This window comes from Trinickia symbiotica (assembly GCF_003028655.1).
GTDB classification, from domain to species: domain Bacteria; phylum Pseudomonadota; class Gammaproteobacteria; order Burkholderiales; family Burkholderiaceae; genus Trinickia; species Trinickia symbiotica_A.
The window spans coordinates 687,857-745,527 of record NZ_PYUC01000001.1 but is presented as its reverse complement, the minus strand read 5'-3'; the positions used below and the strand labels follow the sequence as shown (position 1 = coordinate 745,527).

Below are 57,671 nucleotides of genomic sequence, written 5' to 3'. Positions count from 1 at the left end.
ACGCGCAGTGGTGGTTGGCGCCAGCTCCCTGACGATCGTTGCCGCGTGCGTTATCTGGTTGTCCCGCGGTTACTGGCCGATCGCGTTTTCGCAGATCGCGACGGCCGTTGCCGGCTCGGTCATGGGCACTGCACTGACGGGACTGACGCTCGGAATGACCGGCCGGAAAAATTTCGACCGCCAGTACGGCCGGAATCAGGTGGCGAACCACGCGGGAAACATCGCGGCGGCTGCATTGTCCGGCGCGATCGGCTGGTGGCTCGGCATCATCTGGGTGTTCGCGCTTGCCGCGGCATTCGGCGTCGCGTGCATCGTATCCGTCCTGCTGATTCCCGCGCGCGCGGTCCATCGGCACTATGCGCGTGGACTCGTACACGAAGACGATGCGGACAAATCTCAGGTGTGCGCGGAGAGCATGCGCGCCGTGTTTCGCTGCCGCCCGCTCGTGTTGCTTGCCATCGCACTCGCAGCGTTCAGCCTCGGCAACTCCGCCATGCTGCCGCTTTACAGCCTTGCACAAGCAGCGGCTCACCACCGCAGTGCAAGCGGGATCACAGCGGCCAATATCATCATTTCCCAGGTCGTGATGCTGACCGCTGCCGTCTATGCCAGCCGCGTCATCCGGCGCTGGGGTTTCTGGTGGGTCATCCTCGTCACGCTGGTTACGCTTCCGCTGCGAGGATTGACCGCGGCATGGCTGACGGCGGTGTGGGGAATACTGCCCGTACAGATTTTCGACGGACTCGGGTCCGGCCTGCAAAGCGTTGCGATACCGGCATTGGTTGTGCACCTGTTGCACGGAACCGGACGGGTGAACCTAGGTCAGGGAGCCGTGAAAAGTGTAGAGGCCGCGGGCGGTTGCCTGAGTCCGTTGCTTGGAGGATGGCTCGCCAGCCGCTTCGGCTATCCGGCCGCCTTCGTTGCGCTCGGTAGCCTCGCAGCCATCTCTCTCGCGGTATGGGTCACACAAGGCGCGACGATCAGGCGAATCTGCGATACACGCCGCGACGAGTTGGACAAAATGTCCGATCTCGATGCTTCGGCATTGTTTTCGTAGACTTGGTCATTTTGACCCGCTCGGCTTCAGTGTGAACCCGCGGCTTGCATGGTGATGGCGCGGAGCTTGAACGCAATGGCAATCGCGATAACGAGCAGCGATCCTGTCATGCCTGTCACGCCGGGCCATCCGCCGACACTCCAGAACACGCCGCCGACCGACCCCACCACGCTCGATCCGACGTAGTAGGCAAAGAGGTACATCGATGAAGCCTGAGCTTTGCTGCTCCGAGCGCGCGCCCCGATCCATGCGCTCGCGACGGAATGCGAGCCGAAAAACCCGATCGTCAACACCGCGATACCGGCGATGATCGCCGGCAGCGAATTGGCCCGCGTGAGCGCGGTGCCGAGCAGCATTAGACCGAGTGTCGCCGGCAGCAACGTTTGCCGGCCGAGCCTTTCCGACAGGCTGCCGACCCACGCCGAGCTGACGATTCCGCATAGGTAGACGGCGAAGATCAGGCCGATTCCTGTCTGACCCATCGAGAACGGCGGCGCGACAAGTCTGTAGCCAACGTAGTTGTAGACGGTCACAAACGCGCCCATCAGCAGAAAGCCTTCCGCGAACAGCCACGGTAACGCACCATCGTGCAACTGCAGCGCATACGTCCTGGCCACCGGCATAAGGCGCAGTGGGCGTCGCGTGAAATGTCGCGACGAAGGCAGGAAGCGCGAGAGGATGATCGCGCACAACACTGCAAGCATTGCCATCGTCATCACGGCCGCGCGCCATCCCCAAAAGTCCGTCACCACGCCCGTCAGCAGACGCCCGGCCATGCCGCCCAGACCGGTGCCTCCAACGTAGAGTCCCATCGCGACACCGAGCGAGCGCGGATGCATCTCTTCGCCGACGTAGGCCATTGCAACGGCTGGCAAGCCGCTCAGCGCCACGCCCATCAGCGCGCGAGTGGCGAGCAACGCATGCCAGTGCGGCAGTATCGCGCTGAGCGCGGCCAGCGCGGCTGACATGAACAATGAGCCGACCATCATCGGTTTGCGGCCCCACGTTTCCGAGAGTACGCCCGCAACGAGCATCGAGACCGCCAGCAAGCCGGTGGTCAGCGACAGCGCGAGGCTGGCGCTTGCGGCGCTCACGTTAAAACTCTCGGAAAACAGCGGCATCAATGGCTGCACGCAGTAGAGCAGCGCGAACGTCGCAAAGCCGGCCGCGAACAGTGCGCAGTTCGTACGGATGAATGCGGGCGTGCCAAACTCGATTTTGGCGTTCACCGCCGCGGCGGAGGTAAGCCGTGCCGTCATCCGCGCGGTCTCGCTTCGTGGATCCAGAAGGTCGACGTCTTGTTCAGTCATATTCGAGCCCTGCTCGGCGTGCTTCGACAATGTGGAATAATCGCGCGTCGCCGCATACGCGTCCAATATCGATTCCGCGCGGATTGATACATGGGAGATATCATGGATTTGCGCCGCATCCGCTACTTCGTCGTACTGGCCGAGACGCTGCATTTCGGCCGGGCCGCACTGCGCCTGAACATCGCGCAGCCGCCGCTCAGTCAGCAGATTCGCGTGCTCGAAGAGGAACTCGGTGCACAACTGTTCGATCGCGGCAACCGGCGCGTGGACTTGACGCCGGCCGGCAAGGCGTTGTTGCCCGAGGCGCGCGCGCTGCTCGCGCAGGCCGAGCGGGTATCGACGGTGGCGGCACGCGCGCAACGGGGCGAAATCGGAGAGTTGCGTGTCGGATTGACGGGGTCGGCCGCCTTCACTGCATTGATTCCGCGTCTGATTCTGAAATATCGGCAGCGTTTCCCGGGCGTGCATCTGCGAATCGAGGAACTGACGACGCAGGAGCAACTGGCTGCACTGCTCGAGCAGCGGCTCGATGTTGCGATCGTGCGCGGCATATCGGCCCCCGATCTGCCGCCGACACTGCGCGCGACCCGTTTGTTCGAAGACTCGCTCATCGTCGCTCTGCCGCCTCATCACCGGCTCGCAGCGGCCGCGAAGCCGCTCACGATCGGCGCATTGGCGGACGAGACGTTCGTCATGTACCCGCGTGAAAGCGGGACTGGCGTATACGATCAGATCTTCGCGCTGTGCCGGCAGGCCGGCTTCGCCCCGCGCATAGGGCAGGAAGCGCGCGCCGCGCCGACGATCGTCGGGCTCGTTGCAGCGGGGCTCGGCGTCGCGCTGGTGCCGGAATCGCTGCGCAGCATGAACGCCAATGGCGTGGTGTACAGGCCGTTGAAGGAGAAAGGAGCGCGCTCCGCGATGTGGCTGGTGCTGAGGGCCCAACAGCCCTCATCGCAGGAGGCCGCCTTTGCCGCTATGGCAAAGGCGGCCTGAACCGGCGATCGGTATGGCGCTGCCGGTCCTAGGCCGCCGGAAATCGCATGTTTTGAGATGGGGTCAGTGCTAAGCTTGGACTTCTGATGCGCGCACAAGGAATCAGCACTCGCTTCTGACTGGCAAGATCGCTATGCGAATCGCGCGAGCAGATGCAGGGGCACAGTGAACGGATCGTGAAATGCAAGGACTAACAGTGACTGAGCACGCGCTTTTATACCCCGACGAGTATTTGGAACGTGTCACAGCCTTCCTGATGGAAGCCAGCGGCTGGTGCAAAAAACATGGCCTGTCAGTGGAGACGGGTGTGGTAACGCTCAGAGAGGAAAGGATGGCCGAATATGAGGCACCGAGTCTTTGCATAGCAAAGGACGGTGTGTCTGTGGCCAAAATCGTCCCTGTCGGATCGAAGATCATAGGCGCACGCGGGAGAGTAGACATGATCGGCCGAGTGGCGAGACATGCGTTGCTATTCCACGTTGGAAAAGCCACAGGAAATTCAACAGAAACCGTATCTGGCGGGAAGTCCATAGGCTCATCGCCAACACCCATGCTCGCCGGGGTCGATGGGGACGGTTGGTACTGGATCGAGGCCACAGTCCGTCGACCGAAACGCATTGACGAAGGCCTGTTCATTGACCTGCTGACGGATGTTTCTGACTATGAATCCGAATAATCCGCTCGAACCTGTCTTCCGGGCTTTCTCCGTGGCGAGTGATTGCTTCAAGGTTGCCGAACGCACGATTCAAATCCAGCACGAGGGACCGTGATCATTCGAAATGATCATCAAATAGCCCGCCGGCTCACGCCTCCGTCATCGACTCACCGATCACCCCGTTGCGCGCCGCATCCATTCCCTTCGTCAACTCGAGCGCCTGCCGCTCAAAGAGCCGCCGGTAGAGCCCGCCCTCGATGCGAATCAACGTATCGTGACTGCCCTCCTCGACGATTCTCCCCTTATCGAGCACGAGCAACCGATCCAAAGCGCGTACGGTCGATAGACGATGTGCAACAACGATCGTCGTGCGTCCGACCATGAGCCGTTCCATCGCCTGCTGGATCAACGCCTCGCTTTCGCTGTCGAGGCTCGAGGTCGCCTCGTCGAAGATCAGCACGGGCGCATCGGCGAGAAACGCGCGTGCGATGGCGACACGCTGACGTTCGCCGCCCGAGAGCTTTACGCCGCGCTCACCAACAAGCGTCTCGTAGCCCTTCGGCAACCCCGAAATGAAATCGTGCGCGTTCGCGAGCCGAGCCGCGCGCTCGATCTCCTCTTGCGTCGCGCCGGGCTTCGCATAGGCGATGTTTTCCGCCAGCGTGCGGTGAAACAGCAACGGCTCCTGCTGGACGATCGCAATCTGCGCGCGCAACGAAGCTTGTCCGACTTCCGCAATGTTCTGTCCATCGATCGTGATGGCGCCACCCGACACGTCGTAGAGCCGCTGAATGAGCTTGATGAACGTCGTTTTGCCGGAACCCGAATGCCCAATCAGACCCACGCGCTCGCCCGTAGCGATCCGCACCGAGAAATTCGAATAGAGCGGCGCCGCGTGCGCGTCGTAGCGAAACGTGACGTGCTCGAATCGGATATCGCCCTTGCCGATGACGATCGGCGGCGCACCCGGCTTGTCTTCGATACCTAGCGGCTGACGCTCGAGCGCAACGAGCTCTTCCATATCGTTGACTGAGCGCTGCAGGTTGCGCACGAGCATCCCGACGTCGCGCAGGTAGCCCTGAAGCACGAGGAACATCGTCAGCGCGAATGCGATGTCGCCGACGCTCGCCTTGTCGTTCAACCAAAGGATCAAGGCCGCCCCGAGGATCGCAGCCTGCATACATGCGAGCATCACGTTCTGCACGCCGCCGTTGGCCGTACCGCGCAGCCACGCGCGCCGCGTGCGGTCGCGCCATTTTCCGACGACGCGCGAAAGCCTCGCCTCCTCGCGCAGCTCGGCGCCGAACGCCTTGACGACGGAGTTGCAGGTGACGGCATCGGCAAGCGCACCGCCGAGCCGCGTGTCCCATGCATTGCCAAGCCGCGCCGCCGGCGCGACGACGCCGAGCGACAAGCCGGCCGTAACGCCGACATAGATCAGCGCGCCGGCGCCGACGACGGCACCCATCGCAGGCCAATGCATGCCGAGCAGCACCGTAGCACCGACGAGCATCGCGAACGAAGGCAGCAAGCCGATCAAGACCGTGTCGTTCAGCAAATCGAGCGCCCACATTCCGCGCGTGATCTTGCGGACGGTCGAGCCCGCAAAGCTGTTCGCATGCCAATCGGTCGAAAAGCGCTGGACTCGGTGGAAGGCGTTGCCCGCGATTTCACTCATCATCCGCAACGTCAATGCGATGATCTGCACGAACATCAAGTAGCGCGCGAGCGCGCCGCCGAGCCCGAGCACGAGCATCGCCGAAAACGCCGCGAGCGCCGGGTGAAGGGCCGCGTGCTTGTCCGTCAAGCCATGCGTGAGCGCGTTGACGAGACGGCCCGCGAAAAGCGGGGTCAGCACGTCGGCCACCGCGCCCGTCAGCGCGAAAAGCGCGATGACGGCGATGCGCACGCGCTGCCGGCTCCAATGAGAGAACGTGTACCCAAGGACGCTCTTGAACGTCTGGGCGCCGAAAGTATTCTTGGCGGTCATAAATGTTCAGCCGCCACGCGCCGGGCGCTGGCGGTCATCGAATCGAAATACGAAAAGCACGGCGCGCGAACATCGAACCGCGCGCAACGTACCTGCCGGAAAGACTCAGCACAACGTCGTGCGCGAATGCTGGAACCCTAGCCACGCAAGCGAGAACTCGCGCGAAGCGCCGGGCGAAAGCCGAGGTGAAGCGACGAACCAACCGTGAAAACTACGGTCGTCCTCCGAGGGGATTTCCCCACAGACGTCGCAAAGGTGGCGTCACGAACCGAGGCATGCCCAGGGTGGCCGCGAGCATTGTCGTTACCATTTAACGCCTCCCTGTTCGTGTCGAGTGAGTGGAAGCGAGTAGTGTATCAGCGCCGCGCATCACGCGCAGCAGGCGCGACGAATAACCGCGTCGGTCCAGAGGGTCATGAGCAGGCCGGGCTTCTCGAAGACATCAGGACTTGAAAACTGCTCCAACGCGGCGCGATAGGTGGCATTCGCGACTTACGAAGGGTTCGACTTCTTCCGGCACAGACTCGGCGCTTCGAAGTGCGGCTGCAAGATAAGATGAAAAAAGCACGGTGCGTCGGCATCAAGCCGCCGCGCCGTGCCCTCGCTTACTGCAGGCCGAAGTCGACGCGCGTCGTCGGCCCGCTGTCCTTGACTTCCTTGGCGTCGAGCTTCGGCGCACCGATGGTGATGCGCTGCGCGTCGACCTTCGCGATCAAATATTGACGCACAGCGTCGGCGCGACGCTCAGCGAGCGCGCGCAAGCTCGCCTCGTCGACAGTCGCATGATTGGCAAGCATGCGTTTCATGTCGTCGTCGGGCATGCTCTTCGTCATGCCGATAAAGTTGCGCGGCTTCTTGAAGTCGGCATCTTTATAGGCCTTCTTCAAGTAATCGCTGTATTCGCTTTGATCGACCTTCACCGTCGACAGGTCGACCTTCTGCCCTTTCGCCGCCAAATCCTGCGCCTTCTCCTTTTTGACGAGATCGTCGACATAGGCAAGACGCAGACCCGGCGTATCGATAGCCGGATCGGCACGGCCCGTCAATTCGAGCTTGACTTCCGGCTTGTCGGTGAGCAGCTTCGCGATCGTATCGAGCTTGCCGCGCGCCGCATCGCTCAGATCGGCTGAGCCCGGCGTGAACGCGACGTAGTGCAGTTGCTCGGCCGCATGCGCGCTGTCCGGACCGCCACCGCCGAACGCGTTGGCAAGCAGCGTGAACGGCGCGGTCACGGCCTTCGCGATCAGATTCCGAATCGCGCCCCAGATCACGCTGCCGATACTGAATTGCGGATTCGAAAGCGAGCCCGAAACAGGTATGTTCACGTCGATCTCACCGCGGCGATTCTTCAGCAGCGCAATCGCGAGTTTCACCGGCAGATGCGTCTCCGTGCTGTTCTCGACGTGATCGCCGAATGTCAGCTGCGAAATGAAGATGTGATTGTTTGCCGTCAGCACATCATTCTCGAGCTTGTAATGCAAATCGACGTTGAGCTGCCCTTTCGTGATCGGATAGCCGGCGTACTTCAGCGAGTACGGCGTCAGGCTCTTGAGCTCGATCTCGTGCGCGCTCGCGCCGAGATCCAGCGACGGCTTGGGCGCCAGCGGATCGGCCGTGCCGCGTATCGTGATCGGCCCGTTCCCGGCCAGGTTCGCGCTGACGTCGACGGGCGCGGGCGCGCGCTTTTCGGTGCCGAACGCGCCGATCGTGCCGGTGATGTCGACGAGGTTCGCCGTGTAGTTCGGCTTGACGAAGTGGTCTGTGTAGTTGACGTGCCCCTGCTGAAGCACGATCTCGCCGACGTGAGCCTTGAACGACGGCTGGCTCTGCGATGGTGCAGGCTTGGGCGCCTCGGCGACCGTGGTCGTGCTGCCGCGATGCGAAGCCGTCGTCCCCGTTGCCGGCGACGGCTTATGCTCATTGCCGAGTACATCCTGCAAGTTGAGCTTGCCCTGCTCGTCGAGCAGCACGCTGCCGAAGAATTGCGAGAACGTGATGCGGCCAATGTCGACATCGGTACCGTGCGCGTCATAGCGGGCGTTCATGCGGGCGAGCGACAGCGCGCGCCAGCCGGCGAGCGGCGCCGACGTGGTGCGGTCGAGCAGTTTCACGTCGACGAGCGCCACGCCTCCTCGGAAGGTCGCCGTCAGGGCATCGTTCGCCATACCGAGCTTGACGTCGCCGCCCGCGTTCAGGAAAGCGCTCGCAAGCTTTGCGTTGAGGTCTTCGCCGAAATACGGCTCCGCTGAAGACACGTCGAGCCGATTCGCGTGCAACGTCACGGATGCCGCGAGCGGGCTCGGCGTGACGTCGCCCGAAACGTCGAGCGTGCCTTTGCCGCCCAGCGTCGCGGCGAGCTTGATCGGCAACGCGCGGTGCATGTCATCGCTGACGTCGTGCGCTTCGAACTGGATCGACGACAGCCGGACCGTGGCAGGCTGCGCCGGAACCTCATCGACGATCTGCGCCGACCCGTCCTTGAGCCGCACGGCGCCGATCGTATAGTGCCAGCCGGATTGAGCGCCGGCCGCAGGCGGCGCGTTCACGGCCGTCTGCTCCTTTCCGCCTGGGCCGCCTTCGCTTGTTCGCGCCGCGGCTCGCTCGCGGTCATGCGGCTTTTGCTCGTGCGCCTGCGTATTGGCCGTAGACGTCTGCCCTTCCTGCGGCGAGCCCGCGAGCGCCATCAGATCGATGCGCCCATCCTTCGCGCGCGCTCCGTTGACCGACAGTCCCGCCAGGTCGATGGCCGAAATGTCGGCTTTGCGCGCGGCGAGGTCCACCTGCTTGATCGCCACATGTCCTTCGTCGAGCGCGAGCGCGGGCGTCGGTGCATTCGGCCCGGTGGCCACGGCGGGGCCTGTCGCCTTCAGCGACTTCACGGTGACGTCGCTTTGGGCCACCTGCACGTTCGTCGGCGTCTTCGACCAGTCGGCCTTGAGCGTCAAGGCCGTGCCGAGCGTCCCGCCCTCGATGCGCGCGGACGTCGAACCGGCCAGATAGGGTTGCACGAGCGTGAGCGGAAGCCCATCGGTCGTCAGCTTGAGGTCCGCAGACTTCGCGGCAAGACTCAAGGCCCCCGTCGCGGCCAGTGTGCCGCCCTGCGCCAGCACGGTATGGACGTCGTAGTGCGCAGGCGTTTCGCCCACCGTCGAGAAGCCGTCGAGCGACACGTCGAGGTGCGTGAATCCGAGGGAGACCGGTTGCGCCGGCGCATGATCCTCGAGCGCAATGTCGCCATCGTTGAGCGCGAAATGCTTGATCGAAAGGTCGAGCGGCTGAACGGCCTGCGCTGCTGCTCCGACCGCGGAAGCGGCGGAGGCCGCGGAGGCCGCGGACGCGGTGGCGGTGCTCGCCGTCCCACTGGGGGCCGATGCCGGCGCGGCGGAGGAGGCGGCTGTCGAAGGCGATCCGGCCAGTGTGCGCGAGATGCTGAGGTCGCCCGAGCGCTCGCGCGCGAGATGCAGCGAGGGCTGATCGAGCCGGATCTCGTCGAAACGGAACACTTTGTGCAACGGCTCGAGCGACGCCGCCGCGACATGCACGGCGCGCGCGGCGAAAAGCGGCGCTTTGCGCTCGTCGACGACTTGCGCATCGGTGAGATCGGTGGTCCCCGTGACAGTGAGCGCGGGCGCGCTGCCCGTCATGACGAAGCGCAGCGTGAGATCGCCGGCGAGCTTGCCGCTTGCAACGGTCACAGGCAGCTTCGTCGGCGAGAACGACAACATTTGCGGCACGTCGAGATCGTCGAACTTCAACGCGATTTCCGATTCGCGCGAGGCGGCAAAGGGCTTCGTCTTGCCTGCGATATGGATCGGGCTTCCGTCGACACGCGCCATGAAGCGCGGATCGACGAAGATATTGGTCTTCGACGGCAGTGTCGCGATGAACGGCACGCCGAGCGAAAGCCGATCGATGACGTGCTTGCGGCCGGCGAGCCGATCGTCGAAATCGATACGCCCGTTCTCGACATCGATGTTCGATACGGAAAAGAGCGCGGGCCCCTTCGACGGCTTCGACGGCTCTTTCGCGAACTTGTCGGCGATATCGCTGAAATTGAAGCGCTGGGCGTCGTAGCGCACGATGTTCGCGTGCGGCGAATCGACCTTGACTTCGTCGACGATCGGCGCGAAACGCAACAGCGAGAACCACGATGCCTGGACCACGAGCCGCTCGATGCTCGCGAAATCGCCGGGGCCGCCTTGCTCGCCGACGCGAATGCGATCTGCCTCGAGCCGCAGCGTGTACGGGTTCAGCGAGACGCGCTCGATATGCGCGGGCCGCCCGAGCGCTTCGCTCATTTGCTGCTCGGCAATGTGCCGAATGAGGGGCGGCGCGGCAAAGAAACCGATCAGCCCATAGAGCACGATCAGTACGACGATTACGACCGCGATACGGCGTAGGCGGCGCGAATGGGTCGCCTCGCGCACCTTGACGAACGTTTTCGCTACGCCGGCCTTCGTTTCGCTGGACATCGCTGCTCCGGTTTATTGACGCACGAGCGCCGGCGGCTCCCAGGTGCCGTCGATCGCCGGGCCCTGCGGCGCATAGAGCCGCATCACGACTTCGAACGCGCCGTCGGGCGTCGGGAGCCAATTCGCCTGACGGGCGCGGCCCGGCGTGTCCGCCTGTAGATAAACGTCGAGCGAACCGTCACGATTGCGACGCAGCGCGTCGCGCGAAGCGATCGAACGGCGCCGAGAATCGCCTTGGACTAGCGCACCGTCCAACGTGTAAGCCGTGAGCGTCCAGAACGCCCGCACCGGCGGCAGCCCCTTCGCGGGGAAGTGCAGCACATAACGGTTGCTGCCGTCCAGCCCCTTCCCATCCGCGTCGAGCGTGGCGGTCGCCACCACCTGGTCGTCCTTCGTGCCGCTGCCCGGTTGCGCATAGGCAGCATAAGCGCGTAGCGCATAGTCGTCGTCGTAGTGTCCGAGACCATCGCCGAGCCAGCTCCAGCCATTCGCGGACAGCGCGTTGTTCGGCGCCGTCGCGATCCGCGCCCGCGCCTCGGCGAGACCGCCCGCGATCGCCTCTGCCGCGCCCGTCGGCAGATGCAAGGGCTCGCCGGGCTTCACGCCCAGATCCGCCAGAATCTCCAATGCATGCGCATCGTTCGGGGAAGGCGGGTTGTCCTGCAGCGCATCGGCAAGCCGGCCGAAAAACGCGTTCGCGTCGAGCGACGCCACCGCGGCGCTCTGCCCCGCCGGCGTATCGTCGAACGACGGCGGATCGTCGTCCGCTCGATCCGCGCTCGCATCGTCGAGCGGCCTTCCGCGCTTTGTCCCCTTCACACGCTTGATCCTGTGCCTTCCGTTGTCTTCGGCATCGAACGCCGATAACGGCGTTACGCGGACTTCCTCTTGCAATCGGCGTGCCGCGGCGAGCTCGCGCGGGCTCGTCGCGGCGACGCGCACGGCAAGCCAAAGGCTCTTGCCCGGTGCCTCGACACGCTCGACGCCGTCCGGCAGCCCACCCTGCCATCCGGGCGCAACGAAGGCGATCGTGCGCGGCTTCGCGAGCGCCCCATGTGCATTCTCGAGCGAACCCGTCGACCAGACGACGTTCGTCCACATGTCGAGCACGCGCGCATCGAGGTATCGTCCACGCGTGGCAGGCAGCGTCAGCAGCACGGGTTCGTTGCTCAGATCGAGCCAGCCGGAGGAGGCGAGCGTATCGACGTCGGGGCGAGGCGGGAGGCCCGGATCGTCCGCGGCCGGCAGCGTCCGCGAGTACTGCAGCTTGTTGACGCCGGGGCCGCCCGGCGCGCTGGCCGCGGCACGGGCGCTCGTCATGAGCACGAGCGGATAGCCGAATACGTACGAGTCCGATACTTCGTCCTTCGTCCAACCGTGGTTGGCGGACACGGCGGGCGCAGGCGGCCGAGCGGCGCAGCCGGCCAGAGCGAAAACGGCAAAGCAAGCCAGCCAGGCCCCAACCCGAGCGAGCGAAACGTTGTTTCGCGCAGTAGCGAGTGTTGTTGTCATTGTGATTTCAGAGTGTTACGAGGCGCCGCTCTCGAGCCGCGAAGCACTTCCGCGGCGCGGTGCCGTCCGGCCACGACGTCGCGCACGGCGTAGTCGTCGAATCATCAGTTCGCGAAAGCGTTTTATCGTATCCTCAGTCGGTAGGCAAGAAGAATGCGCTAACGATTGCGCAACGGGGCAACGCAATCCTTCTCGACTCGCGGATGCATGCGCGAGGAGATCCCACTATTTATCCGCCGCTGTCCGCGTACGCGATGGAGGGCCGCGCGGACCTCGGTAACCGAGCTTGACCTTCCCATCATTGGAAGGACGACACTGCCTCTCATCGCGGCCCAGGTCGCATTCCTATTCGCTGTCGTCCAACATGATCGATTTGTCTTCCTCTTCCGACGTCGCCTCATCGACGGCCGAACTCGACATCGGCGGCATGACCTGCGCCTCGTGCGCAATGCGCGTCGAGAAGTCGCTGGCGCGCGTGCCCGGCGTGATGCGCGCGTCGGTCAATTTGGCAACCGAGCGCGCGACCGTCGATCTGTCCGCCGCGGCGCAACCGCCGGCGCTCGACGCGCTCGTCAAAGCCGTCGTGGACGCCGGTTATGAAGCTCGCCCCGTCATCACCGACCGGGCAGCGCCGGAAGATGTCGGCGACATCGCGCGAGCTGCCGACGAGCGGCGCCGAGTCGCCCGTCGCGAGCTTGTCGCCGTTACCGTGGCGGCCGCGTTCGCCCTGCCGTTGATGTTGCCGATGCTCGCCGAAGCGGCAGGCCGGCATTGGATGCTGCCCGCCGGGCTGCAGCTCGCGCTCGCGAGCATCGTCCAATTCGCGTGCGGCGCAAGGTTCTATGCTGGGGCTTACCGCGCGGTGCGCGCGCGAACCGGCAACATGGATTTGCTCGTTGCGCTCGGTACTTCGGCCGCCTACGGGCTGAGCGTCTGGCAGATGATCGCGCATCCCGGCGACACCATGCATCTGTACTTCGAGGCGTCGGCGGTGGTCATTGCGCTCGTGCGGCTCGGCAAATGGCTCGAGGCACGGGCCAAGCGCGAAACGACCGACGCCATTCGCGCGCTCAACGCCTTGCGCCCGGACCGCGCGCGCATCAAGCTCGGCGAGGGCGAAGGCGAGCGCGACGTGCCGCTCGCACAGGTGCGCGTCGGCATGGTAGTCGTCGTTCGGCCCGGCGAGCGCGTGCCCGTCGACGGTATCGTCCGCGAAGGCCGCACGCATGTCGACGAGGCGCTCATCACCGGCGAAAGCCTGCCTGTCGCGAAGGAGCCGGGCGAGACGGTCACGGCGGGCTCGATCAACGGGGAAGGCCTGATCGAAGTCACGACGCGCGCGACCGGCGCCGAGACGACGCTCGCGCGCATCATCCGCCTGGTCGAATCGGCCCAGGCGAAGAAGGCACCCATTCAACGGCTCGTGGACCGCGTGAGTGCGATCTTCGTGCCGACGATTCTCGTGCTCGCGGCCGCCACGCTGGCCGGCTGGCTGCTGGCGGGCGCATCGGCCGAAGCGGCGATCCTCGACGCCGTATCCGTGCTCGTCATCGCCTGCCCGTGCGCGCTCGGGCTCGCCACGCCGGCCGCCATCATGGCGGGCACCGGCGTCGCGGCGCGGCATGGCGTGCTCATCAAGGATGCTGAGGCACTCGAGCTCGCGCAGCGCGTGACGGTCGTCGCGTTCGACAAGACAGGCACGCTCACGGTCGGCAAGCCGCGCGTGATGGCCTTCGAATGCGTGTCGGAGGGGACGCAAGCGAGCGCCGCGGCGGCAACGTCCGATGAGGAGCCGCATGCCGCATCGACAAAGGGCGCGGCATTGGCCGCCGCCGACGTCGATACGGACCGGGAAACCGCATTTGCACTTGCTGCCGCCCTTGAGCGCGGCAGCGACCACCCGCTCGCACGGGCGCTCGTCGCCGCTTTCGAGGCGGAGTACGCCCAAGCCGCGTCGGCGCGAGCGAGCCGCGGCACCCGGCCCGCCGCCGCGTTGTCGCAGGCGGTTCCGGGACGCGGGATGCAGGCCCAGATCGACGGCCAAATGGTGATGCTCGGTAACGGACGATGGGTAGCCGAGCTCGGCATCGAGTTGCCCCCGGCCGCCGAGAGACGCGCGCACGAGCTCGAAGCGGCGGGCAACACGGTGTCGTGGCTGATGCGGGCGGCGGCGCCCGGCGCGCCCGCCGCGGCGATCGCGCTCGTTGCATTCGGCGACGAGCTCAAGCCAGAAGCGCGCGCGGCCATCGAACGGCTGGAGGCGCGCGGCGTGAAAAGCGTGTTACTGACCGGCGACAATCGCGGGGCCGCAGCATCGGTGGCGGCGGCACTGGGAATCGAGGAATTCCATGCGCAGGTGCTGCCCGAGGACAAGGCGCGCGTCGTCCGCAATCTGAAGGCCGAGAGCGGAGGCATCGTCGCCATGGCCGGCGACGGCATCAACGACGCGCCGGCGCTCGCCGCCGCCGACATCGGCATTGCACTCGCCAGCGGCACCGACGTCGCCATGCACGCGGCCGGCATCACGCTCATGCGCGGCGATCCGACGCTCGTCGCCGATGCCATCGACATCTCGCGGCGCACCTACCGCAAGATCCAGCAAAACCTCTTCTGGGCTTTTGCCTACAACCTCGTCGGCATCCCGCTGGCCGCGCTCGGCATGCTGAATCCGATGCTCGCGGGCGCGGCGATGGCCTTTTCGAGCGTGAGCGTCGTCACGAACGCGCTATTGCTGAAGCGTTGGAAGAAGCGTTGAACGCGCGTGCCGCCGGCTCAATAGGCGCTCGAGCCGCGCACCTTTTCGGCGGTCTTGCGTGGATGCGTCGGGCGCGGTGCATGCTTGCCGGCGATCGGCGCGGCCGTGGAGGCGCGGGCCGGCGGCGCAGTCAGCTTCGCATCGAGCGAATCGGACGCGTCACGAATGTCGGCCGAGGCCGCCGAAGCCGCATCGACGAATGCGGCGAGTTCCGTCTGCTGGGCGCGCAACAGCGCCGCCGTCTTTTGCTCCGCCGCGGCGCTTGCCTCGGAGGCCCGGAGTGCAACGACCGTCTGCACGACGCTGAGGACGCCAACGAGCAGCGATATGGCAAGCGCCGCAACGACGAGTTGCCTGATCCGGCGCCGGCTCTCGTCTGCCGTGCGGCGCTCGTCGACTAGCGCCGCTTGAAGCGCCGCCACGCTTTGCGTCAGCGCATCGTACGCGCGCTGCGAGGACGCATCGGCCGCCTCGGCCACGTTGGCGCCGCGCGCGGCAGGCTCCGTCGATTTTCGGGCGATCGCTTGCCTGCGCGACGATGCGCCGCTCGGGGACTTGACTGCGGCCTCCTCGATCGCAACGGAATCGCCGGCATCGCTCACGGGCCTCGTCGGCTCTTTTTCCTCGCGCTCCCGAAGCGACGAGAGCGCCTCGGCGGGCAACTCGAAGCCGTCGAGCGTGCCCTGGCGCGGATCGAGGTTCATCGTATGCGCCATTTGCGCCACGGCAAGCGTCTCGTCCGCCGGGACAAGATCGACGGACTTTTCGACGGCTGCACCAGCGCCTTCCGCCGCCCGGCCGACCGTTTGGACGGCTTCCTCGACGGAGAGCGCGGCGCGGGCCGGCCGATTGTCGGTCTCGGATGAAGCGGCGCGTGCACGCCTTTTGGTCGTAGCGGGGCGCGGTAGGCCCGACGTCGAAGATGCTGCGGAATCTGCCATAGCGTGAAAATCCGGTCGCGGCCCGCGCCGCCCGGTTCGAAGCCTCTTGTTCGTTCGATTGCCACCTGCGTGGCGTCGGCGGCATTGTCTCACGATCGCTCGAGGGCGCGACGGGCGGATCGAGCGAAAGCCGATTTGCATTATCCTTGGCGCATCTCGCATCAGTTGGCACAAATTGCCGGCGCAATCGATCTTCGAACTCCGTTTCCGCACAATGTCAAACACGACCGACGCAGCGATCGCTGCTCAATCCGCCGCGCTTTCCACGCACTTTACGCAGATCGTCCTGCCACTCTGGCGCGCTCAAGGCTTCAACGCGTCGATGCAGCTGCCTTATGAGGCGGTATGCGCCGAAGACCAGACGCCGCTGCCGGTCGCCCGCTACCGCGCGATGGCGTGCGCGCGGCAACTATTCGTCTTCTCGCTCGCCGGCGATGCGGCGCATGCGCAAACGCTGTTTGCTTCGCTGCGCCGGTACTTCCGCGACGAACGCCACGGCGGATGGTTCTACAGCGTCGATGCGGCGGGCGCTCCGCTCGATACGACGAAAGATCTCTACACGCATGCCTTCGTCGTTTTCGCGTGTGCGTCCTATCTCGCGGCTTTCGGCGATAGCGATGCGCGCGACCTGCTGGGCGAGACGGCCGCGCTCATCGGTGAACGCTTCGCCGCGACCGAAGGGCTGCTTCACTCGGCGCTCGACGAGCGCTTTTCGTCCGTGCGGAGCGGGCCGCTGCAAAACCCGCTGATGCACTTGACCGAGGCCTACCTGGCCGCGCAGGAAGCCACGGGCGACGCCGCGTTCGAACAAGCTCTCGGGGGGCTGGCCACGGCCGTTGCCCGCACGTTCGTCCACGCGCCGACGGGTGCGATCGCGGAACTGCCGATCGGCACCGAGGGCAATCGTATCGAGCCCGGCCACCAGTTCGAATGGTTTTATCTCGTCGCGCGGGCGGGCCGCACGATCGCGGCATCGGGGCTAGCCGCGTCGCTCGAGCGAGCGTTCGACTTTGCGCAACGCCATGGCGTCGACGCACAAACGGGCGGCGTATGCGCCGCGCTCAACGAAGACGGTTCGATACAGGACGCGACGCAGCGCATCTGGGCGCAGACGGAATACCTGCGCGCACTCGCGACGCGCGGCACACCGGCCGACCGCGGCGCCCTCGCGTCGCAAATCGAGCATTTCCGCACCCGCTTTCTGCATCCGCTCGGCTGGTACGAATGCAAGACGGCCGACGGCGAAATTGCCCGTGGCGACATGCCGTCGACGACGCCCTATCATCTCGCCACGGCGTACGCCGCGCTGCCGGCCTGAGGCCGGTCGCCGGTCGCCGGGGTGAATCGGCTCCTTGACGCGTATGATGAAGCGTTCCTAGAGTGGAACGAACACGATACGGGGCCCCCGCCCCGAGGGGTCCCCCAATGACCGATTTCTTCGATTTGGCTCGCGGCGCGCTGCATGCGCAACCGTTCAGCATGCTGCTCGGCACCGAGCTCGTTCAGATTGGCGAACGCGGGCTCACGCTGAGACTGCCGATTCGCGACGAGTTGCGGCAGCAGCACGGCTTCGTCCACGGCGGCGTCATCAGCTATCTCGCCGATAACGCGTTGACGTTCGCGGGTGCGATCGCACTGGGGCCGCGCGTCGTGACGGGAGAATACAAGATCAGTTACCTGCGCCCGGCCGTGCGCGGCGCGCTGCTGGCGCGCGCCGAACTCGTCTACGCGGGGCGCGGCCATGCCACCTGCCAATGCCATGTCTATGTGCTCGATGGCGATAAGGAAACGCTCGTGGCGCTCGCGCAGGGGACGATCAATCGCGTCGGCGACGGCACGAACGGCAATCACACCCACGCCGGCGCCGAGGCGTCAGCGGCGCCGCCAGCAACGGCGCCGGACGATAGTAGCGCCAAAGACCGATAGTGGCTTGCGGCATGCCGTTACGGTCCTGCTTTCGTCGCTCGTTGTTTCTTCCCACTCGTTGAATGGTGCCTGCCCTCAGGAGACGAACGTGATCGACCATACAGGTGTAACCGTAAGCGATTTCGAAACGAGCAAGCGTTTTTATACGAACGCTCTAGCGCCCATTGGCTACGAACTGCTGCGCGAATTCCCGGCATCGGTAACGGGCCACACCGACGTGGCGGGCTTCGGCGCAGGCGGCGTGGCGGACTTCTGGCTGAGCAAGGGCACGCCGAACGATCCGCCGATTCATATCGCGTTTCGCGCCAAGGATCGCGGGCAGGTCGACGCTTTCTACGCGGCCGCCATCGCCGCCGGCGGCAAAGACAACGGCAAGCCCGGCTTGCGGCCGCATTATCATGCGAACTACTACGGCGCATTCGTGCTCGACCCCGACGGCCATAATGTCGAAGCGGTTTGCCACGACGATCCCGGCGCCTAAGCGAGTAAAAATCCCGCCGAGCATACCGAGCGCGCGGTGCGGGGCAGAGCAACACCTTCGCTTTCAATAGATGAACGAACTCGACATAGCCGACGGAACGATTGCCTATCTGAAAATCGACGGCGACCCGGCCCTGCCGCATCTCGTCTTTCTGCACGAAGGACTGGGTTGTACTGCAATGTGGGGTGATTTCCCGCAACGGCTCTGCGAAGCGAGCGGCTGTCCCGGGCTCGTCTATGATCGCCTCGGGTACGGCCGTTCATCGGCGCTGCCGCCGCCCTGGTCCGCCGACTATCTACACACGGCTGCCACACGCGACTTGCCGCAGGTGGTCGATAGCCTGTTGCCCGCCGAGGCATCGCTCATCGTGTTCGGTCATTCGGACGGCGGCAGCATCGCGCTGATCTATGGCGCTATACGTCCCGAGCGATTGCTCGGCATCGTGACCGAGGCAGCGCATGTCTTTGTCGAAGAAGTGACACTCGCCGCCATTCGCGATGCCGTCGCCGCGTACGAGGCGGGCAAGCTCGCCAACCTTACCCGCTATCACGGCGCGAAGACGGAGCAGGTCTTCCGCGGATGGTCCGATACCTGGCTCGATCCTCGATTCGCCACGTGGAACATTGAAGCGCTGTTGCCGCGGATCGAGGTGCCGCTTCTCGCCATGCAAGGCGAACTCGATCGATACGGCACGGCGCTGCAATTGCAATCGATCGCCGGGCAAACCGCCGGGTCGGCAAGGGCGGCGCTGCTGCCAGGCTGCGGACACACGCCGCATAAGGAATGCCCCGAGGCCGTGCTGTCGGTGACTGTCGACTTCATCCGCTCGGCAACGAAGGGCACGCCTCTGGATCGCCGAGCCGTCTGACGCTAGAATGGCGGCCCTTCGCAATTCGCGCCGGGCGTCTTCGCGCACGGCGCATGACGACCCGTGATCCCATCCATGGCAAAACTTCTGACCGACTCCGAATTCCAGCGCTTCACCGAACTTCAGCAAAAGCAGGCGAGCTTCGCGATCACGACCGAAGAAGCGGACGAGCTGCGGCTCATCGTCGAGCGCGCTCAACAAAAGCGCGACGATCGCGCGGCCGCGATGAAGACCATCGAAGGCTATCTCGCGCAATTCGAAATCACGCCGGAAGAGCTCTTCTCGCCCGAGCAGATCGGCGAAGCGGCGCGCACGTACGGTCTCATCGCCTCGTCGGCGAAAAAGGAGCGTGTATTGCCGCCGACGCTGACGTTCAACGGCAAGCCCTATCAATGGACTCGCGCCTTGCCCGACGAAATTCGCGCGCCGCTTTTCGACGCGTTCAAGGCTGGGGAATCGATCAAGCGTTTTCTGGCCACGCCGAAGGATACGGCGCGCAACGCCGCAACGGTTGCACGCCTCGAGCGCGAAACCGGCGGCGTTTATGCCGAGGCGTGGCTCGACGAATTGTCGATCTCGCGCGCACAAGTCGACGAGGCGGCGGCAAAGCTCGCCGCGTAAGCACGAAGCAGATCGTCGCCGGCGAGCCGCGCGCGAGTTACAGGACCGCGAGCCTCACCGTATCGCGGCCCGCACGCTTCGCCTCGTACAGCATTCGGTCCGCGTGGCGATAGAGATCGCGCGGCAGATGGCGCGTCGCGCCGCGAGCGCCTCGCCATACGAAGCCGAAGCTCGCCGTCAACACCGCATTGCTCTTCGTCGGATGCGGTAATGCAAGGGCTCGCACCGCCAATCGCAGGCGATCGATCGCAGCCAGCGCGTCAGCCGGCGATTCGGCGCGCAACAGAATGCAGAACTCGTCGCCGCCGAGGCGAATCAAGCTGTCGCCCGATTGGCGCAGCTGACCGTGGACAGCTTGGGCGACTTGTTTCAGCGCGTCGTCGCCCGCGCCGTGCCCGTAGGTGTCGTTGTAGGCTTTGAAGCCGTCGATGTCGAACAGGCAGAACGCAAGGGATTCGTTGATACCCGGCGATGCCACGCGAGTCTCGAATATTTCGTCGATATGCCGGCGATTGAATGCGCCGGTCAGTTCATCGGTCACGGCGAGCCGCGACAGGCGCGCCACTTCGGATTCCAGTTGACGGATCCTGCCTTGCAAGCGGCCACGCTCCGCGTCCTCGAGGCCGCGGAGGAAGCGCCGAGCCAACGCCGCGAGCGACGGCAGCCACGCCGTACCTCTACGCGTTTGTGGGTCTGCGCGCCAGAACGCTTCACGCATCGATTGCACACTCATTTTCGGTAACCTGGAATCCATGACGTAACGGCACGCCCGTGATCGCCCTGCCTTGGCTACGGCCATCGTCGAATGCAACGAGCAGGATCTTGTTCAGCGTGGCGATTATGCCAAGTCACCCGAAAAACGACTGCAAACAAGTGTCAGGTGAAGGCCGGGCGCGGTGGACCTTCCCTACGTGCAAGCCGGTCTCACGCCGGCTCGTCGGCCCGCCCGAGTTCGGCCTCCTCCACCAGGGGCGGCAACGAGATCACGAATTCGGTGCCCTTGCCCTGCTCGCTCTGCACCGCCAGCTCGCCACCATGTCGCACGACGACGGTCTTCACGAACGCCATGCCGAGCCCCGCACCGCCCACTTCGGGACGCTCGCCCGCGTGGAAGCGGCGAAACCGCTCGAACAAGCGGCCCTGCTTCTCCAACGGAATGCCGTATCCCTGATCGCGAATGGAGCAGCTCACCTGCCCCCCGGCCACCGACGCGCTCGCAGGCAGGATCGTGCATGCAATGCGCGTGTCGTCCGGACTGTACTTGATCGCGTTCTGCAGGATGTTCACGAGCGCGCGCGTCAGTAAAGAGCGGTCCGCGCGAATCCAGCACCCTTCGCTGTCGTCGAATTCCGCATCGATGCGGATGCGCTTCGCATGCGCTTGAGGCCACACTTGGTCGCTCGCATCGAGCACGAGGTCGGCGAGGCTCACGGGCTCGAATTCGTAGGCCTGCGACTCGGCGCGCGCAAGCTGCACGAAGTCGTCGGCAAGCGTCAGTGCGCGCGTGGCGTAGCGCGCGATGCGATCCATGACGTTGCGCACCTGCTCCGACTCGATGCGCGCGCGCTCCATCTCGACGAGCGCAAGAATCGACGCATGGGGCGAACGCATATCGTGCGACAGGAGCTGCAACGCGTCCTCACGCTGGCGTTCGGCTTCATGCAACGCCGTGACGTCGACAAGGCCGGCGATCCAGCCCGTGACTTCGCCGAACGCATTACTGCATTCCGAGTACCGCAGCAAGTAGTCGCGGTCGTCGCGACAGCGCACCTCGATCCCATTCGTCATGATCCGCTTGTATTCGGGCCGCGTCGGATTCATCACCGCGGGCCAATCCCGGCGCGCGATCAGTTCGTCTTCCGGCTCGGCGCCGACCGTCTTGGCGAATGCGCAGTCGGTCAGCACGGCCTGCAATGGCCAACCTTCCGGCCCGGGCGCCGAGAGCCGCGCGCAATACGCTCGCGCGGCGCGGTTCGCGATCAGCACGACATTGTTCACGTCGGCGACGAAAATCGGCTCCGGTCCGTTGTCGAGGCTGTCCCAGACGAACCGCTTCATATCTCGGGCGCGCCGCGCGGCCTGAGCCATCAGCGACATCTGCTGCTCCAGCGCGTCGCCCATGAATTCGTTTTGCCGCGTCGGCGCTTCGGGCAGCAGGTAAGGTTCGTCCGCGAGGTGCCGCAGCTCCTTGCGCAGGTACGCCATCGTCATTTCGAGCCGGCGCCAGCTCCATACCGGATAAACGGCGACGAGCCCGAGAATCGCGGGTACGGGCGACACCCAGAGCCGCAGCGTGTGCAGCAGCATGGCATCGACGGCGAGTGCCGAGCCGGCGAGCACGATCGCGAGCGCGAGCGAGAACATGGGCGAAAGCACGAGAAAGCCGACGAGCAGCGCGGCAAGCGGCAGCAGCCAAGCGGCAAGCCATCCGAGAGACGATAGCGGCCTGATGGCGGTACCGTTCAGCAACATATCGAGCACGCTCGCATGGGCGTACACGCCGGGCATGATGCCCGAGCGCCCCGACATCGGCGTCGCGAAATGGTCATAAAGCCCCGACGCCGTCGAGCCCACCAGCACGATCTTGCCTCGCACGACGTCGGGCGGCACTGTTCCAGCCAGCACTTGCGCGACGGATACCTTTCGGTAGGTTTGGCGCAGCGGACTGAACGGAATCAGCAAACGCTGGTCGCCGCCCGGTTTGCCGACCTCGGCCAGATCGGGCGCCGCGCGCCTCGTCCTATCCATGCCGGCCAGGGGTATCGCCCCGGTTTCCGCGGCACGCCAGACCGGAACCGTCAACTGCGGCCACCATGCACGCGCATCGCCTTCGTAAGGCGCCACGCTGCGCACGATGCCGTCGTTATCGACTTCGAAATTGATATGGCCGAGCCCCGCCGCGGCGTGAGCCAATTCGGCGATCGGCAGTACCGCGTCACGATGGCTCGCGGCATCCGGGGAGTCGAGCAAAATCGGCAGATAAGTCCTGCTCGATGCAATCGCGCGCGCAAGCGCCGCGTCGTCCGCGCCGGGCTCTGTAAATAGCACGTCGTAGACGATGGCCGCCGCGCCGTCCTTCGCAAGCGTATCGATAAGGCGAGCGTGTATGTCGCGCGGCCAGGGCCAGCGGCCAAGCGCTTCGATACTGTCGTCGTCGATCTCCACGACGACGATGTCCTTCGATACCGGCCGCGTCGACAACGCAAGGAATTCGTCATAGACGAGATGATCGAGACTCGAGGTCAAACGCCAGCTCGAGCTCAACGCGACGAATGCAATGCCGAAGCAGCCGGTTGCGATCCACTCGAGCAGGAAGCGGCGCCCCAGCGATCGCCCGAGCCGCGAGCGGATCAGCCGCGCGAGCAATGTCATCGAAGCCGCCACCCGCGCGCGATCGGGAGATCGCCTTCGCATCCGGAAAATCGCCGCCGCACTCGCGGCATGTCGTTGTTTCGCCTCATGGCTACTCATCCTCCATACGGTCGAGACGATAGCCGTATCCGGCGATCGACGCCAGCAGGTAGCCGCGTTGGGGCCGCAGATCGAGCTTCGCTCTTATCACCGACATATGCGTATCGATCGCTCGAGACGATACGCCGGCGACATCGCGCCACACCGCCTCCTGAATGCGAGCACGCGAAAGGGGCCGGCCAAGATGCCGAAACAGCAGCAGCGCAAGTTCGAACTCCTCGCGGGTCAGTTCGATCGGCAGGCCGCGTGCCGCCGTCTGCGAAGTCCGCAAGTCGAATACGAAGTCGCCGAAGGTCTCCGTTCCCTCGCACGGGTTGAATCGGTAGGCGCAGCGCAGCAGCGACGTCACCCGCGCGCGCAATACGTCGGCGCGCACGGGCTTGACGAGGTAGTCGTCGGCGCCGAGCGCGAAGATCGAAGTCACATCGGCTTCGCTGCCGCAGCTCGACAAGAAGACCACCGGCACCCTTTCCGAGAGAGACTCGCGAACCCAGCGCAGCACGTCTTCGCCGGACATGCCCGGTACGTTCCAGTCCAGCACCAAAAGGTCGAAGATCTCGTGCTTCAACTGCTCCACGAGCAGATTCCCCGCTGAAAAGCAGCAGCAAACATGATCGGCCGCCGCCAGCGTCTCACACACGAAGTCTGCCTGCGCCGGATCATCGTCCAGAACGGCGATTCTCATAGCACCCCGTAACGCAAGTCATTATTGGTATCCGGCAAGCAGTATAGAAAGGAACGATCGTCAATTGGCTCAAGAATTGTTAAGTGACCGGCAACGGACGGGCTCCCCCATCGAATAGCGCCGGGGTCATTCTCACCCAGATACTGGCAAACCCTTACGATTTGCCCCATCATTGCTGGCGTCAAAACGGCAGCTCCGCGCGGAATGCACCAAAACCGGGCGTAGCTTCGTCCTCTTTGCTTCGGCACAACACTTCTATCTGAGTCAGACCATGCGGATCGCCATTCTCGACGACGACCCGAGCCAATTGGAGTTTGTCTCCGAATCGCTGAGCCCCGCGGGGCATACCTGTCATGCCTTCACCGAAGGTCGCGCACTGATCCGCGAGTTGCGGCGGGAGAGCTACGACCTGATCGTGCTCGACTGGAACGTGGCCGACATGCCAGGCGACGAGGTGCTCGCCTGGGTGCGCGAGCACTGCCACGAGGAACTGCCCGTCCTCTTCATGACCAGCCGATCGCGCGAAGCCGACATTGTCTCCGCATTGAATGCCGGCGCCGACGATTACGTCGTGAAGCCCGTCGCGGCGTCGATCCTGCTCGCACGAGTCTCGACTCTTTTGCGCAGAACCTATCGCCGCGATGAGAGCGTTGCCTCGCAGGAGTTCGGCGAATATGTCTTCGACCTGCGCGAGAGCATCGTCTACCGTCAAGCCGTGCCCATCACGCTGTCGCAAAAGGAATTCCAGGTGGCGCTGCTCCTGTTTCGAAACCTCGGACGGCCGCTCTCGCGCAGCCATATCGTCGAGACGGTCTGGAAACAAACGGCCGACATCCCCTCCCGTACGCTCGATACGCACGTCTCCTCGGTTCGCATCAAACTCGATCTGCGTCCGCAGAGCGGATACTGCATTTATCCCGTCTACGGCTACGGCTACCGGCTCGAGAAACTGGAAGCGGGCCAAGGCTGAGCGGTGCGACGACGTCCGCGCCGCCCAGCTCATGCCCGGTAGGCGGCGCTCATGGCCGCCCTGCTTCACCAGGACCAACGCAAGCCGACATTTCCTCCTACCGTGCGCACGTGCTCTCCGTCGAGATTCGTGCCCCAGTTGACGGCGGCGTAGGCGCTGCCGTGCTTCGATAACTTCGTGACCACGCCCGCGTCGATCCGGGCCGTCGTCTGGTTGACCGGCGTGGCGATCGAGGTGACGCTGTCGTAGATCTGGTGGTCCCCGTTGGCAAACGCATGCAGCACGTTGAACCCCATGTACGGCTGCCACGCGGCGCCGAGCGCCTCCCAAGTCCCTGAGAAGCGAACGCCGAATCTCGCCAGCACGGTATTGCCGCTACCGAACGCCACGTTTGCCGCACCGTCGTTCAGATCTCCGATCGAAAGATGCTGATAGATCAACTGGGCCTGCGGTTCCATCGTGAGCCCGTGACCGATCGGAAGCGGCAAGCCTCCTTCGATCGAGGCCGTCACGGCGGTACCGTGCGTGCTCGAACGATTGTTGTCACTCGAGTTCGTGTCCGCCATCAGCGAGCTGCCCGAAACAACCGTATCCGTGTACCATCCGCCCGGCCCGATGTGCGTCCAATAGCCCGCCAGGCTATACGCGTTGACCGAAAGATGCCCGACGTCGACACCCTGCACGCCCAAGGCCGACCCGCTGACCTCGCCGGTCGCGCGGGCCATGCCGAGATAGAAGCCGTAGTGGTTGCGGTGGCCGCCTTCCGTTCCGTCCGCGTAGACGTCCTGTCCGATCTGCACGCCGCCCATCGAGCCTTCGAATTGCGGACTCACGTCGCCGCCTTCGGACAGCACGCTATGCGCGCCCCAGACACGGCCCCATGACGCGGGCAAGCGGCCCTTTTCGCCGAGCAGCAACTGGTCGCCCTGCCGCTGATGGAACTCGTCGATCTGCATCCAGTCGAGCTGACGCATCACGCTCGGAATCTGCGCGTAGAGCGCGACTTCGGGGCGGTAAAGCGCGACCGGATCGGCACCTGCGGCCGGCAACGCCGGCGTACCGCCCGCCGCGATCACCGATCCGCCGCTACCGTCCGCGTTGGCCGACGACGCACTGTTCGCGGCCGGCACCGTATTGCGCAGGTACCAGTTCTGCGACGTGCCTGCCGTCACGCCCCCCTTCGCGAGATAGTACGCGTACGCGCCAGCCTTCACCGTGCCGCCGGCAAGCGTGAATGCGCTCGTATCGGTCGTTGCGCCGTTGGCCGCCGCGACGACCTCGATGCCGTTCGACAGGGTCGGCGCTCCGTGTCCGCCGACGTTCGTCACCTTCAGCGTCGTCGAGCCCGTCGCCGTGCCGCCGTTGACGACGAGCTTGTCCGACGCCGCATTGTCCCCGGCAAGCACGGTATTGAGCGCGATCGTCCCGTTCTGCCCGACATAGCTGTTGACGTTAAGGGTGTTGCCGGCTTGCCCCCCGCCGCCCAGTTGCACCAAACCCGCGTTCGTCAATTGCCCGTTGATCGTGAAGCTGCCCTGCGTGCCGGCAGCGACGGACGATTGCGCATGGGCCACGGCGATCGTGCTCGCTCTGGCCACGCTCGCATTCGCGCTCGCATTCGCACTCGTCACAACCGTCGACAAAGCATTGGCCACCGCGATCGTCCCACTGTTGGTCACGTCGCCGTTGACACTGCCATAACCGCCGAGCACAGCGCCCGTTGCAACGGTCGCCGGTCCCGCCACCGACGCCCCCGCGTTCGACGCATCGCCGACGACGAGCGTGCCGGCCGCGACCGACGTCCCGCCCGAATACGTGTTGACGCCGTCAAGGACGAGCGTGCCTGTGCCGGCCTTGGTCAGGGCGCCGGCACCCGTGATCGCTTGTGCAATGGTCGACTGGAAGCCCTGCGTGTCGATCGTGCCGCCGTTCGAAGTGATCGTAATGGCACGCGTGCTGGCCAAGTCGAAGCTGCTGCCGAGTTGAAGCGCACCGCCGTCGAACGTCATGCCGCCCGATGCGCCGCCAAGCGCGCTGTCGGCCGAGACCGACAGCGTGCCCGCTTTCAGTACCGTGCCGCCGGTATAGGTATTGCCTGAAGCTGCCGATGGGGCGAGCGTCAACGTGCCCGCTCCGTCTTTCTCGACCGTCCCGGTGCCGCCGATCATTCCCGCGTAGGTGCCGTCGACGCTTTGCTCAAATTGCACGAGGCCGTTGTCCGTCACCGTGGGCGGCAGACTCCGCGCGCTCGACTGCAGCACGGCCGGCTGATCGACCGTCACGCTTCCCGTGAATTGCGAGCCGTCGCCGTTGAGGATGAGCGTGCCCTGCTGCACCTCGGCGGCTATCGAGCCGACCACTGCGCCGTTGACCGTCAGCGTCCCCGAACCTGTTTTGTCGAGCGCGCCCGATCCGCTGATGGTCTGGTCGATCGTCGACTGGAAGCCTTGCGTGTCGATGGTGCCGCCGTTCGATGTGACCGAAAGAGCCCGCGTGCTCGCGAGGTCGAAAGCGCTGCCGAGCTGCAGCGTGCCGCCGTCGAACGTCACGCCGCCGGAAGCGCCGCCGAGTGCGCTGTCCGCCGAGACGGAAAGCACGCCCTGCTTGAGCACCGTACCGCCGGCATACGTGTTGCCGCCGGCTGCCGTCGGAGCGAGTGTCAGCGTGCCCGCGCCGTCCTTCTCGACGGCGCCCGAGCCGCTCAGGAGGCCCGTGTAGGTGCCCGCCGCATCTTGCTGGAACTGAACGAGGCCGTTGTCCGTCACGGCCGATGGAAGGCTTTGCGCGCTCGCGCGCAATATGCCGGCCTGGTCGACCAGCATCGAGCCCGTATAGCCTGCGTTGTTGCCCGTCAGTACCAGCGTGCCTTGCTGAACCTCGGCCGAGGTCACGCCCATCCCGCCGATCGAGTTCGTGATCGTCCAGGTGCCGCTGTCCGTTTTCCGCAGCGTCTGAAACCTCGTGATCGTCGTAGGCAGTGTGCCGGTACCGGTGCCATCGAGCGTCAGCAGATTGCTGCCGCCGCCGCCGTCGATCGTGCCCGACACACTCGATCCCGTGTACATGTTCAGTGTGTCGTTGCCGCCCGCGAAAACCAGGTTGCCGATCACCTTGCCGAGATTGCTGAACACCACAGCACCGTTGCCGGACGCGCCCATGACGGCGCCCGGCGCCTGGATGGTGCCTGTCGCATTGTTGATGACGGTGTTCGTGCCGGTCGTGTTCTGAAACCAAATGGCCGCGGCGTGATCGCCTTGGATGATGCCGCTATTGATGATCGTATTGCCCGCACCCTCCGGGTTCACTGCCTCTGCCTGCCCCTGAGTACCCGTGGATTCGACTCTCCCGTTTTCCTCGACAGTCAGGGTGCTGTTTTTCAGAAAATCGATCGTATTGCCGCCCGTTCCGTACGTGCCGTTGGAGCTGCTCGAAGCGTTCTGTACGACCGCGCCGGACTGAACCACGATGTTCGCATTGTCCGACAGCGCGATGGCGCTGCTATTGACGAGTTTGACCTGCGCATTCTTGCCGACGATCACCTGGGAACCCGAGGGTGTCGTCGGGCCTGTGCCGATCATGGTGGTCCATAGCGAAGACGAGTCGCAAGTGGTCGTCGTGCCCGAAGTCGTGCAGTTTGCGTGAGCCAGCGCGGGAATCAGCGCCACATAGCCCAAAACGGCGAGCGTCGTCGCCTTCGGGCGAGGGCTCGAAACTTTATCGAGGACTTCATCGCGACTCACACGCGATCCGGCGTGACGGCCCCACGCCTCATGAGGTAGACGTTCTTTCCGCATATGCCCATTCCAATTTGTTATATCGATGTCCGAAGTGCAGAAGGCGGATGCTTCGACGACAAACGAAGGATTAATGGACTAGTACGCTCCAACGTAAAAGTCCATGCCCTGCACGAGTGCGGGAATATATCGGAACAATTTGAAATGAACTGCAAAGGATCGTGAAATCCATAAGCAATGCCGTTGCAACGGTCATTGCCGAGGTATTGACGTCGGTGCTTATTGGAGTGGAAAGCGAACGGAGATGACTGCGGGATCTTCGGAGGCGTGCATCTCGAAGCCCCTCGCTCTTGCTAGCGCGAGCATCGGCGCGTTCTCGCGCAGGATCTCGCCGGTGATAAAACGCGTGCCGCGCGCGCGCACGTATTCGATGATCCGCTCCATCAGCAACCGTCCGAGCCCCTTTCCCTTCATATCGGACCGAACGGCAACGGCGAACTCGGCGGATTCATTGTCGGGATCGGCCACCGCGCGCACGACGCCCAGCGTCTCCATGGCTCCGTTCGCGTCGGCCGCCGTCGCGATGAATGCCATCTCGCGGTCATAGTCGATCTGCGTCATTCGAGCGAGCTGAGAATGATCGAAGCCGCGCACGGCGCCGAAGAATCGCATGCGGAGGTCTTCGGGCGACATCGCCGCGGCGAAGGCACTATGCGCTTGCTCGTCTTCGGGGCGGATCGGCCGGATCGTCAAGTGCATGCCGCGCCATTCGATCGTCTGCTCGAGCCGGCGCGGGTAAGGAACGATGGCAAGACGTCCTCGCTTCGGGGCGAGACGAATTTGCGGCGAGCGCAACTCGACGCGCGCAGGCGCGATGCGCAGCGATGCCGTGAATCCCGAAATCTGTTCGATCACGCACACGGCTTCCGACAACGCCGTGAGCACGCTCAGCACCGGATCGATTGGCACACGATGCGCATACGGTGAACGCGACAAGACTTCGCGAGCCAGCGTCGGATTGAGCGGCGGCAAGCCGTAGAACACGAACGGGGCTGAAATGCCGTCGACAGGCGGCGCGGCGAAACGAAAGACAGGACCGAACTCGGCATCGTCGCGGAGTTCGACGGCAATGTCGACGATCGTATCGCTCGGACAAGGCTCATTGTCGACCGTCACGGGCAAGGCGAACGGCTCGAGAAGGCGCACGGCGGCTTCCCCTGCAAGCATCGCGCGCCCGTCCTCAGCCAGCGCGGCGGCCGCATACGCTTGCGCGGCCTCGATCGCGGCCGGTATTCGCACGGGCAACCCTTGCGGCGTCTGCATCAACAACTCGCGGCCCAACCGGTAATCGACGAGACGCGTGAACGCGCGAGCAAGCCGCTGTGGCGTCGGATGAACTGCGATGCCGCGTGCGCGCAACGCGTCTCGCGTCGTCGTATCGAGACCGCCAAAAAAACAAGCCAACATGCCGCGATAGGCGATGCATTGACAATCGATGACCACGCGCGCGACTTCTTCCACCGGCGCGCCATGGGTGGTCGAATGAATGACGAACGCTGTGCCGGTATCGCCGCGCGGCGCGAGCGCTTCGAGCGCACGTCGGAAGTCTTCCGGTCGCGCGTCGTCGCCGAGCAGCAGGGGATTGGCCGGACTAACATGCGGCAACGCGCCCGCCAGCGCCCGCGCCGTCTCGTCCGACCATTGCGCGAGCATGCCGCCCGCCGCCGCGAATGCGTCAGTGGCGAGCGAAGCGACGCCGCTATCGCTCGTCACGAGCGTTGCCGTCGAACTTGCGGCAATCCGGCCGACGCCGAGCGTTTCGATTTCATCGAGCAGATCGTCGAGCGAATCGACGCGTACCATGCCGGCACGCCTGAACGCGGCCGTATAGAGCGCGTCGTTCGCGTCGCCTCTGCCGGTGCGCAGTACCAGGACGGGCTTATTGCGAGCCGCGGCACGGGCCGCCGACATGAACTTGCGCGCCGAGCGCACGGTGTTGAGCTCGAGCAGGATCGCACGCGTGGCGCTGTCGCTCGCCAGAAAGTCGAGCACGTCGCCGGCATCGACGTCGATTTCGTCGCCCAGCGCGATAGCATGCGAAAAACCGAGCCCGCGCGCGTCGGCCCAGCCGAGCACGGCATTCGTCAACGCGTTCGACTGCGATACCCATGCGACGCCGCCGTGCTTGACCAGGTAAGGTGGCGCGCCGAGGTACGCGCGCAACGCCGGCGTCACGACGCCGACGCTGGCCGGTCCGACGATACGCAATAGATGGGGGCGCGCCGCCGCGAGCGTGGCTTGAACGACGGCAGGGTCGGCCGCGTGATCGCGTCTCGCGTCGGCAACGATGATGACCGCGCGAGTGCCGAGCCGACCGAGCTTGCCGACGATGTCGACCCAGGTCGCGCTCGGCGTGCAGACGAGCGCCACGCTCGGCGCCTCGAGCAAATCGCCGACATCGGCGAAGACGATGCGGCCGTCGAGCTCATCGTATTTCGGGTTGACTGGCCAGACGGGACCATTGAAGCCGCCGGCCAGCACACGCGCCCAGACGATCGCGCCAAGACTGCCCGCGCGCGAGGAAGCGCCGATCACGGCGATGGATTCCGGCTTGAAAAGCGCATCGAGGTTGCGGACGGTCATGGGCGCTCCTCTCGGCAACAGCCCATAGCATAGGCGATGTGCGCCTATCCGGCTCGCGCCGGCACAGATCCTTCGAGCCGCGGGGCTCCGCAGGCACGGACGCTGCCATCGAGGATTAGCAGCAGGCCCGGAAGCCTATGAACTTCGGTTGGCGGGCAGTCCGATCACGCGCCCGCAGTAGCGGGCCCGCGCCGCTGGCGCATCGGCGGCTTGCAGTGCCCGCACGCGTTCGAGAACGTCGGCGTCGAATTCGGCCGATCGTGGCCCGTCCGTATCGACGTGCAGGAGCATTTGCTCACTCGCGGCGACGGGCGCGGCCCCTTCGTCAGCGAACATCTCGAGGTAGAGGTGCAGACGCTTCGCATCGTGGCCGTGCACGTGCGCGTCTACCCTAACCCGCGCGCCTTCCTTGATTTCGTGCAGATAGTTGATATGCGCTTCGAGCGTGTAGACCGAACGGTGGCGTTGCCTGCGCTGCACGTCGTCGAGACCGATTGCGTCGAGCACCGCGTCGGTCGCGAAGCTGAAGATCAGCATGTAATAGGCGTCGCGCAAATGGCCGTTGTAATCGACCCACTCGGCGCGCACGGTATCGCGGTAGACAACGGGTGGCATCGAACTGCGCTCTACTTGACGATGTCGACGAGCTCGACCTCGAAGTTCAGCGTGCTATTCGGCGGAATCGGTCCGATACCTCGGCTGCCGTACGCCGTCTCCGGCGGACACGTGAGCTTTGCCTTGCCGCCGACTCTCAGCTTTTGCACGCCTTGCGTCCAGCACGGGATGACGCGATTGAGCGGGAAGGTAGCCACGCCACCGTGTTTTTCGGAATTGTCGAATTCGGTGCCGTCGGCAAGCGTCCCGCGATAACGGACCTTGACCACATCGGTGGCGCTCGGCTGCGCACCCGTTCCCTCTCGCGTGATCTCCACTTTGACGCCCGACGGCAGGGTTTCGACAGCACCGGCCGCATGTGCGGCCGAAGCGATCATCGCAGAGACACTAATGGCTATCAATCGTTTCCACATATCCCTCTCCTTATCGTTACTGTCATTGGTCCGATTCGCGCGCATTGCTGACGCGCGACGCGGCGAACGGCTACATCGCCTTTTTGAACGGCGCGCCCGATCGCTCACGCAACTCGTTGAACACGATCTTGGGCCACGCCTTCTGCGCCACCTCGATCTCCGAGATGTGCGAAGCAAGATACGTCGGCGCATTTGACGCGTCCAGCGCAATGCGCACCGAATAGGCATCCATGAACCGCCGCAACTCGGCCGCGTCGTCACAAGTCACCCAACGCGACATCCGATACCGTGCGGGCATGATCCGCACGTCGACTTTATACTCAGCCGAAAGCCGGTGCGAAACCACTTCGAATTGCAGCTGACCGACGGCACCGAGAATCGTCAACCCGCCGTGCGTCGGTCGGAACACCTGAATCGCGCCTTCTTCGCCGAGCTGCTTGAGCGCTTCGCCGAGCTGCTTTGCGCGCATCGGATCGACAACTTCGATGGTCTGGAAAATCTCGGGCGCAAAGAACGGCAAGCCGACGAACTGAAGCTGCTCGCCCTCGGTCAGCGTGTCGCCGAGACTCAGCGTGCCATGATTGGGAATGCCGATGATGTCGCCCGCATAGGCTTCGCTCACGGTCTCGCGGCGCTGGGAGAGGAACGTCACGACGTTGTTCGCGCGAAACGTCTTGCCGGAGCGCGTCACCTTGATCGCCATGCCGCGCTCGAAGCGACCCGAGCAGACGCGAATGAATGCGACGCGGTCCCGATGCGCCAGGTCCATATTCGCCTGAACCTTGAAGACGACACCCGTAAACTTGGGCTCGTCGGGCAGTACCGGCCGCTCTACCGCCATCCGCATCGAAGGGGGCGGCGCGAGATCGACGAGCGCGTCGAGAATTTCCTTCACGCCGAAATTGTTGATGGCCGAGCCGAACAACACGGGCGACTGTTCGCCCGCAAGAAAAGCCTCGCGATCGAAATCGGGCGTTGCCGCGCCGATCAATTCGATCTCGTCTTTCGCTCGCTTCCAGGGAAAGCCGAAACGTCGCTCGCCTTCCTCGTCGTCGAGCGACGACAACGTCTCCACGACCCCGTTCGCCGTATCGTCGCCGGCACGAAACACGCGGACCTGATCGTGCTGAATGTCGTAGACGCCCTTGAAGTCCTTGCCCATGCCGATGGGCCACGTGAACGGCACCGCCGCCACGCCGAGATGCCGTTCGATTTCGTCGAGCAGGTCGAGCGGCTCGCGCACTTCTCGATCGAGCTTGTTGATGAACGTGACGATCGGCGTGCGGCGGCTGCGGCAGACTTCGAGCAGCTTCAGCGTTTGCGCCTCGACGCCGTTGGCGCCGTCGATCACCATGACCGCCGCGTCGACAGCGGTCAGCACGCGGTAGGTATCCTCGGAGAAGTCCTCGTGGCCCGGCGTATCGAGCAGGTTGATGACGGCATCGCCATACTCGAACTGCATGACCGAGCTCGCCACCGAAATGCCGCGCTGCTTTTCGATCTCCATCCAGTCCGAAGTCGCGTAGCGGCCGCTCTTGCGGCCCTTGACCGTACCGGCGATCTGAATCGCCCCCGAAAACAACAGCAGCTTTTCGGTGAGCGTGGTTTTACCCGCATCGGGGTGTGAAATGACCGCGAACGTGCGGCGGCGCTTGAGTTCGGCGACTGACATTGAAAATGGGGACGGACGGCGTAAGGATAGAGCGATGCGGGTGCGATGATACACGCGTTGGCAAAAGGCCATCGAAAGCGCCGCGCCAGATACCGTCAGGAATGCCGACTTTCAGGCGTACTGAATTTCGCGTCACGCACTGCAGCGGTGCACGATTTGATCGCCGATCCCGGTCGGAACGGGTCACACCGCCCCTTCCGCGACCGCCTCCCGGTAGACTTCCGCTACGCGCCGTGCAATGACCGCGTTGTCGAAGTTGGCGCGCGCAAAATCGCGGCACGCGTGCGCGTCGGGCATGCGCAAGCGGCCAGCGAGCGCCGAGGCGATCCCCTCGGCCAGCGCCTCGGCTCCCGTGGTCGGCAAGACGAGATCGCGCGAGAGCCCTTCCACGGCTTCGGGAAGCCCGCCAACGGGCGTCACTAGCACCGGCGTCCCGGCCGCGAGCGATTCGGCCGTGATCAGGCCGAATCCTTCGAGCGCCACCGTCGGCACGACGCTGATCGTCGCGGCGCGATAGAGCTCCGGCAATCGCTCGTCGGGCACGAACCCGAGCAGCTTGACGTCGTTCTCGAGCCCTTTTTCGACGATGCGCTGCTGTAACTCGTCGGCGAGCCGGCCCTTGCCCGCGATCAGCAGCATGGCATCGGAGCCGCGGCGCTTCTTGAGCAGCGCCATCGCATCGACGAGGTCCTCGAGCCCCATGCGCCGCACGAGCCGGCGCACGGCGAGCACGATCGGCCGGTTCTGCGGCAATTGCAAACGCTGCCGTGCGCTCCAGCCAGGCGTATCGATATCGAAACGCGCGACATCGACGCAGCCCGGCACGACGCGCACGCGTTCGGGCGACACGCCGTAACGCGACGTCAGGATCCGACCGAACGCAGCGGAGAGAACGATGAAGCGCGTCGAGCGCGCATAGACGCTGCGCTCGACCCAATGCTTCGCGCGTTGCCCCAGCGTCGCCGCGCCTTCCACGCCGCTCTCGTCGGCCCAAGGCCCCTGGAAATGCGAGACTTGCGCGATGTCGCGCGTGACATCGAGCCCCGGCCAGGTGTAGAGCGCGAAGTGCGACGAGATAACGTCGGGGCGCTCGACGCGAATCGCCTTGGCCACCGCGCGGCGCGCGGCCATCAGGCGCAACGGCAGCGCTTGCGCCGCCGGCCCGAAGCCGTGAATGGCACCGTCGGTGTCGTGCGCGACACGCGGCGAGCCCGCCACCATGCCCCGCACCGCCACCCCGGCGCCGGGCAACGCACGCACGAGCGAGTAGTACATCCGATCGAGCCCACCGGCTCGCTCGGGAAACCAGTGCATGCCGATCTGCAGCGACTTGAGGGCGCCTCGGCCCGTCTCGATCCTTTCGATTCTCATTCGGTTTCGCCCCCTTCGATCTGCATCCAGCGGTCCGTCGAACCCACCCGCTCTCCTACCGCATGGCCCGACTTCCTATCGACTTGGTCCGCTTTGAAACGCACGACGCGTCGATAGATCTCCATGTACTGCGCGCCCATCCGCTCCCAGCGAAAGCGTTGTGCCACCCGGCTCGCCGCCGCGCCCATCGTGCAACGCAGCCGTTCGTCGCCGGCGAGCCGGCCGACGGCACCGGCGAGCGCGTCCGCATCGTCGGGATCGTCGAGCACGATTCCGCACTCGGGATCGATGATTTCCGCGCCGCCCGCGGTGCGCGCCGTCACGACGGGCAGCCCGGCCGCCATCGCCTCCAGCAACGACAGGCTCATCGCTTCGTAGCGCGACGGGAATACATAGGCGTCGACGCAGTGCATGAGCGCCGGGACGTTCTCGACGAAGTCCAGAAAGTGAACGCGGCCGGCAACGCCGAGCGCATGCGCTTCGTCCGGATAGGGACTGCCCTTCACCTTGCCCGCGACTACTACGTGGACATGCGGCGGCAGGCGCGGCAGTGCGCGCAAGACGGTGCCGAGGTTCTTGCGCGGCGTGCGCAGGTCACCGGCAAAGAGCAGCAGGAACGCATCGTCAGCCAAACCGAAAGCGGACCTCGTGCCGCTCGCTTCGGCAAACGCCCGCGTGTCGACGCCGTTGTGGACCACTTCGATCTTCTCCGCCGTCACGCCCGTCTCCCGCAACTCGTCAGCCACTTTCTCCGACACCGCGGCCACGACGAGCGATCGACGGTACGCCCAGCGCTCGAGCCACGCATTCACGCGCGTGTAGACATACTGATAGGCCGAACGCGGGCCCCGCGTCAGCGCGTACGGATAGTAAGGACTGCTCATCCATCCGCTGTGCACGAAGTGAGCCGTATTGACGTCGGCACGGACCCAGGAGATGAACCCGTTGACGTGAAGCACGTCGTACTCGCGGTGATGCTTCCGAAGCCAGGCGGCGCTCTTGATCGCGAAGAGCTGATGACGCAACAGATTAGTCGGCCATGCGCGCGCGATACGAATCGGCACCCAGCGTACGCGTGGATCGGCGAGCAGCGCAGGTGACACTTGCGATGCGACGAGCGTGACCTCGCACCCTTGCGCGAGCGCGGCAATGGCGACTTCGAAATTGACGCGCCCCTGTCCGTCGTTGTGACGGACAGCGTGCGTGACGATCGCGATCTTCATGTGCGGGATGCCTCGTCGACTGATGGTGGAGCAACCAAAGCAGCAGCGTGCTCGCGAATTTCGCGCGCCCGCAGTTTTCGCCAGTGCGCACCGGCAATCAACGAGGCCATGCTCGTGTAGAGCAGCAACCCGCCCGTACTGACGAACGAGTTCGTGAACACGAGCATCGCGAAAACAGAGCAGGCGAGCGCGAGGCACGCAGACGAAAACTTGTCGTCGCCGAGCGAAAACGAAGCCCGTATCGCACGCGCAAGCAGCCAGCCGATGCCGCAGAGATAAAGCAGCGTGCCGGGCCAGCCAAGCACGAATGGAATGTTCATGACGCCGCTGTCGAAGTTGCCGTACTTGCCGAGCTGACTGCCGTTGCCGGGCTGGCTCAGCTTCGTCGATGTTCCCGTCGCCCCGAGCCCCGTTCCCGCCACGTTCGTGAACGCGGTCTCGGCGAACGTCGCGTAGAACTGATTGCGCGCCGCGTAGCTCTGGTCGTTGTCGAGGTTCGAGACTGTCTGCAAACGCGCGGAGAGACGCTCGGCGACAGGCCCGAACGCGAGCAGCGGCATGGAGAGGCCGGCCAGCACGGCCAAGCCGAGGATCGTGCGAACGCGCATGCGGTTGCTCGATTTCGCGAGCTGGATGACGAGCGCGATGATCCAGCCTCCCCATGTCGAGCGCACGAGCGAAAGGCCGAACGCCGCGAATCCCGCCGCGGCCGCCACCCAGCGAAAACGCTGCGTTGCCGCCGGCACGAATACGAGCGCGCCCATCATCGCGAACGCGAAGGGGCCCGACGAATTCATCGTGCTGAAAACGCGCACGCCCATGCGGACCGGATCGCCTTCGGAATTCATTTGCGAGCCGATCATCCACATCGCGTCCCAGGCCGGCATGAAGAAGAACTGCACCGCGCCGTAGATGCCCATGACGAGCATCCCCCAGACGAACGTCGAGACGATGGCGTCACGGTACTGCGGATAGTCGCGAGAATGCGCGATGATGTGCAGCGCCACCAACACCGGGTAGAGCCAGTTCGCGAGGTCGTAGGTGGCCGCGAGCGGTCCGCTCGAACCGATGCCGACGATGTAGGCGTAACCGATCGCGACGAGGATCAGCAGAATCGGCAAGCCGCGCCACGTGCCGAGCAGGCGATAGCGCCGTACGAGGCCGATCCCGCAGATCATCGTCACCGCCACCGGCGCAATCTGGATGAGGCTCGTCGGCGTGTAAGCGCCTTTGACATAGTCGGCGAAGCGCCGTACTTCGGGGCTCAGAAACCACATCCACCAGACGAACCCGACGTAGCGCGCCGGGCTCATGAAAAACAGCCACAATCCGACGAGCGTCGCGAGCGCGGGGAATGCGAGCGTGAGCAGCGTGCCCTGATGCGCGGCGCAAAGCATCGCCGTCGCCAGACACAAGAGCGCCTGCGGCAACCAGTGCTTCGGATCGGATCGAGCCAGCCGATCGAGCCCAGCGCTCGCGCGCGCGGAAGCGAGAAGCGCCGTCACGGCGTCACTCTGCGCGCATCGTTCGCGCCGAGCCGCGCCGCGCGCCACCGCTCACACACGGCCGCACGGTTCCTCGACGCGAGCGCAAGCAACGGGTGCAAAACTCCCGGATAAACGCGCGTGCCGACGAGCATGTACCACCACCACGCGATGCCCCGGCGCAGCGGCGGCAAATACTCGCGCAACGTCAAATGGAGGTTGTACGCCGCGTTGCGTATTGCGGTCGTCGACTGGGCATCGCGCTGGCTGTCGCGAATCCGCGGCGCCGGGTAATGGTCGACGGCGATGAGCGGGTCGTAGACGAGCTTCCAGCCGGCGCGCTTCACGCGCAGGCTGAACGCCATATCGTTGTGGACCTGGGCACCGCCGCCGCGCAGCCGCTCGTCGAAGCGAATGCCGGCAATGGCCGCGCGCCGATAGCTCATGTTCGCTCCCTTGAGCAGATCGACTTCGCGTGCCTCGCCCACTCCGAGGTGATGATTGCCGATGACCTTGCCCGACGCACGGAGCTTGCCCACGCACGTCCTCGAGCCGTCGAGCACGAGGCCGCGCTCATGGACCCAGTCCCGTCCGCCGAGCGCGCCGAGGCGCGCATCCGCCGCGAACGCCGCCGCGATCCGCTCGAGCCAGTCGGGCCGCGGGGCCGCATCGTCATCGGTGATCGCGATGATGTCGCCCGCCGCCGCATCGAGTCCGCGGTTCAGTGCCGCTACCTGCCCGGCGACCTCGATCGTTACCCAATCGAGGGCAAGCGCGCCCCGCACCGCGGGGTCGATCAACACAGCCTGGCTGGCGTAGTCGTCGGGACGCAAGACCACGAGCACCTGATCGGGTCGACGCGTCTGCCGCGATAGCGCGTTTAAGCACCGGGCGAGATCGTCCGGGCGCCGATAGGTGGGAACGAGGACCGTCAACTTCATGAGTGCTCCGGTTTTTTGCCGCGCGATCCGCGGGATCGGGCCGCGGTCATTCAAGCGTTGAGATAGTCGCGAACCGCTGCGTAGCCCGCGCGCGAGAGCGCATGCGAGCGATACGGCACTGCATTGAAGATGCCGCCTTGCACACGCACGCCGGCTGTCGCGAGGCGCTTCAACGACGCTGCGATGTCCGCCTCAGCATGCATGCCCGAGCGAAGGACGACGAACGAGCTGCCCGCCAGCGCCGCGACGACCGAGGCATCCGTGACCGCGAGCAGCGGCGGGGTATCGATCAGGATCACGTCATAGCGCTTCGCGAGCGCGTCGAGGTACTGACGCAGCCGCGGCGACATCAGAAGTTCCGAAGGATTGCTCGGATGCACACCCGACGCGATGAAATCGAGCGTGCCGACGGCTGTCGAGCGAATCGCCTCATCGAGCGCAATCCCGCCGGCCAATAGCTCGGAAAGGCCTCCCTCGGACAGGCCGCCGAAATACTGGTGCAACGTGCCGCGGCGCATGTCGCCATCGATCGCGAGCACACGCCTGCCCGAATCGGCAAAGAGCACGGCCAGGTTCGCCGTCATGAACGTCTTGCCGATGCGCGGAGAGGGTCCCGTCAACACCATCACGTTGTTGTTGGCTTCCGCGAGCGCGAATTGAATCGATGTGCGCAAGCTGCGCAGACTTTCGATGCAGGGGTCGTTCGGGCGCGCGAGCGCGAGTATTGGCCGCGGGCCAAGCTTGCGACCGCGCGCATAGGCCGCATCGAGCCGCTCCGCCTCTTGGCTTGCCGGCACCAGACCGTACAGCGGCAAGCCCGCACTGCGCTCGACGCGCTCGGGGTCCTCGATGCCCTTCAGCATGTTGCGGCGCACGAACACGAAGCCCGTGCCCGCGATGAGCCCGAGCATCGTCGCGGCCGACAGAATCAATACCTTCTTCGGCTTGACCGGATCGCCCGGGCGCAATGCCGCATCGACGAGATGCACATTGCCGCCGGTACCGGCTTTTTGCACCGAGAGCTCCTGGATCCGGTTCAGCAACAACTCATAGATGTCCTCGGCGACCTTCGCGTCGCGTTGCAGCGCGACCCCCTTCACCTCGGAGCTCGGCAGATTGCGGAAGCGATCGGAGAAAGCATTGCGATCGGACTCGAGCCTGCCGAGTTGCTGTTGCGCCGCCAGGATCGCGGGGTGGCTCGGGCCGTAGCGCTGCTTCAGCGCCGCAATCTGCAGCTGCATCGCCGAGATCTGCTGATCGTATTGAATGCTGCCCTCGAGATAAGCCTTCGCTTCCTCGCTCGGATTGATCGACCCGGCTTTCTGCTGATACGAGGACAGCCTCGTCTCGGCGCGCTCGAGGTCGGCCTTCATACGCGGCTCCTCGCTTTGCAGAAAGTCGAGCATCTTCGTCGCCTCGGCCTGCCGCGCGCTCGTGTACTCCCGCAGATACGACTGCGTCACCGCGTTGGCGAGCTCGGCCGCGCGAGCGGGATCCTTGTTCTGCAGCGCGATTTCGATCACGCCTGTCTGCTTGCCCTGCTCTTCGACATCGAGCGCCAACTGAAACCCCGTGATCGCGTCGAGATCGTTCCAGCGCACCACGTTGAAGCGCGTACCCGCACGTGCCAGCAGCCGCTTCACGAACATTGTCACGCCGCCCCCCGATTCCGCTTGGCCCACACGGCCGTCGATGAGCAGATTTCCGTCCGGGTCGCGCAGCGTATATCGATCGCCGCCCAACGCCGTCATCGTGAGCTTCTTGCCTTCGAGAGCGGGCGCCACCTGCAAAGCGTCGACGTCCGCGATCTCGCCGCCCCATGCGTACGACGACAACCCGAGCCATGGGCGCGAAGGAATACCCGGCGTGGCGAGCTTTTGCGCGAGGCTGCCGATGAGCGGTACCGTCTTCGGCGTTACCGAGAAGTTGAGCTTGTATTGCTCGACGACGGGCGCGACGACACCGCGGCTCTTGATGATTTCGATTTCGGCATCGGTGGGAAGCGTGGTCGAACTGCCGCCAGCCGCCCCATTGCCGTTTTGCGTCTGCAGGCCCTGAGTGGCATTGCTCGGTGCTTCGACGCGCACGTGCGCGTCGGCCGAATAGATCGGGCTGGCGAGAAAGCAGTAGAGCCCCGCCATCGCGACGACCGCCGCGGCGATGCCGATCAACCACCCGATATCGTCGAGCACGACGCGCAGCAGTTGCCCGAGGACAACGTCCTCCTCGTCAGATTGAAACGCGGCCGGCGGCAGCGCCGCGATCGATGGGGGCACGATAGGAGTCGTCTTCATAGCATCACCGCGTGAGCTGTCTCGTCAAAACAATGGTCTCCAGCGTCGGCAGCACCTGCTGGATCAGCCGGTTGAACTGCACCGCGCTGGCCGTGCCGACGTAGACGACATCGAACGGCTGCAACCGGAACTGCGTCGACAGCAGCAACGCATCGGGCTGCGTCATATCGAGCCGATAGATGTCGGGAGCGTTCGGACGCGAGCTCATGCCGCGAATCACATACACCTGCCGTGGATTCGCGTCCGTATCGAGAATGCCGCCCGCGCTGGTCAGCGAGTCCGCGATCGTCAGCGAGCCCCGGATCAGCTGGACGGCAGTGGGCGCCTTCACTTCGCCGAGCACGAATACGCGGCTGTCCGAGCGATCGGGAACGTTGATGATGTCCCCGTCCTCGAGCATCACGTCCTGAGATATGTCGCCGCGATCGAGCAGCCCGTTCGCATCGAGCTGGTAGAAACGTCCGTGACGCATCAGCCGCACGCGCTGAAGATCCGCGTTATCGGTCGAGCCGCCCGAGCGCGTGATCGCGTCGACGAGCGTCAGCGGCACGTCGGTGATCGCGAGCGGCCCCGGCGACTTGACATCGCCGGTGACCTGCACGCGCTGACTGCGATAGGCGAGCACGCGCACATCGAGTTGCGGCTTGTGCAGATACGGCTCGAGCGCCGCGGCGAGCTGGTCGCGGACCTGCTGCGGCGTCTTGCCGCCAACGTGAACGCGTCCGACGAACGGGAAGAAGATGGTGCCGTCGGCGGCAACCGTCTGCCCGTACGGATCCGCCTGGCCGGGCAGCGCCGTCGTGTAGGGCTGCGCCAGCGCGCCCGCGATCGTTTGTGTCGTGTTCCCCCCCGTCGAGAACGTCGTGCCTTGAGGCGTGGTCAGCTCGGGATGGTCCCAGACGGTGATGCCGAGAATGTCCTGAGGCCCGATGTGATAGACGTACTGCGATGCGCTGGAAAACCGCGACTCGGGCAACGGCTGCTGGGTCTGAGCCACTTTCGCGGCCATCTCGGCAATGACTTGGGCCGTGATCCGGTGCACGTCGTACATCTCTTCGTTCGCCGGCTCGGCCACCTCCTGCATGTGCGACCTGTCGAGCGAATAGCCGGGCAACGCGGAACAGGCCGAGAGCCAGTTCACGAAGCCTGCGGCAAGGACCGGGAGAAGGAAGCGTCGAGTCATGGACGATCGAGGCAAGAAGTCAGGCGGAAAAGGCCGGCACAGGGCCACCGGGGCGCTTCGATCTCGCGGCGGTCCATGACGCGCCGGGCCGCCCGATCGAGTGGTACTCGATGCCGGCTTCGGCCAAGGCGAGCGGCTCGTAGAGATTGCGTCCATCGAAGACGATCGGATGCTTGAGCACTCGTGTGAGCCCCGCAAAGTCGGGGCTTTTGAAGGCCTTCCATTCCGTGAGGACGACGAGCGCATCGGCGCCATTGACCGCTTCCATCTGATCGTCGACGAGGGTAAGCCGTGACAGCGCCTCGGGCTTCGAGCGAAAATCCGCCGCGAACGCACGCTTGGCTTCCTCGAGTGCGACTGGGTCATAGGCTGACACGCGCGCGCCGTGCTCGAGCAATGCCGCGATCAGCACACGGCTCGGCGCCTCGCGCATATCGTCGGTTTCCGGTTTGAACGCCAGCCCCCAGACGCCGAACGATCTCCCGTTCAAGTCGTCGCCGAAGCGCGCGACGATCTTGCGGGCCAGCACCTGCTTTTGCGCCGCATTGACGGCGGACACGGCCTGCAGGATGCGCAATTCCTGCTCGTTCTCGTGTGCCGTGCGCATGAGCGCATGAACGTCCTTGGGAAAGCAGGAACCGCCGTATCCGCATCCCGCGTAAAGAAAGTGATAGCCGATGCGCGAGTCAGAGCCAATGCCACGCCGCACCGCATCGATATCGGCACCGACGCGCTCGGCGAGATTGGCAAGCTCGTTCATGAACGAGATGCGCGTCGCGAGCATGGCGTTCGCCGCATACTTCGTGAACTCCGCGGAACGCACGTCCATATGCAGCGTCCGCTCGTGATTGCGATTGAATGGGGCGTAAAGGCGTTTCATCAGCTCGCGCGCGCGTTCGCCGAGCGCGTCGTCGTCGCAGCCGAGCACGATCCGCTCGGGGCGCGTGAAGTCGTCGATGGCCGCGCCTTCTTTCAGGAACTCAGGATTGGAGACGACCGAGAACAACGCATCGGAGCCGCGCAGCGCCAATTGCTCGGCAATCGTTGCTCGCACGCGTTCGGCCGTGCCCACCGGCACCGTCGATTTGTCGACGACAACGGTGAAGCGGGCCATATAGCGTCCGATCTCTTTCGCGGCCGCGAGCACATATTGCAGATCGGCGGAGCCATCCTCGCCGCTCGGCGTCCCCACGGCGATGAAGACGATGTCGCCGTGCTCGATGGCGGCTTGCACGTGCGTCGTGAACGTGAGCCGCCCGGCGCCACGATTGCGCGCGACGATTTCGCGCAAGCCCGGTTCGTGAATGGGCATGCCGCCCTGCTCGAGCGTGGCGATCCGGTTTGCGTCGACGTCGTAGCAGCAGACGTCGTTGCCGATGTCGGCCAGGCATGCGCCCGTCACAAGACCTACGTAGCCGCAGCCGATGATGGTCACGTTCATGTTTCGATGCCCTCGAGAAGATGAGCGAAAAGCGTTGGTTACAGGCGGAAAAGCCTCGTTTTTTCGTCTGGAGACGTTTCCGAAGCCGTTTCGTTCAATAAGCGTTGCTGCCGGCAAATCCCTTCCAGAATGTGAGGGCGACAATCTTGATGTCGAACCAGAACGTCCAGTTCTGGATGTAGTAGAGATCGAGCTTGACGCGCCCGCTCATCTTCTCGATGCGATCGGTTTCGCCGCGAAAGCCGTGGATTTGCGCCCAGCCCGTGATGCCTGGCTTGATCCGATAACGAAACATGTAGCCGTTCACGAGATCCTTGTAGAGATCGTCGTGTTCGAGCGCATGCGGCCGTGGTCCGACTACCGACATCTCGCCCTTCAGAACGTTGATGAACTGCGGCAATTCGTCGAGGCTCGTGCGCCGCAGAAAGCGGCCCACGCGCGTCACGCGCGGATCGCGGCGCGTCGCCTGCGTGACGCGGCCCGAACTTTCCGCGTGCACCTTCATCGTGCGGAACTTGTAGATCTCGAACGCCTTGCCGTCCGCGCCGAGGCGCCGCTGGCGAAAAAAGACCGGGCCCGGCGACGACAGCTTCACTGCGATGGCGATGACGAGCATGAGCGGCGCCAGCGCGACGAGCGCGGCGAATGCGAATAGCCGGTCGAAGACGAGCTTCGGCAACGCGCGAGCCTCGCCCACCGGCGACGCGGCGAGATTGATCGCCGGTACGCCGAGCAGATCGACCACCTCCTGATTCAACAGCGTCAGGCTGCTCACGTCGGGGATGAAGCGAATGTTCACGAAATCGTGTCTGAACGCCGTCACGATCCGATGAACCATGGGCTCGCGCGACATGGGCAACGCCAGCCACAGCTCACGAATCGATCGACGCTTCACGAGCGAGACGAGCTCGTCGAAGTTGCGCCTGAGCGGCACCCCCTCGATCGCACCGATACCCTCGCGCCGCGATTGCAATGCACCGTCACCCTGCGCGCCGTCCTCGTCGTCGAAGACGCAAACAGGCCAGAAGCCCGCCTCGGGATGAGCATTCATTCGCTCGATCAGCGACGTTGCGTAAGGCCCGCTGCCGACAATCGCGACGGACTTCCGATTGAAGCCGTGGCGACGCAACCGTTTGAGCATCGTGTAGACGAGCACTTTGGCGCCGAGCAGCATCGAGATCGCCGAGCATGCCCAGAGTGCGAGCCACGTGCGCGAAAGCGCGTCGACACGATGCACGCTGAAGCTCATCAGCACGCCCGCGGCTTCCACGACGAGCCAGGCAAGCGCCGTTCGCCAAAGGAGGTCGCCGAGCGGCTTGCCCCGCCATGAGCGATAAATGCCGAAGGCAGGAAAGAAGGCGACGACGAGCATGGCGTCGAATGCCACCGCAATGCTCTGCGTATCGCTGAGCCAAACCGGATGCCCCGCATGCAGTGCGGCCGCCGCACACGCCCCAACGCTCACCAGTGCGACGTCGATCAACCGCGAGAGAAGGCCCAGCATCGCAACACCTCGATTTCACGCGTCTATTCATGGGTATCCATGAAGCGCTATCAAAAAGCGAACGACAAGCCGACGAATATTCGAAAAAATTTCAGCGGGGTTTACCGGATTATTTTTTTGATTTTTTGTTGCTGGCTGACGCGTGCCCCTGGGGACTTCGCCCTGCCCTTCGACGAATTCCCTGAGTTCTACTAGCGGCTCCCGCCCGGTGCGCCGCTTTTATTGTCGATTTACTTCTTGCGACACTGAACGATACGTCATCACTACGCCGAGGAGCGAAGATGAACAGCACCTACGCCCAAATTCGTTCGCTGCCTCCTAAGCAAAGGCAGCGCAAAGCCGCGACTCCGCCGGAGCCGGCGGCGAGCGCGGATACGCGATACAAGGTTCATCCGGTCATTCTCGCGGGCGGATCGGGCACGCGCCTGTGGCCCATGTCGCGCGAGCTCTATCCGAAGCAATTGATCGAATTGCTCGGCGACGAATCGCTTCTGCAATCGACGGCGCGCCGCCTCCAGGGCCTTGTGAGCGACCTGCCGTTCGCCGACGAAGTCACCGTCGTCTGCGGCGATGAGCATCGTTTCACGACCGCCGAGCAGCTGCGTGCGAGCGAAGTGCGTGCGCGCATCGTGCTCGAACCGATCGGACGAGATACGGCGCCCGCGCTCACGATCGCCGCGCTCGACGCGTTAGCTCGCGCCGAGGCCGACTCCGATGCGGTGCTCGTCGCGATGCCCGCCGATCACGCCATCGCCGATGCGGCCCGCTTTCATGCCGCGGTCGTCGCCGGAATTCGCCACGCGGCGGACGGGATGATTGCCACGCTCGGCATCGTGCCGACGCACGCGGAGACAGGCTATGGATATTTGCGCCTCGGCGAACCGCTCGAAACGGGCGGCGAGGACGGCTCCGACCGGTCCGCTCATGCTGCCCGGCGGCTCGCGCGCTTCGTCGAAAAGCCGCATCTGGAGCTCGCGCAACAATACCTCGCCTCGGGCGAGTACTGGTGGAACAGCGGCATTTTCGTCGTGCGCGCCTCGACATGGCTGCACGCGGTCAACCGTCTGGAGCCCGCGATGTACGAAGCCTGCGTCAACGCGCATTCGCGCGGCACGCTCGACGGCGACTTCTTCCGCCTCGATCGCGACGCGTTCGCCGCATCGCCGTCGAACTCGATCGATTATGCGGTGATGGAGCGTCTGTCCAGCGACGACACGTTGCGCGGCGGCGTGGCCGTGCCGCTCGAAGCCGGCTGGTCCGACGTAGGCTCGTGGGACGCGATATGGCAGATCTCGCGGAAGGACGCCAGCGGCAACGTCGCACGCGGGCGCGTCCTGTTGGAAGGCACGCAATCGACGCTTGCGCATTCCGAAGGCAGGCTGATCGCTTGCGTCGGCACGCGCGATCTCGTCGTCGTGGAAACGGCCGATGCGGTGCTCGTCGCGGACAAGTCCTGCGTGCAGGATGTGAAGAAGGTCGTCTCGCGACTCAAGGCCGAGCATGGCGCCGAAGCCGCGAACCACCGCAAGGTCCATCGCCCGTGGGGTTACTACGACTCCATCGATACCGGTGAACGCTTCCAGGTGAAGCGTATCGTCGTCAAGCCCGGCGCACAGCTCTCACTGCAAATGCATCACCACCGCGCGGAGCATTGGATCGTCGTGCGCGGCACGGCTCGCGTCACGCGCGGCGAAGAGACGTTCCTGCTTTCGGAAAACGAATCGACCTACATTCCGCTCGGCGTTTCGCACCGATTGGAAAACCCAGGCAAGCTGCCGCTGGAGATCGTCGAAGTGCAATCCGGCGCGTACCTCGGCGAAGACGATATCGTGCGGTTCGACGATACCTATGGACGCAGTTGAATGGCCCGGCTTGGACGACGGTGCGGGCACCGGCCGGGGCTCATCGCGAAGCTTTCTGCGCGTACGAAGCATGCGGCGCTTGCCCGATCGATCGCGATTGGACAAGCGCCGCTACGTCGAAGCCTGACTCGTTCGTCTGCTAAGCGTGATACACGAGTTCGGGCGGCTTTGAGTCGCCCCGGCCCTCCTGATGCCGCAGCCAATTCGCCTGGCGATTCGCGGAGTCCGACCCGAGCTCGCTCGCGGTGCCCGCCGCCGCCATATCCGCTATCGTCGCGGCCCTCGGTGTGGGTTCGGCGCCCCCCTCCGCTCTGTCCGCCGGGAACGCGGCATTCGCATCGGCTCTCGCGCTCGTCATGACAGCGACAGCGCTGGTATGCCGATCGATCCAATCGCGCGCCCATTCGAGCGCGTGGCGTTGCGCGCCCTCATGATCGGAGAAAGGCGGCCCGATGAGACCGGAGCGCTCGACGCGCTTGCCGTCTTTCACGATCTCCGCCGAGGCACGGTATGAGAGCGTCATTTGCCTCGTCGCCGGCTGCGCGATCGCGTGAATCGTATAGCCGCAATAGTCGTCGCTCCGCTTCTGGATCTCCGCGACGCTGATCGCAGGCGCGCCATGAGGCGCGAATTCACGCATCGGCGGGTGCGCGCTGCCCGAATTGTGAAGTGTCCGCGAGGACGCGATCGGCAAATCGCCGGCGCGATACGAGCACGCCTCTGCCGACTGCCACGATTCGGGATTGGTCCAGAAGACGCCGCGCAAACGCGGCGATTCAGGAGCCGGCATCTGCTTCGGCGCCTCTTGCACGACGGGTTGAGGTTGCGGCACATACGTGAAGACGCGCCCGCCCTCCGAGAGTATCTTGACCATCTCGATCAGCGTGCCGTCGGCAAGCCATTCGTCGAAACGGCGCCGGCACGTCGGCCCCGACGGATAGCGCGCCGGCAACTTCGACCAGCGCTCCCCCGTCGTCAGAATCCAGAGCACCGCGTTGGCCACGATTCGCGTTTCGGCACGAGGCCGCCCGCGTCGATGCGGATGGACAGGTTCGTCGGCCGCAAGCGGAGCGATGCGCGCCCACTCATCGTCGTTCAAATCTTCGAACATATTCTTCTCCACGCAGCCTGGCCTGGCTGCGACGCTCGGCTCGGGCGTTCGGTCCAACGCCAAAGCCGCGGGTTGCACAAAGTATTTTTGTTTTTGTGACAGCGACCAAATCCGCACAGCGGCAGTGCGGTTTTGCCCTCCGTTGAAGCAGAAAAGGCGGTCTCGCTCGTGCATGGAAAAAGTGTGCAGAAAACATACCAATCGCAGCTGCACACGGCTTCAATACTCTCTCCGATCGCGGGGATACTCCTCGGGCCGGGCCGGCACCGACGGCGTATGGATGCTATCCGCTGTCGGAAAGAACAATGCGTCGCTATCTTAGAATATTTTTGGTTGTGCGCAAATGCCGAATGCACCATCTCTTAGCAGAAGGGCAAACAATGCATGCAATGCAATTATTGACGCCTTTATGCCATTTGCAGCCCCGCGAATCCGGTATTATTTCCCGGCGAGGCGGAATTATTTTCGCATTGTAATCTTAATGTAAGAAAATAGACGATTATCGCTCTAGCTTTAGCGGAGATCTTTGACCAGCGATGCGCGAACGCGCGGCTCGATTTCCTGGACCGGCGACGGATAGTTGGCGTGGTCGCAACCAGCAAAAAGACGCGCTCCGTCGCGCAAACGCGCCCGCATCGCGGGCGAGAGCTCGAAGCGCAGGAAATGGACCGCCGAAGTCTTTTCTTCGTTTTCGCGCTCCAGGTCTTCATCGGCGAGGGCATAGACGGGAGACTCGCCTTCGACTTGCAGGAATACATGATCCTCGATGCCGATCAGCCGCCGCAATGCCGCGCGGCGCTCGATTTCGTTCTCGTACTCGATTTGCATCGTCGCCTTCAGATTGCTGCCATCGGGAACCAGCGGCAGGTAGGCATCGAGTTCACCTTGTATGCCTTCTTCGTCGAAAATCTTTTCAATGTGCAACATTTCTTGAATCTGGTAGCGAATCGTGATGTCGTCCTCGAACAGCAGCGTCAAATGATTCCCGAGCTGCACGACGCGATCCTTTTTATGCTCGATCACCTGCTCGCGCATTGCTTTACGTGCTTTGGCATAAGCCTCGAGCGTCATCAATGAATTGCGGGAAATCGTCATGGAATCGCCTTCGTAAAAAACATTCGCTCAGATGTCATAAGCTCTGCGAAGCAGCGTCAGCGGATGCGCGAGCGGCGCTTCTCGCAGCCCTGCTTCCTCGATTCCCTGCTCGATGTGGTGCCCCGCGAGCTGGCAATCGGACGCGATGAACGCGGGTTCGCCCTCGGCCATCGCTTTGAAGACGGGGGTTCCGATCTTCATCGCCGTCCGATGAAACTCTTTCTTCACGCCGAACGTTCCCGCGTGCCCTGAACAGCGCTCGACGACTTTCACTTCCGTTCCTGGTACGAGAGAAAGCGCATCGAACGTCTTGCGGCCCAGGTTCTGCACTCGGCCATGACACGGCACGTGATACGAGATCTTGCCGAGCGCCCGCTTGAAATCGGTCTTCAGCAGACCGTCGCGGTGACGCGAAACGAAGTATTCGAACGGGTCCCAGAACGCTTCGCTCACCGCGCGCACGTCCTCGTCCTCGGGGAACATCAGCGGCAGCTCGTGCTTGTACATGAGGACGCAGCTCGGTATCGCCCCCATCAACGCATATCCTTCGCGCGCATACCGCATGAGCACCGGCATGTTCTTTTCCTTTTTCGCGGCCACGCCTTCGAGGTTGCCTTGCTCGAGCAGCGGCATCCCGCAGCACGCTTCGCTCGCCACGAGCACATAGGGAATCTCATTGTGCGTCAGCAATGCAAGCAGGTCGTGTCCGATGCCGGGCTCGTTGAAATTGACGTAGCAGGTCGCGTAGATCGCGACCTTTCCCGGCGTGCGCTCACCGTCGTGCACGGGCAGCTGCGGTGACGCTTTCGCAGAGCGGCGAAACTTGCGCGGGGCGAACTCCGGCAACCAGGCTTCGCGATCGACGCCGAGTGCCGATTCCATCACGTTGCGCGCTGCCTTCGTGCGGTTCACCCGGTTCACGGTCTGCGTGACGATCGGAATTCCCGCGAAATGGCCGAGCGCATCGGTGTTCGACAGCACCTTGTCGCGCAACGCCACTTCGCCTCGCTTATAGCGAGCCGCCTTCGCGCGCAGCATGAGATGAGGAAAGTCGACGTTCCACGGATGCGGCGGCACGTACGGACATTTCGTCATGTAACAGAGGTCGCACAGGTAGCACTGATCTACCACACTTGTGTAGGACTGCTTATCGACGTCGTGCGCCTCGCCGCTGTCAGTGTCGTCGACTAGATCGAACAGCGTCGGGAACGCGCCGCACAACGATACGCAGCGCCTACATCCCGCGCATATATCGAAGACGCGGGCGAGCTCGTGATCGATGGCATCCTGGTTGTAAAACGTCTCGGAGCGCCAATCGAGCGGATGGCGAGTCGGCGCTTCAAGGCTGCCTTCTTTGTGCGGCATGAGTCGGCGCTCCTCCGTGGGGTCACACTACTTGCGAGGACTCGTTGTGATGGCCGTCCGTAGGAATTCGCTCAACCGCTGCGGCACAGATCAATGCAATGCAACGAACCGATCGCGCCGAGCCGAGCAGCGGACGAGCGGACAAGCGTCGAGAACGCCTCGCCGCGGCCGGCGAGTACGTCCTCGACGGCCTCTGTCAGTCGCTCAGCGCCTCGAGCGCCTTCGTATAGCGGTTTGCGTGACTGCGCTCGGCCTTGGCTAGCGTCTCGAACCAGTTCGCGATTTCGTCGAAGCCTTCTTCGCGAGCGGTCTTCGCCATGCCGGGGTACATGTCCGTGTATTCGTGCGTTTCACCGGCGATGGCCGATTGCAGATTCTGCCGAGAGGTGCCGAACGGCAGACCGGTGGCCGGATCTCCCACTGCCTCGAGGTACTCCAGATGGCCGTGGGCATGGCCTGTCTCGCCTTCGGCCGTTGAGCGGAACAATGCCGCGACATCGTTTTGCCCCTCGACGTCGGCCTTGGCCGCGAAATAGAGGTACCGCCGATTGGCTTGAGACTCACCGGCGAACGCGGCCTTCAGGTTGTCTTCCGTCTTGGAGCCCTTCAACTGTGCCATCTCATCCTCCTTCATGGGCCGGGACACGTCGCGAAGGCACGGCACGCCCGGCCATCTGTTCGGGTTTGCGAAAAACGTCGCGCGAAGAGCGGCGCCAGCGTCGAGCGAGCGCTGCCTTTTCTAATCTAGAAGGTCGGGGGCACGTTCCCCAATTGGCATTTTCTATGCGCGCGATAGTAGATGGTATCGACGCGCCGCCGTGCCGCGATGCAACAAGGACCGACGGCAAGCGATGGCCCGCACGTTTCGCGCATCAACCGGTCTCGCGAACGGACTCTTCCAGCATCTCGATGAAGGCCTTACGCCACCAATGGACGTCGTACTTGCGGATCGTCGCCATCAGCGCCGAATGCCGCTCGACGCGTTCGCCGAGCGGCATGGTCAGCGCGCGCTGAATCGCCTCGGCGGTGCCGTGCGCATCGTAGGGGTTCACGAGCAACGCCTGTTTCAGATGCTCGGCCGCGCCGGCGAAGCGCGAGAGCACGAGGACACCGGGATCTTCCGGATCTTGAGCCGCGAGAAACTCCTTGGCGACGAGATTCATGCCGTCGCGCAATGGGGTCACGAGCGCGACCCGGCTTGCACGATAAAGGCCCGGCAAGCGCCGGCGCGCGACGTTGCGATGGATGTAGCGCACCGGCATCCAGTCGAGCTCGCCGTAGTCCCCGTTGATCGCACCGCACAGGCTGTCCATCTGCCGACGCAAATCGTCGTAGGCTCCGAGGTCCTCTCGGCTCGGCGCCGCGATCTGAATCAGCGTTGCACGCTTCCGATTTTCCGGATAGTGCTCCAGCAAATAGCGAAGCGCGCGTATGCGCTGCGGCAATCCCTTCGAATAATCGAGCCGGTCGACGCCGAGCAGCAGCTGCCGCCGAGAGTACTCCGCGCGCATTCGCGAGAACATGTCGACACCCTCGCGAGCGTCGGCCATCGCCGCGAATTCGCCCACGTCGATACCGATCGGGAACGCGGCGACGCGCAGCGTGCGATTGAACGCTCGCAGATAGCCGTCCGTCAGCGGCTCCGCCCCCACTTCCCAGTGGGCGTAGTCGAACAAGTGCCGCATATCGGCCTCGGTTTGCAGACCGACGAGGTCGTATGCGAAGAGCGAGCGGACCAGCCACTCGTGCTCGGGGATCGCGGCCAAGAGCGGCGGGGGCGGCACGGGAATGTGCAGAAAGAATCCGATCGGGTTGCGGCATCCCATCGCCCGCAGCTCGGCGGCGAGTGGAATCAGGTGATAGTCGTGGACCCAGATGATGTCGCCTGGCTCGAGCAACGGGAAAAGGCGCTGCGCGAACAGCTGATTGACGCGACGATAACCGCTACCGAAACGCACGTCGAACTGCGCGAGGTCGAGACGATAGTGGAAGACCGGCCAGAGCACGTTGTTCGCGTAGCCGAGGTAATACGTTTCGTAGTCCTGCTGACTGAGATCGACGGTGACCAGCTGCACTTTGCCGACCGTCTGCGTATGGACGCCGTTGTGGCTGTTCGCAACGGAGGCATCCACGGTCTTGCCGCTCCAGCCGAACCAGATACCGCCCGTTTGCTGAAGGCCGTCTCTGATCGCGACGGCCAGTCCACCTGCCGCGGCCTTGCGCGGATCCGCTACACGATTCGACACTACGACTAGACGGCTCACTAGCGCTCCTTTTGAAAACGGGAGTTGTTTGTGAGCGGCATTGGTGATTTATTTATTGCCGCGAGTTTCCTCTTCGGTCCTCTCCTGCCGTGGCGTCGTGCTTGGTCGCTCGTTGCTTGGCGAGCTGTCGTTGGATTGAGCATGGGATGCTAGCACAGTCGGGGTCGGAGGGCCATCCTTGCGCGCGCTGAAAACCGAATCGGTAGTAGTCCTACGAATCACGTGCCTAAACGTCTGCGTATGCCCCGAACCGCGTTGATCGGGCGGCGATCGGGAACGAGCGAAGTCATTTTTTTCGGCGGTTGGCGGTTCAGATAGTTCAAAATGGCGGACGCATGCCGCTGGAGCGGCAGGAGTTGGCGTTTCGCGTAGCGCAGATGGGGACCAGCGGAGAGGATGAGATCGATGTACCCGACAACGTATGACAATTTGCTCGTCTTCTTCTCGCTCGCGGTCGCGATCTTCACGTCCTACACCGCGCTGAACCTGGCCGGCCGGATCGCAACCGCCCGAGGCCGCATCGCGCGCCTCTGGCTTGCGGGCGGCGCCTGCGCGATGGGGGCCGGGATCTGGTCGATGCATTTCATCGGCATGCTCGCTTTCAGCGTGCCGATTCCCGTCGGCTACGATCCGGAAATTACGCTGCTTTCCTTGCTGATTGCCATCGCGGCATCCGGCTTCGCGCTATGGCTCGTCACGCAATCGAACTTGCCATACGGGCGGCTCGCTTGCGGCGCGCTCGTGATGGGCATCGCCGTGGCCGGCATGCATTACACCGGAATGGCGGCCATGCAGATGACGCCCGCCATCCAGTACGACCCGCTGCTGCTCGCGCTGTCGGTCGTCATCGCGGTGGGAGCCTCGGGAGCAGCGCTGTGGATCACCTTCCATCTGCGCCGCCAGGCGACGCGGCGACCGCTTGCGCAGATGGGCGCCGGCGTCGTGATGGGCGTTGCCATCACCGGTATGCACTACACAGGGATGGCCGCCGCGCATTTTCCTGTCGGATCCGTATGCGGCGCGGCGCGCGGCGGCATCGACACGGGTTGGGTCGCGCTTGCGATCATCGTGGCGAGCGTGGCTGCGCTGGCGGTCGCATTGATCGTCTCCGTCCTCGACATGCGGCTGGAATCGAGAACCGCGGTGCTGGCCGCCTCGCTCGCGCAAGCCAATGCCGAACTGACGTTTCTCGCGCTGCACGACCGCCTGACCCAGTTGCCGAATCGCATTCTGCTCGAAGACCGGCTCGAACAGGCCATCGGCAGCGCAAGGCAATCGCGCCGGCGATTTGCGCTGATGTACCTCGATCTCGACGGATTCAAGGCCATCAACGACGTGTTCGGGCATCCCGTCGGAGATGCGCTGCTCGTGGAAGCGTCGAAACGGCTGCGAGGCGCCGCGCGCAGCGAGGATACAGTGGCGCGCATGGGCGGGGACGAGTTCGTGCTGCTTGCGCCCGGCATGGAGCCGACGGACGCCGCAACGCTCGCCGACAACCTGGTCACACTGCTGAGCGATTCCTATCGGATCGATGGGCAGGACCTGCGTGTCTCGGCGAGCATCGGGATCGCCTGTTTTCCCGATGACGGAGACGACCCGCATACGCTCGTCACGCACGCGGACGCCGCGATGTATCACGCGAAAGCGCTCGGGCGCAACGGCTATTGCTTCTTCGAAACTTCGATGAACGCCGATGCGCGCGAGCAGCTTCAACTGCTGCACGATCTGCGCCTCGCGCTTTCGCGAGGCGAATTCGTTCTCCATTACCAGCCGAAGCTCGCCGCGCCCGGTGGTCCGCTCCTGGGCGCCGAAGCGCTCGTTCGTTGGGCACATCCGACGCGCGGGCTCGTCATGCCGGATCAGTTCATCCCGCTCGCGGAGCGTACCGGCACGATCGTGCCGATCGGCGAGTGGGTGCTGGACGAGGCGTGCCGGCAAATGGCCCAATGGTGCAGCGCCGACCCGGCGTTGGCGAGCGATTGGAGCATCGCCGTCAACTTATCCGCCTTGCAGTTCGGCAATCCCGGACTCGTCGAGTGCGTGCGCGGCACGCTCGCGCGCCACGGGCTGGAGCCTCGTCGGTTGACGCTGGAGATCACGGAAACGACGGCGATGCGCGACGCCGCCGCGAGTCTCGCGATCTTGCAAGAGCTCCATGCGATGGGGGTACGCATTGCGATCGACGATTTCGGCACCGGTTATTCGAGCCTGCTCTACCTCAAGCGGCTGCCGGCCGCCGAACTCAAGATCGATCGCGGATTCGTGCGCGATCTGGAGCACGATAGCGAGGATGCGGCGATCGTTTCGGCGATCGTCGCGCTCGGGCAAACGCTGAAGCTCAATATCGTCGCCGAAGGCGTGGAGACAAGCGAGCAGCAGGCGTTTTTGACTCAGCTCGGCTGCGACGCGCTGCAAGGATATCTGCTCGGGCGGCCGATGCCGCCGGCGCAGTTCATGGAGACTTTCCTTCCGACGGGAATGTCGCTGGACCGCGCGGCATCGGCGGAGTAGCGCGCGCCTGCGTTGCGCCAGATTAGCAAGTGCGGTTCTATCAACGATGAAAAGCGCGCCTGGGGCGCCGTGCCTCGTCGAGCATCGACGCGCTCGAAAAGTTCACTGATAGCACTCACCAGTCGAAGACGGGCTGTGCCAATCCATCCAGTCGTAAGACTCGGCGGTGTGAGCCCATGCCCAGTTTCTGGTTTTCGACCGCTCGCCGGCTTTTCGCGAGATTGCGTTCGACGATGCCGATACCCGGTCCTCGTTGCTCACGCAGCTTTGATCCGCGCCGCTCAGGACTTCCAAAGGATCGCGTTTCACTTACGTTCTCCTTTCTATGCTTCCTGCTCTGCAAGCTCGTCTTGCGCAGCCGTCGCCACGAGTTCCGCGAACGCTTCGAGCGCCTCGAGCGAACCATGCACAGATTGATATTCCTGCCGGCCGATCTTCGCTTCGAGGACAACCGTCATTCCCGATTTCCGCGCCAAGTCCAGAATGTCCATCTTGTGCTCCCTTCTTCCAATTCCGCCGCACGCTGAGGTCAGCGAACACTTGCCTCTAGTCTATAAGTCTCACAGCGGGCATCAATCGCCGTGGAATGAATTCACCGTTTTCCAATGCAGAACAATGGCCGTCCGGCCGCACCGTCAAACCGACTGAACGATGCACTCGCGCAACCATTGATGCGCCGGGTCTCGATGAGCGCGCTCGTGCCACAGCATCGAGATCTCGAAGCCGGGCACCTCGATGGGTGACTCGACGACTTCGAGCGCGTTGACGTTCCGGACCAGGCGTTCCGGCAACATGGCAACGAGGTCGGTACTGGCGATCACCGACATGACAAACAGGAAATGCGGAACGGATAGCACGACACGTCGCGACAGGCCGACTTCCGCAAGCGCTTCGTCAGTGATGCCATAAAACCCGCCGCCGTCGGGCGAGACGATCACGTGCTCGAGCGCACCGAATTGCGCAAGCGTCGGCCGCCTTTTCAGGCGCGGATGACCTGCGCGGCCCACTAGCACATAACGCTCCGTGAAAAGCGCCCGGCGACGCAAAGCGGACGGCGACCCTTCCGTCGTATGAAACGCGAGATCGATATCCCCTTGCTCTGCCTGCTTCGCTATCCGTAACGGGGTCATCTCGAGCACCGCCAGACGCGTACGAGGGGCAGCCGAGCGCAGCGCATTCAGCGTCGGCAGCACGATCGTCGACTCCGTGTAATCGGTTGCCGCGACGCGCCACGTGTGATCGGCCCCGCCGGGGTCGAAAGCGGTTGCGGGTGCCACCGCCTGCTCCAAAGCCTCGAGCGCTTGCCGCAACGGTTCGCGCAACTCGTCGCCTCGCGCGGTAGGGCGCATTCCTCTCGGCCCCGGCAGCAGCAACGGGTCTCCGAAGATCTCGCGCAGCTTGGCGAGTTGAACGCTCACCGACGGCTGAGACAGGTTCAGGCGCTCGGCTGCGCGAGTCACGTTGTGCTCGGACAGCAGGACGTCGAGCGTCGCCAGCAGATTGAGATCGATCCGTCTTAGATTGACCACGGCAATGCCTCGTATTTCAACAATTCATTTCAACTATAGCTGGCGAACCCTTATCTTGCTCTCGTCAACAAGATGGAGTTCACTCAATGAACGTGCTTATCGTCTACGCTCATCCCGAGCCTGAATCACTGAACGGCTCGCTGAAGAACTTTTCGGTCAAGCGGCTCGAGGATGCCGGACATGTCGTCCAAGTATCGGACCTATACGCGATGAAGTGGAAGCCGACGCTCGACGCTGATGACTTCCCGGATAGCAATCCCGGTGAGCGCTTCGATCCCGCACTCGATTCCAAGCGCGCCTTTGAAAATGGCACTCAGCCCGACGATATCGCATCGGAACAGGAGAAGCTGCGCTGGGCGGACGCGGTGATCCTGCAGTTTCCGCTTTGGTGGTTCTCGGTCCCCGCGATTCTGAAAGGCTGGGTGGAGCGCGTCTACGCGTATGGCTTCGGATACGGCGTGGGAGAGCACTCGGACGTTCGATGGGGCGATCGCTACGGAGAGGGCACGATGGCGGGCAAACGCGCGATGCTCGTCGTGACCGCCGGCGGATGGGAGTCGCATTACGGCCCGCGCGGCGTCAACGGCCCGATCGACGACATTCTCTTCCCGATTCAGCACGGGATTTTGTATTACCCCGGATTCGCGGTCCTGCCGCCGTTCGTGATCTATCGCGCGGGCAAGACTGATGAGGCGAGGTACGCAAGGAT

Annotated in this window: 42 protein-coding genes (2 of these 42 running past the window's edge); 13 read left to right on the top strand and 29 right to left on the bottom strand. The window is 64.2% G+C overall.

Annotation, left to right across the window (positions count from 1 at the left end):
* On the top strand, positions 1–1,057 hold the 3' portion of the coding sequence (locus C9I57_RS03265) for an MFS transporter (RefSeq protein ID WP_107149165.1). It extends 215 nt beyond the left edge of the window; the window shows 1,057 of its 1,272 coding nt (coding positions 216–1,272); its start codon lies off the left edge, out of view; it ends in the stop codon at positions 1,055–1,057.
* Between the two features lie 26 nt (positions 1,058–1,083).
* Here the strand turns inward: C9I57_RS03265 and C9I57_RS03260 are convergent, their stop codons facing one another.
* Positions 1,084–2,367: an MFS transporter gene (locus C9I57_RS03260; RefSeq protein WP_181321703.1), complete on the bottom strand. Its 1,284-nt coding sequence runs from the start codon at positions 2,365–2,367 to the stop codon at positions 1,084–1,086.
* A gap of 102 nt (positions 2,368–2,469) precedes the next feature.
* Here C9I57_RS03260 and C9I57_RS03255 point away from each other — a divergent pair, with 102 nt between their 5' ends.
* Both C9I57_RS03255 and C9I57_RS03250 read left to right on the top strand, forming a co-directional pair.
* Entirely contained in the window at positions 2,470–3,360 is an 891-nt protein-coding gene (locus tag C9I57_RS03255; RefSeq protein WP_107149164.1) for a LysR substrate-binding domain-containing protein, read from the top strand.
* A 181-nt stretch (positions 3,361–3,541) separates the two neighbouring features.
* On the top strand, positions 3,542–4,036 hold the full coding sequence (locus tag C9I57_RS03250; RefSeq protein WP_107149163.1) for a hypothetical protein: 495 nt from the start codon (positions 3,542–3,544) through the stop codon (positions 4,034–4,036).
* Between the two features lie 127 nt (positions 4,037–4,163).
* On the opposite strand, the gene C9I57_RS03245 is transcribed toward C9I57_RS03250, so the two are convergent.
* From C9I57_RS03245 to C9I57_RS03230, 3 genes are all read right to left on the bottom strand, one after another.
* Positions 4,164–6,005 (bottom strand): ABC transporter ATP-binding protein, encoded by a 1,842-nt coding sequence (locus tag C9I57_RS03245; protein WP_107149162.1) that lies wholly within the window; start codon positions 6,003–6,005, stop codon positions 4,164–4,166.
* Between the two features lie 605 nt (positions 6,006–6,610).
* A complete protein-coding gene (locus C9I57_RS03235) occupies positions 6,611–10,477 on the bottom strand; it encodes a DUF748 domain-containing protein (protein ID WP_107149160.1) in 3,867 nt (1,288 codons plus the stop codon).
* Between the two features lie 12 nt (positions 10,478–10,489).
* The gene (locus tag C9I57_RS03230; protein WP_107149278.1) at positions 10,490–11,869 is read right to left on the bottom strand and encodes a DUF1254 domain-containing protein; all 1,380 of its coding nucleotides are present in this window, start codon (positions 11,867–11,869) and stop codon (positions 10,490–10,492) included.
* Between the two features lie 484 nt (positions 11,870–12,353).
* Between C9I57_RS03230 and C9I57_RS03225 the strand changes: the two genes are divergently transcribed.
* Complete coding sequence (locus C9I57_RS03225; RefSeq protein ID WP_107149159.1) at positions 12,354–14,744, top strand: heavy metal translocating P-type ATPase; 2,391 nt, start codon at positions 12,354–12,356, stop codon at positions 14,742–14,744.
* Positions 14,745–14,761: 17 nt separating this feature from the next.
* On the opposite strand, the gene C9I57_RS03220 is transcribed toward C9I57_RS03225, so the two are convergent.
* Complete coding sequence (locus C9I57_RS03220) at positions 14,762–15,685, bottom strand: hypothetical protein (RefSeq protein WP_107149158.1); 924 nt, start codon at positions 15,683–15,685, stop codon at positions 14,762–14,764.
* Between the two features lie 214 nt (positions 15,686–15,899).
* Between C9I57_RS03220 and C9I57_RS03215 the strand changes: the two genes are divergently transcribed.
* From C9I57_RS03215 to C9I57_RS03195, 5 genes are all read left to right on the top strand, one after another.
* Positions 15,900–17,003: an AGE family epimerase/isomerase gene (locus C9I57_RS03215; RefSeq protein WP_181321702.1), complete on the top strand. Its 1,104-nt coding sequence runs from the start codon at positions 15,900–15,902 to the stop codon at positions 17,001–17,003.
* Positions 17,004–17,110: 107 nt separating this feature from the next.
* On the top strand, positions 17,111–17,611 hold the full coding sequence (locus C9I57_RS03210) for a PaaI family thioesterase (RefSeq protein WP_107149156.1): 501 nt from the start codon (positions 17,111–17,113) through the stop codon (positions 17,609–17,611).
* An 88-nt stretch (positions 17,612–17,699) separates the two neighbouring features.
* Positions 17,700–18,092, top strand: a complete 393-nt coding sequence (locus C9I57_RS03205; protein WP_107149277.1) for a VOC family protein — start codon at positions 17,700–17,702, stop codon at positions 18,090–18,092.
* A gap of 70 nt (positions 18,093–18,162) precedes the next feature.
* Positions 18,163–18,960, top strand: a complete 798-nt coding sequence (locus C9I57_RS03200) for an alpha/beta fold hydrolase (RefSeq protein ID WP_107149155.1) — start codon at positions 18,163–18,165, stop codon at positions 18,958–18,960.
* A 75-nt stretch (positions 18,961–19,035) separates the two neighbouring features.
* Positions 19,036–19,581, top strand: coding sequence for a hypothetical protein (locus C9I57_RS03195; protein WP_107149154.1), 546 nt, complete (start codon positions 19,036–19,038; stop codon positions 19,579–19,581).
* Positions 19,582–19,618: 37 nt separating this feature from the next.
* On the opposite strand, the gene C9I57_RS03190 is transcribed toward C9I57_RS03195, so the two are convergent.
* The 3 genes from C9I57_RS03190 to C9I57_RS03180 form a co-directional block, all read right to left on the bottom strand.
* Positions 19,619–20,314, bottom strand: a complete 696-nt coding sequence (locus C9I57_RS03190) for a GGDEF domain-containing protein (protein ID WP_181321701.1) — start codon at positions 20,312–20,314, stop codon at positions 19,619–19,621.
* Between the two features lie 191 nt (positions 20,315–20,505).
* Positions 20,506–22,953 (bottom strand): CHASE2 and HATPase_c domain-containing protein, encoded by a 2,448-nt coding sequence (locus C9I57_RS03185; protein ID WP_258187467.1) that lies wholly within the window; start codon positions 22,951–22,953, stop codon positions 20,506–20,508.
* Positions 22,954–23,044: 91 nt separating this feature from the next.
* Entirely contained in the window at positions 23,045–23,737 is a 693-nt protein-coding gene (locus C9I57_RS03180; protein ID WP_107149151.1) for a response regulator transcription factor, read from the bottom strand.
* 271 nt (positions 23,738–24,008) lie between these two features.
* Here C9I57_RS03180 and C9I57_RS03175 point away from each other — a divergent pair, with 271 nt between their 5' ends.
* Complete coding sequence (locus C9I57_RS03175) at positions 24,009–24,707, top strand: response regulator transcription factor (RefSeq protein ID WP_107149276.1); 699 nt, start codon at positions 24,009–24,011, stop codon at positions 24,705–24,707.
* 65 nt (positions 24,708–24,772) lie between these two features.
* On the opposite strand, the gene C9I57_RS03170 is transcribed toward C9I57_RS03175, so the two are convergent.
* From C9I57_RS03170 to C9I57_RS03110, 13 genes are all read right to left on the bottom strand, one after another.
* Positions 24,773–28,285 (bottom strand): autotransporter outer membrane beta-barrel domain-containing protein, encoded by a 3,513-nt coding sequence (locus C9I57_RS03170; protein WP_107149275.1) that lies wholly within the window; start codon positions 28,283–28,285, stop codon positions 24,773–24,775.
* Between the two features lie 435 nt (positions 28,286–28,720).
* Complete coding sequence (locus C9I57_RS03165; protein WP_107149150.1) at positions 28,721–31,084, bottom strand: bifunctional acetate--CoA ligase family protein/GNAT family N-acetyltransferase; 2,364 nt, start codon at positions 31,082–31,084, stop codon at positions 28,721–28,723.
* Positions 31,085–31,219: 135 nt separating this feature from the next.
* Entirely contained in the window at positions 31,220–31,699 is a 480-nt protein-coding gene (locus C9I57_RS03160; protein ID WP_107149149.1) for a thioesterase family protein, read from the bottom strand.
* Between the two features lie 11 nt (positions 31,700–31,710).
* Positions 31,711–32,112 carry an FKBP-type peptidyl-prolyl cis-trans isomerase gene (locus C9I57_RS03155; protein WP_107149148.1) on the bottom strand — a complete coding sequence of 134 codons (402 nt, stop codon included), beginning with the start codon at positions 32,110–32,112 and terminating at the stop codon, positions 31,711–31,713.
* Between the two features lie 70 nt (positions 32,113–32,182).
* Positions 32,183–33,784 (bottom strand): peptide chain release factor 3, encoded by a 1,602-nt coding sequence (locus C9I57_RS03150; RefSeq protein WP_107149147.1) that lies wholly within the window; start codon positions 33,782–33,784, stop codon positions 32,183–32,185.
* Between the two features lie 183 nt (positions 33,785–33,967).
* Complete coding sequence (locus tag C9I57_RS03145; RefSeq protein ID WP_107149146.1) at positions 33,968–35,155, bottom strand: glycosyltransferase family 4 protein; 1,188 nt, start codon at positions 35,153–35,155, stop codon at positions 33,968–33,970.
* Positions 35,152–36,378, bottom strand: a complete 1,227-nt coding sequence (locus C9I57_RS03140) for a glycosyltransferase family 4 protein (RefSeq protein WP_107149145.1) — start codon at positions 36,376–36,378, stop codon at positions 35,152–35,154. The genes C9I57_RS03145 and C9I57_RS03140 overlap by 4 nt, the downstream gene beginning before the upstream one ends.
* A complete protein-coding gene (locus tag C9I57_RS03135) occupies positions 36,375–37,883 on the bottom strand; it encodes a glucose-6-phosphate isomerase (protein WP_440130169.1) in 1,509 nt (502 codons plus the stop codon). The genes C9I57_RS03140 and C9I57_RS03135 overlap by 4 nt, the downstream gene beginning before the upstream one ends.
* Complete coding sequence (locus C9I57_RS03130; protein ID WP_107149274.1) at positions 37,880–38,803, bottom strand: glycosyltransferase family 2 protein; 924 nt, start codon at positions 38,801–38,803, stop codon at positions 37,880–37,882. The genes C9I57_RS03135 and C9I57_RS03130 overlap by 4 nt, the downstream gene beginning before the upstream one ends.
* Positions 38,804–38,853: 50 nt before the next feature.
* The gene (locus C9I57_RS03125; RefSeq protein ID WP_107149143.1) at positions 38,854–41,097 is read right to left on the bottom strand and encodes a polysaccharide biosynthesis tyrosine autokinase; all 2,244 of its coding nucleotides are present in this window, start codon (positions 41,095–41,097) and stop codon (positions 38,854–38,856) included.
* Positions 41,098–41,101: 4 nt separating this feature from the next.
* Entirely contained in the window at positions 41,102–42,280 is a 1,179-nt protein-coding gene (locus C9I57_RS03120; RefSeq protein WP_107149142.1) for a polysaccharide biosynthesis/export family protein, read from the bottom strand.
* A gap of 19 nt (positions 42,281–42,299) precedes the next feature.
* Positions 42,300–43,721: a UDP-glucose dehydrogenase family protein gene (locus C9I57_RS03115; protein ID WP_107149141.1), complete on the bottom strand. Its 1,422-nt coding sequence runs from the start codon at positions 43,719–43,721 to the stop codon at positions 42,300–42,302.
* A gap of 94 nt (positions 43,722–43,815) precedes the next feature.
* Entirely contained in the window at positions 43,816–45,225 is a 1,410-nt protein-coding gene (locus C9I57_RS03110; RefSeq protein ID WP_107149140.1) for an undecaprenyl-phosphate glucose phosphotransferase, read from the bottom strand.
* Between the two features lie 281 nt (positions 45,226–45,506).
* Here C9I57_RS03110 and C9I57_RS03105 point away from each other — a divergent pair, with 281 nt between their 5' ends.
* A complete protein-coding gene (locus tag C9I57_RS03105) occupies positions 45,507–47,087 on the top strand; it encodes a mannose-1-phosphate guanylyltransferase/mannose-6-phosphate isomerase (RefSeq protein ID WP_107149139.1) in 1,581 nt (526 codons plus the stop codon).
* A gap of 139 nt (positions 47,088–47,226) precedes the next feature.
* Here C9I57_RS03105 and C9I57_RS03100 read toward each other — a convergent pair whose 3' ends face one another.
* From C9I57_RS03100 to C9I57_RS03080, 5 genes are all read right to left on the bottom strand, one after another.
* The gene (locus C9I57_RS03100) at positions 47,227–48,198 is read right to left on the bottom strand and encodes a DUF6566 family protein (RefSeq protein WP_107149138.1); all 972 of its coding nucleotides are present in this window, start codon (positions 48,196–48,198) and stop codon (positions 47,227–47,229) included.
* 513 nt (positions 48,199–48,711) lie between these two features.
* On the bottom strand, positions 48,712–49,293 hold the full coding sequence (locus C9I57_RS03095) for a DUF3501 family protein (RefSeq protein WP_107149137.1): 582 nt from the start codon (positions 49,291–49,293) through the stop codon (positions 48,712–48,714).
* Positions 49,294–49,320: 27 nt separating this feature from the next.
* Complete coding sequence (locus C9I57_RS03090) at positions 49,321–50,658, bottom strand: heterodisulfide reductase-related iron-sulfur binding cluster (protein WP_107149136.1); 1,338 nt, start codon at positions 50,656–50,658, stop codon at positions 49,321–49,323.
* Positions 50,659–50,854: 196 nt separating this feature from the next.
* Entirely contained in the window at positions 50,855–51,277 is a 423-nt protein-coding gene (locus tag C9I57_RS03085; RefSeq protein WP_107149135.1) for a rubrerythrin family protein, read from the bottom strand.
* A 253-nt stretch (positions 51,278–51,530) separates the two neighbouring features.
* A complete protein-coding gene (locus C9I57_RS03080; RefSeq protein WP_107149134.1) occupies positions 51,531–52,922 on the bottom strand; it encodes an alpha,alpha-trehalose-phosphate synthase (UDP-forming) in 1,392 nt (463 codons plus the stop codon).
* 405 nt (positions 52,923–53,327) lie between these two features.
* Here C9I57_RS03080 and C9I57_RS03075 point away from each other — a divergent pair, with 405 nt between their 5' ends.
* The gene (locus C9I57_RS03075; protein WP_107149133.1) at positions 53,328–55,433 is read left to right on the top strand and encodes a putative bifunctional diguanylate cyclase/phosphodiesterase; all 2,106 of its coding nucleotides are present in this window, start codon (positions 53,328–53,330) and stop codon (positions 55,431–55,433) included.
* A gap of 102 nt (positions 55,434–55,535) precedes the next feature.
* On the opposite strand, the gene C9I57_RS32350 is transcribed toward C9I57_RS03075, so the two are convergent.
* The 3 genes from C9I57_RS32350 to C9I57_RS03070 all read right to left on the bottom strand — a co-directional run bounded on the left by C9I57_RS32350 (position 55,536) and on the right by C9I57_RS03070 (position 56,962).
* On the bottom strand, positions 55,536–55,742 hold the full coding sequence (locus tag C9I57_RS32350) for a hypothetical protein (RefSeq protein ID WP_146166164.1): 207 nt from the start codon (positions 55,740–55,742) through the stop codon (positions 55,536–55,538).
* A gap of 14 nt (positions 55,743–55,756) precedes the next feature.
* Positions 55,757–55,924 (bottom strand): hypothetical protein, encoded by a 168-nt coding sequence (locus C9I57_RS32620; RefSeq protein WP_181321700.1) that lies wholly within the window; start codon positions 55,922–55,924, stop codon positions 55,757–55,759.
* A 144-nt stretch (positions 55,925–56,068) separates the two neighbouring features.
* Positions 56,069–56,962, bottom strand: a complete 894-nt coding sequence (locus tag C9I57_RS03070; RefSeq protein WP_107149132.1) for a LysR family transcriptional regulator — start codon at positions 56,960–56,962, stop codon at positions 56,069–56,071.
* Positions 56,963–57,048: 86 nt separating this feature from the next.
* Between C9I57_RS03070 and C9I57_RS03065 the strand changes: the two genes are divergently transcribed.
* Positions 57,049–57,671: the 5' portion of an NAD(P)H-dependent oxidoreductase gene (locus C9I57_RS03065; protein ID WP_107149131.1), read on the top strand. Its footprint extends 154 nt past the window's final position; 623 of the gene's 777 nt are visible here — the first part of the coding sequence; the start codon lies at positions 57,049–57,051; its stop codon lies off the right edge, out of view.

What these genes read in the sequence shown, in the direction of transcription:
- C9I57_RS03260 (WP_181321703.1), bottom strand. Translation starts at nt 2,367, where the DNA reads ATGACTGAACAAGACGTCGACCTTCTGGATCCACGAAGCGAGACCGCG.
- C9I57_RS03255 (WP_107149164.1), top strand. Translation starts at nt 2,470, where the DNA reads ATGGATTTGCGCCGCATCCGCTACTTCGTCGTACTGGCCGAGACGCTG.
- C9I57_RS03250 (WP_107149163.1), top strand. Translation starts at nt 3,542, where the DNA reads ATGCAAGGACTAACAGTGACTGAGCACGCGCTTTTATACCCCGACGAG.
- C9I57_RS03245 (WP_107149162.1), bottom strand. Translation starts at nt 6,005, where the DNA reads ATGACCGCCAAGAATACTTTCGGCGCCCAGACGTTCAAGAGCGTCCTT.
- C9I57_RS03235 (WP_107149160.1), bottom strand. Translation starts at nt 10,477, where the DNA reads ATGTCCAGCGAAACGAAGGCCGGCGTAGCGAAAACGTTCGTCAAGGTG.
- C9I57_RS03225 (WP_107149159.1), top strand. Translation starts at nt 12,354, where the DNA reads ATGATCGATTTGTCTTCCTCTTCCGACGTCGCCTCATCGACGGCCGAA.
- C9I57_RS03220 (WP_107149158.1), bottom strand. Translation starts at nt 15,685, where the DNA reads ATGGCAGATTCCGCAGCATCTTCGACGTCGGGCCTACCGCGCCCCGCT.
- C9I57_RS03215 (WP_181321702.1), top strand. Translation starts at nt 15,900, where the DNA reads ATGTCAAACACGACCGACGCAGCGATCGCTGCTCAATCCGCCGCGCTT.
- C9I57_RS03210 (WP_107149156.1), top strand. Translation starts at nt 17,111, where the DNA reads ATGACCGATTTCTTCGATTTGGCTCGCGGCGCGCTGCATGCGCAACCG.
- C9I57_RS03200 (WP_107149155.1), top strand. Translation starts at nt 18,163, where the DNA reads ATGAACGAACTCGACATAGCCGACGGAACGATTGCCTATCTGAAAATC.
- C9I57_RS03195 (WP_107149154.1), top strand. Translation starts at nt 19,036, where the DNA reads ATGGCAAAACTTCTGACCGACTCCGAATTCCAGCGCTTCACCGAACTT.
- C9I57_RS03190 (WP_181321701.1), bottom strand. Translation starts at nt 20,314, where the DNA reads ATGAGTGTGCAATCGATGCGTGAAGCGTTCTGGCGCGCAGACCCACAA.
- C9I57_RS03185 (WP_258187467.1), bottom strand. Translation starts at nt 22,953, where the DNA reads ATGACATTGCTCGCGCGGCTGATCCGCTCGCGGCTCGGGCGATCGCTG.
- C9I57_RS03180 (WP_107149151.1), bottom strand. Translation starts at nt 23,737, where the DNA reads ATGAGAATCGCCGTTCTGGACGATGATCCGGCGCAGGCAGACTTCGTG.
- C9I57_RS03175 (WP_107149276.1), top strand. Translation starts at nt 24,009, where the DNA reads ATGCGGATCGCCATTCTCGACGACGACCCGAGCCAATTGGAGTTTGTC.
- C9I57_RS03170 (WP_107149275.1), bottom strand. Translation starts at nt 28,285, where the DNA reads ATGATCGGCACAGGCCCGACGACACCCTCGGGTTCCCAGGTGATCGTC.
- C9I57_RS03165 (WP_107149150.1), bottom strand. Translation starts at nt 31,084, where the DNA reads ATGACCGTCCGCAACCTCGATGCGCTTTTCAAGCCGGAATCCATCGCC.
- C9I57_RS03160 (WP_107149149.1), bottom strand. Translation starts at nt 31,699, where the DNA reads ATGCCACCCGTTGTCTACCGCGATACCGTGCGCGCCGAGTGGGTCGAT.
- C9I57_RS03155 (WP_107149148.1), bottom strand. Translation starts at nt 32,112, where the DNA reads ATGTGGAAACGATTGATAGCCATTAGTGTCTCTGCGATGATCGCTTCG.
- C9I57_RS03150 (WP_107149147.1), bottom strand. Translation starts at nt 33,784, where the DNA reads ATGTCAGTCGCCGAACTCAAGCGCCGCCGCACGTTCGCGGTCATTTCA.
- C9I57_RS03145 (WP_107149146.1), bottom strand. Translation starts at nt 35,155, where the DNA reads ATGAGAATCGAAAGGATCGAGACGGGCCGAGGCGCCCTCAAGTCGCTG.
- C9I57_RS03140 (WP_107149145.1), bottom strand. Translation starts at nt 36,378, where the DNA reads ATGAAGATCGCGATCGTCACGCACGCTGTCCGTCACAACGACGGACAG.
- C9I57_RS03130 (WP_107149274.1), bottom strand. Translation starts at nt 38,803, where the DNA reads ATGAAGTTGACGGTCCTCGTTCCCACCTATCGGCGCCCGGACGATCTC.
- C9I57_RS03125 (WP_107149143.1), bottom strand. Translation starts at nt 41,097, where the DNA reads ATGAAGACGACTCCTATCGTGCCCCCATCGATCGCGGCGCTGCCGCCG.
- C9I57_RS03120 (WP_107149142.1), bottom strand. Translation starts at nt 42,280, where the DNA reads ATGACTCGACGCTTCCTTCTCCCGGTCCTTGCCGCAGGCTTCGTGAAC.
- C9I57_RS03115 (WP_107149141.1), bottom strand. Translation starts at nt 43,721, where the DNA reads ATGAACGTGACCATCATCGGCTGCGGCTACGTAGGTCTTGTGACGGGC.
- C9I57_RS03110 (WP_107149140.1), bottom strand. Translation starts at nt 45,225, where the DNA reads ATGCTGGGCCTTCTCTCGCGGTTGATCGACGTCGCACTGGTGAGCGTT.
- C9I57_RS03105 (WP_107149139.1), top strand. Translation starts at nt 45,507, where the DNA reads ATGAACAGCACCTACGCCCAAATTCGTTCGCTGCCTCCTAAGCAAAGG.
- C9I57_RS03100 (WP_107149138.1), bottom strand. Translation starts at nt 48,198, where the DNA reads ATGTTCGAAGATTTGAACGACGATGAGTGGGCGCGCATCGCTCCGCTT.
- C9I57_RS03095 (WP_107149137.1), bottom strand. Translation starts at nt 49,293, where the DNA reads ATGACGATTTCCCGCAATTCATTGATGACGCTCGAGGCTTATGCCAAA.
- C9I57_RS03090 (WP_107149136.1), bottom strand. Translation starts at nt 50,658, where the DNA reads ATGCCGCACAAAGAAGGCAGCCTTGAAGCGCCGACTCGCCATCCGCTC.
- C9I57_RS03085 (WP_107149135.1), bottom strand. Translation starts at nt 51,277, where the DNA reads ATGGCACAGTTGAAGGGCTCCAAGACGGAAGACAACCTGAAGGCCGCG.
- C9I57_RS03075 (WP_107149133.1), top strand. Translation starts at nt 53,328, where the DNA reads ATGTACCCGACAACGTATGACAATTTGCTCGTCTTCTTCTCGCTCGCG.
- C9I57_RS32620 (WP_181321700.1), bottom strand. Translation starts at nt 55,924, where the DNA reads ATGGACATTCTGGACTTGGCGCGGAAATCGGGAATGACGGTTGTCCTC.